This window comes from Lysinibacillus mangiferihumi, assembly GCF_003049665.1.
Classification (GTDB): Bacteria; Bacillota; Bacilli; order Bacillales_A; family Planococcaceae; genus Lysinibacillus; species Lysinibacillus mangiferihumi.
On record NZ_PYWM01000013.1, the window covers coordinates 1 to 57,671 of the forward strand.

Genomic DNA, 57,671 nt, shown 5'->3' on the forward strand with positions numbered 1-57,671 from the left:
ACTTGCATGTATTAGGCACGCCGCCAGCGTTCGTCCTGAGCCAGGATCAAACTCTCCATAAAAGAAATTTGATTAGCTCAAATTGTTTTGCTGGCATCAATTTTGATGTCCAAAATTTTGTTTCGTTAACTAACGTAGTTAGCTAGTAAAAACTATATTGATTACGTTTTGCTTGTTCAGTTTTCAAGGTTCATTTTGTTAGTTACTAGTAAGTAACTTTTTATAATTTAACATACATTCAATATGATGTCAACTATTATTTTCTTGCAGTGTGTTGTTCACATGTTTCGTAACAACGTGTTTAAATATAACATCTCGTAACATAGTTTGCAAGTGTTTAATTGAAATAAAACTATTCAGTCAATAATAACTAGTAGTTTCTTCTATAGTATATTAAGTGTCAGGCACTCAAACAATTTCGAATAAAAAGCTCCTCTTCGTTTTCACAAAGAGAAGCTTTTTCATTTTTACATTATCGAACCCAGATAAAGTATGCAAGGAAGACAAAGAACAATCCGTACATCATTGGGTGAATTTCTTTTTTACGACCTGCTAAAAGCATTGTTACAGGATAGAATACGAAACCAATTGCAATCCCTGTTGCAATTGAATAACCAAGCGGCATCATTAATACTGTGAAGAACGCTGGAACTGCAATTTCGAATTTATCCCATTCAATTAAACGTAATGATGAAACCATTAACACACCTACGATAACAAGTGCTGGTGCTGTTACCGCTGAAGTAACAACAGCAAGCAATGGGGAGAAGAATAGCGCGATTAAGAATAGCACTGCTGTAACAACTGCGGCAAAACCTGAACGAGCACCTGCTGCTACACCTGAAGTTGATTCTACATATGCAGTAGTTGTTGAAGTTCCGAATAACGAACCAATTGTTGTAGCTAATGCATCCGCCATAAGCGCACGGCTTGCGCGTGGTAATTTATCGTCTTTTACTAGGCCAGCTTGAGTAGCAACAGCCATTAATGTACCTGCTGTATCGAAAAAGTCAACGAATAAAAATGTTAGTACTACGACTAAAAATTTAACGTTTATTAAAGAATCAAAGTCATTAAAAATCGGTTTAAGTGCAACCATAAATGTTGAATCTACACTTGGAATTGCTGATACAACCGATACAGGTGGTGCAATGACACCTGTCATCATACCAACGACCGCTGTAATAACCATCCCTAAGAAAATACCGACGCTGCGGAATTTTAAGATAAGAATGACAGAAATAATAATACCGAACACTGCTAAAAGAGTGGAACCTGTAAATGCACCTAATGTTACTAAAGTTGCTGGACTATCTACAACGATACCCGCTCCTTGTAACCCTACGAATGTAATAAATAAACCAATACCAGCTGATACTGCATATTTAAGTTGTGCTGGAATTGCATTAATAACTGTTTCACGAATACCTGTAAGTGAAAGGATAATAAAAATAATCCCTGAGAAAAATACACCTGTTAACCCAGTTTGCCAAGGAATACCATATGCTCCTACTACAGTGAAAGCAAAGAATGCATTCAATCCCATACCTGGGGCTAATGAGATTGGGAATTTAGCGAAAATACCCATAATCAAAGAACCGACTGCTGCTGCTAATGCTGTTGCTACGAATACAGCACCTTTATCCATTCCTGCATTTTCCAGAATACCTGGGTTAACTGCTAAAATGTAAGCCATGGCAAGGAATGTTGTAATACCACCAATTATTTCGCGGCGATAATTAGTACCTAATTCATCGAACATGAAATATTTTTTCATTTTTGAAAGATCCTCCGTATTGTCGTCTTCAATACCGAAAACAAAAAAAGACACGCTGACTACTCTACTAGTCGCATGTCTACGATACATTTCAGCACTCATAATGTGTGAAATAAATTAGTTACTATACATTCGTATAAAACTAAAATCGTAGTCAAGTTATTTACGGTAACTTGGTAGAAACTCACGGGCCTTATCCCCGACATTATACGACGACTTATTTAATTTACAATCGTAATATATCATTTCGTTTTTTAGATTTCAACCCCATTTCCGAACATTTCTTATAAAAAAAATACGAAAGTTCGTATAAAATACGGAATTAATGTTCAGTTTTTGGAAAAAACATAGAAAAATAAAGAAAAAGAACTCTTTTTCTCGAGTTCTTTTTAGTGTTAGTCACTAAAGTGCAAAAAGCATCGCAATACCATTGTTAAAGATATGGAGGGTTATTGAATACACGATATTAAAATTTGATTTGTAATAAATGACGCCAAAGACGAGCCCAGAGTAAAAGTAAGGGATCACTTGAACAATTTCTGAAAAGCTATGTACATGTAAAAGGCCAAATAAGAAACTTGAAATTCCAATCGAGAAATATACCCCTATCTTTGTCTTTAACTTTTTCAGGATGATTTCCCTAAATATTATCTCCTCATTCACCGGCCCCAGCAAAACGACTGGAAACAAAAAGACAAATAGCATCATACCTTGCGCTATCTGCAAAACATGGTTGACGCTAGATTGATTTGACGAGTTAGCAAAGGAATCAACCAATGGATCTATAAAAATTACACCTAGACATAGTAGCAACAAGCCAACAATAAATAATTGAATGAATTTTAAAGGTTTGTTTCGAATATCTTTCAAACCAAGAATTATTTGGCTACGTAATGATATAAAGGCTATGATACAAACCATTCCATGCGCAAGACAAAATAGCAATAAGAAAGTATTTAGTTCAGTCTGATTAGCTGGCGAATTAAAAAGCTTTGGCAATACAAGCACCAGTGATATGTAACTAAATAAAATCACGCTATACTTATATTTTCGTAACATTATCTCCATTCCTTTCAATTTTTTCACTACTCATTACTACACAAACAATTATCGTTTTAGACGATTTTATTGTAATAACATGCTATTTAGGATGCAATTCATTTGATCGTAAGCTAATCCATTGAAATTCCTTACATAAATAAGAACCCCCTTTAACCTAAAAGCTAAAGGGGGTTCTGATACTTTTGTGCTTTACTTCCCTACTCGACTCTGCAACGACTGAATCTTTTTTTCTAACTTTTGTTGCCAATCTAACGCTAATGCATCCACCGCTTGAATTTTCTTCATCGCACCTACATCATTGTTTTTATAATAGACCTCGTTGCAATATAAAACAGATATACCTGCAGGATGTCTTTCAATCAATTCAATCGTTGAATTTGCACTGATTGTTCCCTCGATTAGCACACGTGCAAGATAGCCCGTATACCCCGTTTCAATTAAACGTTTGAGCAATATATCTGCCTTTGCATATCTATCAATCGTGCTACACGGAATACGCCCTTGCGTAATTTGAATAACAGCATTTCCAATTTTATAAGTATCTCCTATACAAACATCCGCTTCCAACATGTTCGTTACCGTTAAATTCTCACCGAATGTTGCAGTCGGCAATTTTTTACCTAGTTCTTGTTCCCATTGTATGTAATGCTCTGCTGGATATAAACAAACAGCACGATCAGGCCCACCATGATGTTTTTTATCTGCTACATCATCTCCCTCAAATCCACTCTTTCCTAAATAAACTTCTTGTACTTCTTGTTTGTCAATTCCTGTTATCATTGATCGCCCATTGTTATAGTTCAATTCTTTTGGCATACCGACAGCTAATGTGTGAATCGTCGCAATACTTTTCTCCATTTTCATCCCCCTCAATTAAAAGCCAACGTCATTTCATAAACTTAGTTTACTACATCCAACACTTTTCCAGCAATTGACGCTCCTTCTACAATGGTTTATGGTCTGTCTCCATGTTACACCCGTCATCACCACGCAACAAAAAAGCCCTAAACCCCTGTGTTATCAGGGCATTTAGGACTCTTGCTATTTGCGATTACTCCCACTCAATAGTTGCAGGTGGCTTAGATGTAATATCATACAGCACGCTCACCAACCATTAATATATAAGGGTTTATCATCCGTTCAAATATCAGTGTAACTCTTAAATCCACACTGATTCCTAAGGTCAATTGTAGCAGGTTAAGGGGGGAGTTACAACACTATTATTCACAATAATTTAGAAGTCCCTAAGCTTTTCCAAATAAAAAAGAGAGCTATTTTAGCTCCCTACTCAACTCCTAATCCCAACTTATTCGTTGGAGGTCTAAGAGTTCTAATTGTTTCTCAAATTCTGCAAACTTTTCATTCATACGCTCTACATCTTCCTGTGTGAAAGTGAACAGATTTGGAAGCTTAGCAATACGCTCTAAAGCAATTTCAAATACACCTAACTGACGCTCAATGCCCTCTTTATCCTCTCTGATTCTATCCTTGATAGGAATACCCTCGTAGACTCTTAGTGCATTGGAACAGCCGTTAATACACATTTGAACATCTTCGTCTGAATTGATATTGCGCCAAATTTTACTTTTCTCATGAAAATCATAGTATCGTACTTATAAGCCAATTAAGCTCCCCCTAGCATTATGTCCTCCTATCCATTAAGACCACATTATACCATTTTTATGTACGTGTAAAATGACATGGTACAATGGAAGAAACACACTTAGGGGTATCATCAATCATCTATTATATAGGAAGTAACACATCTTCAGATTGCACCTTAAGCTCAATCAGACCTGCTTTCACAATTTCAGCATTAATAACCTTGTATGACCTTCCATAGAGCGCTATAGCTTCATTCACTTGAAAGCTCTTTCGGTTCTTGATAGTGTCCTGTACATTGATAACAAGCGTCTTAGTAGCTGTTACAATGGCATCTTCATCAACTGTCATTTCCTTGTAGCTCACCACAGCAGGCTCTTGACGGTCTACAACTGTTTCTGTCTTGTAGATTGGTCTACCCATATTGTCAGTACCCACTTTGATTTTTACCGTCTTAGTCAGCTCTAGGATATAGTTGCAATACTGTACTAAAGCTTTGTATTTGAACCCTCTCTGAGCTACTACATCGGTCATTACAAGGTAGTAACTGCCATCAATACTGATATAGTCACCACGCTTAAACTCACTCAAGGAATGGAAATGAAAGGTGCTGTCAGGCGTTAGCATTGCATTGGTTACAAAGCCATTTACGGTGCTTGGTGTGTCTGTCAGTTCATTCATCACATATGGTTCAACAACGCCTGAGAAAGCTTCTGTAAGCGTCTGAGCATCAAATAAATTCATCTACTTCACTCCTAAATATACAAAATGAAAATCTCAGAATTGTTATTTTCAGTTTTCATTTTTCTTACTTTATTAGTTAATTGGTCAATACGCTTCATTAGGTTCTCATGGAACTCACTGACGGTCATATCATCAATCTTAATAGCTTTCATCGTTGTCGGATTGTTAGCTACTGATTCAAGCATACTAAGAGCTGTAGCATAGATTGCTTTCTTATCTGTCATAGACTGTGGATTATACTCAGCATGAGCATCAAGAGCGTTCTCAGCTAGATACACCATCAGCTCAGCTTCTTGGAACTCAATTCCCTTTGTTTCCATTTGTAATCTTTGTAAATTGTTCATTATACTATCACCTTTTTCTATTTAATTGCATATAAAAAAGCCCTAGTAATACAGGGCTTAGAAGAACGATATGCTCTTTATGCTATTCTCTATTGATTCCTCGGTTATCCCAATGTATCGTAACGTAGTCTTTTGACTCGAATGATTAAAGATTTCCATCAGTGTTGCAACATCTTTCGTAGCTTGGTAGTAGGTATAGCCAAACGTCTTGCGCATTGTGTGAGTACCAATGTCATTCCTATCAATCATGTCACCTGCACTTGTAATGATTCGGTAAGCTTGTGTAGTTGAAATATGACCTTCGCCTTTACGGCTTGGGAATAGGTACACTGTGCCTTGTGGTAGTGTGTCAATGTATTCGCTAATTTCAGCCATTACATTGTTTAGGTACACTGTACGCTCTTTCTTAGTTTTGCCTTCTCTAATTTTGAAATTGGTTTTATGTTTCACCTGTTCAACAGTTAGTGCTACTAAGTCACCACATCTAAGACCTGTTGAAATCCCTAGTTTGAATAGAAGCTGATTGCGTAAACCAAATTCTTTCGTCATGCCTAATGCTTCAATCAAGTTATTAATGTCTTTCTTATCTTTTAATGGTTGTACATCAATTAATGTACCTTCTTTTGGATTCTTATTTGCCATGTTTATGACCTCTTTTCTTATGTATGCTTTCGTTGTTATTTTCAAAATACCATACATTCACATAGGGGTCAATATAAGAATGGCTCTACATCAACATTCTTTATGTATGCTAATTCACAAAAGCATACATTCGAAACCGAGAAGCTTATTTATTATTATTTTCCTCATTCGCTAACTGTAATAGCCGTTCCTTCACACCTCTAGGCAATGGCACACCAATCCTAGCTAGGTTCTCAGTGATAGACAAACCTTCCATACCAATATAGAAGTAAATTGCCATTGTCCTAAAGACAGGAACACCTGACGCTGTGAGTACGTCTAATAGGTTCGCTAAGACTATTACAATCATGATAGTAGCTTTCTTCAAGAAGCCGACAAAAGCAATCTTTGAGGATAGACGCTTTTGCACAAGTGACATAATGACACCTGTAACAATATCAATAATCATAAACGCTACAAGAACAGTCAATGATACATGCCACCCTCCAATAAGGAAGGATAATGACGTTCCCGACAGCGCTAGGATAGTGAATAAGCTCATTTTCTCCATTTGCTCATCACCTCCAATACAACAGTTGTAACAAGCGTGAAAAATTGGATATATACACTCCAAGCTCCCACACCCTAAAAACCACTAATTTTCACCAAAAATAAAAAGCCTAAGCTTAACCAAAATCCCTAAGATTTCAGTAAACATTAGACTTATCTTTTATCCTTGTATTATCCACCTTTACGATACCTTTTCTGTATCATCACTATACCCAACATTATCGCCTTGATTCATATGCTCAAATGGCTTCACATCAAGTATGCGATTCATTTCAAGAGCAATATCATTTACATAAGGTGACTGCTCAAGGATAGTTTCAACACTTAAAGCTCCCATTGCATGTTGCTTTCTCATGTTGTCAATAATCTCAGCATGGTTAGATGGTGTATTGTATTGGAAGTTAAATTCAAGCGTCATAAAATCATCTTCTGTGATATGAACACCTTTGTATTTCAACAGCTCACAGACCTTCTCCCAACGTTCATAGAAGCCCTTCTTCAAGTATGTTTCATTCAGACCTGCTTTTGTGTCTGCTAATGAGAACAACAGCTTGATACTAACCTCTGATAGATTGCTCACATCAGTTTTGTTCATTGATACAGCAGGTGTCGAGCTTACATCTAATAGAGCTTGTTGAAGTGTCTTATAGACCAATTCAAATGACTTAGAATCCAATTGATTAGTTACCATCTTGAAGTCTGCTCCATCATCAAGATTTAAGCCACCCCCAACAATTTCACTAGGTAGAGAATCTTTAAGTTGCTGACCAACTGCAACAGGAATAGGATTCATAAACTTGTACATAGAATCAACATACTTAGAAAGCACATCTTCCATGTTGTCTAAGATTGTCATGTAATCATCTAGCTCTGAGCGACCTTCTGTGTTGCTAAATTCATTGTCAGATTTATAAAGGATAGGTAAACCACTTAAATTAACGTGTTGAGCAGCGAGCTTTAATTCGCCACCCTCATTTGACCATTCTTCAACCTTGCTATCTGTGTAGACTGTGTAATAAGTAATCCCATCAAAGACATAATGCTCAATAAAAGCAATCATTTCCCCATGATGGTTGAATACAGGTGTTCCATCGTCAGCGTCAATAATCTTTGAATCAATGCGCCCCTTAGCATTAATGAAAAGGTACTCAGCAACTTGACCAAACTTCATCAGCTTGCTAAGGATAATAACATTCTTGTCATCAAAGCGACCTAGCTTATTGACCTTCAAGAACTGCTCCACCATTTTCTCAGCACCAATGATATTGACACTATTCTTCAATAGGTACTGTGTTTGGAAGTTTAAAATAGTCTTTGCCAACTGAATGACAATCTTTCTTGGCTCAATGACCTGTCCATTATATTTGAATGAATCACGCTGTAAAATCTTGTGCTGACCATCTAAATACTTCTTCTTCTCAAGCACTCCCTGCAATCGCTCTTGGTTGTCATAAGAGTCAACTTCCCCTAAGAACCAATGAGAGCTACCTTTGTGCTTTACTTGTAAATATCTTTCTAGGTTCATTACTCAACCTCTCCTTTTCTGATTATTGCTATATTAATATCTTTTAACATTTCTTCTTTTGCTTTTAGCTCAGATTTAAGCAACTTAATATCAAGCTCAAGCGCTTCCTTCTTCTCTTTCAGCGATTGTTCTCTTATTGCTCGTTTATCAAGCTCCTGTTCCATTGTTAAAACTCTTTTTCTATATGCGTCCATAAATGCCATTTACTTAGCTCCATTCTCTTGTTATTCAGTGATAGCCCTTCCTTTAAGGAAGGACTATCTCTATACATACCATTTATTTGTTTTCATGCCTTGAATCGCTAGTGCTGTTGAAATAACACTATCATCATGATGCAAGTCACTATTCCCACGCTTGTTCCCTAAGCGCCCATTTGTTTCAATGAACATCTGCATCTGTTGCAAGGTGGTCTTACACTCAAGGTTAATAAGACCAAGCTCAAACTGTTCCTTCATATCTGAAATCATGATTGCCTTTGTTTTCTCAGAAGTCACGAAACCAATTTGAAGTTTCTTCTTTCCTCGTTCATCAAAGGTTTTCATCTTATACATATTGAGATAGCCACGTTCTTTGCGTAGGCGCTCAATGATGGGCAAGCCATAGCTGTTACGCTCCACCGTTAAAAATGCATAGTTATAAAAAATACCCAAGTCATAAATGACCTGAGCAAATTCATACACAGCTATTTTATTATGGTAGAAGCTCATTACCTGCTGACCTTCTGAATCAAACGCTGTGATTGTTGAATAGTCATTCCCTGAGCCACTCGCTGTATCAACACCAAAGTAATATTTCTTTGAGCGCTCAGGCAATTCGAAAATGTCTAAGCCCTTACCAATGTATTTTCGAACGCTCTCAGGCGCTTCTGACAGCACATCATTTTTAGGAAGTGGGTCAATAGCATAAGAAAGCCTAGTTAATACCTTACTTTGATCAAACACACTTTTCCCTGTACTAATAAAGGATTCTAATGGATTGGAAGGATACTCCTGCATAAACTGCTGTTCATTCTCCATATCTTGAATCTTCCACCTGCGCCACATAAGTTGCTTTAAAGTTGCGCCTGTATTATGTAGAGCTACTTCATCATCTTCTAAATCATCTGACGCAAGGCGCTTGCCACTATTGGTTGCTTTGTACCAACGCTCAGCTTCATCATAGTCATGAGCAAATTGTTTTTTGTATAGCTTGTGATAGAAAGGAATGAAATAAGGAATATACTTTGACTTACCTTTGAGGGCTTGCATGTAAAGGCGATAGAAGTGGTTACTTGTACCATTTGAGGTTGTTTCAATCGTCAGTTGGCTCTCAGCGCCTTTTGCAAGGGACTGTTCAACTGACAGCAATTGAGTTTCTTGTGAAGCGTAGAAAGCAAACTCAGATAGATGAACATAGGTATAAGTAGAACCTCGCCCAATATCTTTATTACCTGCTGTCACAGAACTGATTCTTGAGCCATTGGTAAACAACAGCTCGCTTCTGTTATCCCTGCGAACCTTTGGAAACACATTAGGGAATTTTTCTCTTGGCACAGCATCATTCATCTGTTTAAGCTTTTCAAATAACGCTTTAGCTGAATCACCTTTATAGGAAACAATCAAAATGTTTTCATTGGGCTTTGTCAATGCTCGCCACAATGCTCTAGCAAGCACAAAAGTTGAAATACCTGCTTGCCTTGCTTTACCAATCACCACAAAGCGATTGTCTAGCATCAAGCTTTCAATTTCCTGCTGAGCTTCATTAATTTCAAATTTGATAACCTCATTTTCGTTATCTGTAATAAAAATAAAGTTCTTAGCGAATAGTGGAAATTCACTCAGAACTTTGGTCAGTTTATTAACTTTAATTACCATTTTTAAGACAACTCCAATTCATCATAAGCACCATCGTTTTCAAATGGCTCATAGACTTTAGTTGACTTAGCTTCCTTGTTAAATGCTCTGACCTGCTTTTGAAGGTCTAATAAAAGCTTAATAGCCTTTTCATCGCCTGTGAGAGCTTTTTCTGCTGTGACTTGATAAATCTGCTCCATGTCATTTGCTATGCGTGATTCTAAGTATAGGTTAGTCAAAGTCAAATACTCGCTTGATTTTTCCCATTTCTTCATGTGGTTTAAAGTTTTAACATCTAGCTTTTGACATAGTTCTTCTTCTGTAAGCTCATCGGTGCGATTGACATATAAATCAAACTTCCATTTGAAGTATTCCCTTTTCTTGTAGGGAACTGCTTCAAGTGCCTTGTAAATATCCATTAATATCATTCCTTTCTTTGTAGGTGGTTAGCTGTTAAATTCATCTCTACACTCGATTGCAAGTTTTGCTTGCTCAAGGTATCTATCAACAATTTTAAATGCAACACCATCTTCATCTATTAAAGCTTTTTGTTTTTTCAATTTATTAATGCGCTTTTCCCCTGCTCTAAGAACTCTTTTCTCAAAGTCAGTTAAGCCTATTTCCCTCTTTTGTTTTTGCAAGTCTAAAAAAGCAATATAATCCTGTTCAATCGGGAAAACATCTTTGCCATCTTCATCTTTAAATGTATTAAATCGCTGTTCTGTTTCTTTGAGTGCTTCAACATTAAAATGCTCTAAGCTTGTTTCTTCCACAATTTCTTTTTCAACATATTTCTTGTTGAATGAATGATTTGTGATTTCATCATCTTCAAAAGGCGTTGTTCTATATCGGTTAGTGTTTTGCTTACCTGTGTCATTGTAGTCACCAATATTCTTGTGAATTAGACCTTCTTCAACAGCTTCGTTGACTGCTTTAAAAGCTGTTGATTCTGAGCATTTTAAAATGTTTGCCCAACGTGACTTAGAGCAACCAAATGTGCCATCACCACTGTTAGCCCACTTAAAAACAGCAAGATACACATGTAAATGGCGAATATCTTTGATTTCATCAAAAACCTCAAAATCAAGTTGAGTGAAATACTTAGTGTCAAATTCTGATAGCTCAACTATTAAAGTATCATTTGCTTTGAAAGCATTTGTAAGCTCACCATCTGCATTTGTAAATCTGATAACCTTTTTATCTCTTAATGAGATAAGCGTATTCTTAATATTTAAAACTGCTCGCTTTTGGCTACTTGCTAACTTGATATGTCCCATATCATGTATAGTCGATGGTGTTGTAAATATTTGACCTCTAAGGTTTCTGCTCGTTGAGAGTAGTGAGTAAACATATATTTCCTCTGACGTAAGATGAAACTCAGTTCTTTCATCTATTAGTAGATTGTTAATTTGAATATAAGTAAAATTTTCCATTCGTTAAAAACTCCTGTGTGATTGTATTTTTGTATAAAAAAAGAAGTCACCTACTTGGCAACTTCCTAGTTGATTTCCTTGTATTTGTCTAAAGCTCGCTGTAGTTCATCAGTTTTTTGATAGACTGTATAAATCGCATTGTCCTTAATGCTTTTAGCTTTAATAATGTATGGGATTCCTTCTGATTTCAAAAAGATCGAAAGTTTCTTTGTGAAACAAAAGAAGAAATCTTGTTCAGTTAACTGTTTCATATGTAAAGCTCCTTTTCTATTCTTTGCTGTTCTGCTCCATTGTGCGCTAGTTATTTAGGATATAGTCTTTGTATTGGTTCACTTTGCTTGCATCCATTGCTACCTTGTTATGCTCATATTTTGATAGTAGAGCGATTGAGCAACCAATGGACTTGGCAATTTGATTCAACTTAATGCCCTTTTGTCTACGCATTAAGAATAATTCTGTTTGTGTCATGGTCTTACTTCCTTTCCTCAGTTAAAAATTTTCATGAAATGAATTTAAAAAGGCACTCCCATAATTGAGAGTGCCATTGGATTAAATCTTTGTTAAAACTGCTACTGCTTTTTTAGAACCCACTTTTAAAGTAGCTTCTGCAACAATTTGACCTTTAACTGAATCACCTGTTTTTGCAAGTGGTTAAAAATGTGGTTCACGTAAATAAGCTAAATCAACATAAGCGTCATTGAAGAACACCACTTTGTCAGCAGGTACATGCTTAGATAAAACAAATTTAACTGAGCCATAGTTAGTATTGATTTCATCTACTAGTAGACCAAATGAAGTTGTCACATGGTTGTATGAGTAGTTGCCCTTGTAGATTGCATCAATTTCTTCTTTAATATCTGCGTTCACAAAAGCGTACACTTGACCTTCTGCTAGATTTTGACCCCAAAGATTACGCATAATTTGCTTAATCGCTGCTTCATCAATTGTAGCTGTTACAGCATTAGTAGCATCAGCCATTTCAACTAAACCTGATAGTTGGCGTTTGAAAGGTGTTTTTGAACCATCAGCTTTAAGACCATTGATAAATTTCTTCTCCATGTTCACTTTAAGCTCAAGCAAACGGTCAGCAACTTCCACTGAGAACTGAGTTGATTGCATTGCTTCTGCTGTGCCTGATACTTGTACACCTTTCTTGAAAATCTCAAGAATGTTGTTTAGCTCTGCTCTAGCTGATTCATAGAAAACTGTTGTTTCTGCTCCTTCAACTGCTGAAATATCATCATCGTTTGAAAGTGACTTTTCTCTCCATGTGTAGACTGTGCTAAGAGCTTTTTCAATATTTCCTTTAGCCATCAGTAAAGATGTAAAAGGTGTTGCTTGAACTCCAATAACTGCGATTTCGTTCGCTAATGAAATGCGTTCTGATTCTGTGAATGATTGTGATTTAAACATAAAAATATTCCTTCTTCCTGTTTGTTTTGTTTTACTTAAATAACTTTGAGAACTTGCTTGCAATCATGCCTTTGGCGTCACCATTTTGCTTGTGAGCTGTATAATCATCTTGCTTAGCAACTTCTTTTGGTTTGAAGCCAATATCAAGTTTTACCTCATTAATTAATTGTGCTAATGCATCAACTTTTTCTGCTGGTGTTTTAGCAAAGCCAAATTGCTCTACAAATTCCTTCGCATATCCAAACCCTCGTTCTTCAAGCTGTAACTGTAATCTTAGATTTTCATATTGAACTTTCTCTTGCTCTAAGCGTTCAATCTCTTCTAGTAGCTCCTGCCTTTCTTGCTCCAATGGATTACCCTGTTGCTCCTGCAGAGGTGCTTCGTTTGTGTCAGCAACCTCAATAGATTCCATTTCAGTTACTTCTGCTGTTTGTAAGTTTTCCATTAATAAATCTCCTTCTGATTAGATATTTTCCGTATTTCTACAGACCAAAAAAGCCTATAAGCAGATTGCTCATGGCTTAATATTTCACCATCCTGTACAAGCTCTCAGAACGTTCTGTGTCGTGTTTGGATTGCATCACTCATAAATCTTCAAGTGAATCATCAAAACAGCTCATAGGCGCTAATCGGGCTTTACAGGTGGTGTCCTGAGCGTTCATACATTTATACAGAAGAAATGACCACGCTCAGTTAAAAAGTTGAATAAAACTCAATAAAAAAAGGACTACAATTAAGTAGCCCCATCTTGTATCGCCTAATCAATAGCAAAACAATTACGCTCAAATAAAAGTAAGCTTAGACAATATCTAATGGAATTACGCTCAGGTACTAGTAAGACCTGAGCATAAAAATGATTTTAATTTTGGTGAGAGCAATATTTCGTACTGCCCTCACAACAACATTATATACACAAAAAGTGTTACTCATTTTTTTGAACAAAATATCAATTCTTGTAATCTTGATATTTTGCCTGTATTCTCGCTAATGTATTTTTGAAGTTGCTCTCTTTGAGTTCCATTCTTTCAGCAAAATGACGCTTATTGATACCACTAATATAACCATCTTCATCAAAGATAAAATTATCGGTCAATCCATTGTCAAACTCAGCTTGCACCTCTAGCAACAATCTTTCAGCAAATTCCTTTTGATGTTTATTCAAATTTAAGAAGTCGATTTCCAGCACCTTTTGAGCGATAAACTGATTACGTTTTAGCTTCATCTTGTCTTTGCTTACATAATAGCTTTTGCCCTTACGATTGATGAACCTTGTGCCATTTTCTTTATTTAGCTCTCTTGGTGTGCGATTTAATAAAGCTTTATTAATAAACGTAACAATCTCTTTGTCGCTCTTAGCTAAATCAACCAAAGGTAAAATATCATTTAGCACTCTTGTAATAGCATTATCTGCTTCTGCAAGTAGCCTTATTCGCTCGACTTTGATTTTTGGTAAAACTGATTTAATTTCACTTAAACAGTAGTCTAATTCCTCGTCATAGCGTGGGAACATGTCCATTTCAACCTTATCAAACTCATATACATCATATGCTTGACCAATTGCCATTAGGTTTGAATGGACAACCTCAGTCAACCTAGATTCCTCATATAATGATTTATATTCGTTTAGCTTGCTTAGATGCAAAGTATAGGCATACCTAGCGTTAACCTCTTTGATTGACCTAACCCTAACAGCAATATACTCTATCGAACTATTAACAATCGGCTCTCTTACTATCTTGTGGTATTTGTAAGCAACATGACCATCAATATAATCATCTACTTCAACAATCTCATATGATTTATTGTATTTGATGCCATTGCTCAACTTAATGATTGACTTGATAAATGCTTGCTTATCATTAATTTGTTGCCTTATGTTTGTTGTTTCTTCCATGCTAAATTTCCCTTCAATTTATATAGTGTAGCTGTCACCAACTTTCTTCTAGCTGATTTTTAGCCCTATATTATATGTCATTTTCCCATCTTTGCTAAGGTTTTCTAAAAAATTAATATCAAAATTTTATCATTTCTTGAATATATCCTTATTTATCACGCAAAAAATACCTTTTCAGCTCAACAGGTGCTTCAATCATCATTTCATTCTTCTATCACGACACTAACCACAAGCTTTCACAATCAACTCTAATCCACCTAGCAGGCTCACAGGGAGGTCTTAAACTCATTCACTAACATCGAATCATTTAATCTGCATATCTCGCTACAGCGCCCTTAGAAACGTTTTTAGAGCAGGTGTCGATTTCCCATTGTTGTTGAAGTGTGATTTTTTTCTCCTATCTGCTCAAAAAGGCAAACTTAATACAGCTTAAACATCAAATTCCATAGGTTACGTTTAGGTATGGCTATCTACTTAGTGTATTAATATTATATTTATTAGTATTTTAATATATATAAATATACTAAGTAGAGTGATGTACCTTAGCGTAACCTTTGGTAATAAAAGTAGGAAAGCATATTGGAACAGCTTCTATTATAAGTACACCAAATAACAGTGGGCTACCGCAATCTCAGTATACCTTGCTTTATAAGCTCACTTTTCCATACACCAATATTTGTAAATGTGTTAAACTATACCAAACGACTGATTATTCAGTTATTCAACTAACGGAGCAGTTTAGTTGAACAAGAGATGCTATACTATACACATTATTACCAGTAAAGATGGTGAACTAATGGAACAAGTGCTAAAAGAAATGTTGTCTCCGAGTAATCAATATAAAGTTCAAATTATTAAGCGTAAGGATGGTCTTTTTACCACAGAGGTATATATGTGGCAGGAAGACTGCGGATATGAGTATTGGAGTCCTATTAAAAAAGGATTGTCTTTGATTGAGACCGAGGAAGGTGCAGTGACGTTAGCCATTGACCATTTAAGAGAATATTCCGGTGAAATTATCACTCTTTAATTACTTCACTAAAGGGGCAGTTTAGTTAAATAAGAAGAGGGAAAATTTATTACATAAAGAATATTAATTACTAACAGATTTTTAGAAAATTGGAGGTAATTATGAGTGTTTTAAAGGATAGAAATAAAGTAGATGCAATAGTATTGGATTTAGATGGTACATTATTAAATTCCAATAAGATGATAAGTAAGAGAAATTTAGATTCAATATTAGAAATTCATAAACTTGGGATACCAATTATAATTGCAACAGCACGACCACCAAGAGCAATAAAAGAATTTCTCCCAAAGGAATTACAAGAAATCGCTGTTTTTGTTTATTATAATGGTGCATTGATTGTGAATCAGCAATTACAAATAGATGAACATTACTCAATCAAATCAACTATAAACGAACAAATTATTGAATACTTAATTTCAAATGAACCCGATCACTTATTTTCAATTGAAGTTAATGATACTTGGTACAGTTATAAAGAGATTGATTATCGCTCATTTATGAAGGTTTCTAAGAACCCTGAAATTATTGAGATTGTAGAAATAAAATTAAAAAGCCCAACAAAAATACTTGTTTCACACTTAAAGAATATAGAGGACTTTAATAAAAAGTTCGGGGATAAAGTAAATGTTATAAATACGGACTCAAACCAACTTACACAAATAATGAAATTAGGCATTTCGAAAGAGTCTGCAATAACAAACCTTGCAGAACGATTAGATATTTCATTAGAAAAAACAATGGTTTTCGGCGATGATTTTAACGACTTAGGCTTATTTAAAATATGTGGAATTCCAATAGCTATGGACAATTCAATAGACGAATTAAAAAGTATTGCTAAAAAAATTACAACTTCAAATGATGAAGATGGTGTAGCTAATATCCTGGAAACCTTATGTAACTAACGGGGTGCTTTACTTCAACAAGAAAAGGACTTGTGTATGATAAATTCTCATATATGCAAGTCCTTTTGTTATGCTCTCACAATCGCTCTGTGAGATGAATCCATATGACCAACTATCCACTTGAACGAATCTCGATTGCCTACAATGCTGTTCTGCGGAGCTTCAAAGTACCCACCTTAGAAACTAAATCTTTTAATACCTTTTAAAATACTTTAAAAAAACCCTTAAACTATTTTAAATTGTTTTGAATTGTTTAAAAAACCTTTGAACCATTTCAGATTGTTTTAAATACTTCAAAAAGCTTTAAAAGCATTTCAAACTGTTTTATATGCTATTAAAAACTTTTAAACCATTTTAAATACTTCAAAAAATCCTTTAAACCATTTTAAATTGTTTAATTTTTGCAAGCTCAATATTAGATTTAATCTTGAAAATAAACTAGGGCGCAAGCCCGTCCTTAGTTTCTTTCTTTAGCTTATTTATTTCTTTAATAGGTTTCTTTCTTTAAACTTGTCAGAATGTGTTCCACTTCAGCTCACATTTTAGACCCCCCTATATAAAATCTGTCCATTTTGGAACACTATTTACATAGGCATGGGTCTAAATAATGTTCCTTTTTGGTACAACATTTACATAGCTGCTTTTCATGCTTATATTAATATTATTTACGCTCCTAGAATACTTTAAGCTTGACAACTGTTTACGCCCTTCCCATCATGAAGCCAGAATTGAGGAAAACGGCTTGGCGCAAAAATGCCTTGCCTATGTCTGCGAAACTAAAAAAATAGAATCATAGACATAGACAAGACATTTCCAATCGTACATGAATCCGTCATTTGAGGTATCCGTATATGTATGCCCTTGTTAAATGCGTCCTCTCGAACAATACATCTACTTATCTACTTCTGCCCCCGATAGTTGTTGTAATCCTTATACGTGCCTTACACGTAGCGTAAATGCTTATTCTACTGTTATGAGAAGCTCAGCAACAATTACAATGTGATGTATCCTGTGTGACCGTAGCCACTCAGACCTTCCACTCCTGACCTTTAATGGTTGTCAGCACCATTCAGATACCCAAGCTAACAAGGAAGCTTGTAGTGGTATCCTAGACTTAATTTATGCGTTGGCTAAGTCATAACCTGTCAAGTTTAGATTCAATTGGTGTTACTAGGTTTCCACCAAAGACTACCTAAAAAAGACAATAGCAAACTAGACCTTAGCGATTGAAATTTTATCGCAAAGCCTGTACAATAGCTACATTGGTGATGTGTGCTATCATTTTTTCGGTAGTCATATTCAGTTAGAAGTCGTTGGTGTTACAGCACTGACGACTTTTTTCTATGCAATCAATTTGCTATTGCAACCTAGAAGCATCTGCAATAGATGCTTCTAACGCTCTAAGCTTAATGCCTGTTTATACTCGCTTAGTCGAGTTATCTAACGTAATAGGTAGACTCTTTAATTAATTCATCTAAATCAGCTTTCAACTTAACTAGCTCATTTTGGTAATGCTCCATTGCTTCTTGGTTATTATTGCTTGTCCAAAATTCCATTCTTTGTTGAAGATGTAGTTCAGCAAACATAAAAGCCTTTTGCACTCTCTTGTCCATTAAATAAGCTCCCTCTGATACTTCTGTTGATGTTTAAATTTTGATATTATTCAACGGGCTGTGTAAGCGACCAATATCAAGGATGGCATTTTGCTCTAAACCTCGTAAATATTTGGCGGTTTCCTGAGTGTCAAAATGACCAAGTAAACGACTTAGACTATACACGTCAATACCATTCCTAAGTTGCTTCTGTGCAAAGTAATGACGACAATCATGTGGAGAGCAACGAATACCATCTCTAATACCAACATTGTTGCAATGCTCTTTTAGAATTTTATTGATACGAGAACGGTGTAACTGTTGAGCGCTTTGGTCTAAAAAATAGTTGTCTTCCACTTCATCAGGATGCTTATGGCTGAATCGTTTCTTCTTAGCTTCCTCGAACCTACGCATATACTTCCTCATGGTCTTGCTAATGTAGACTAGGCGTTCTTTTGAACCCTTTCCATGAATCAAAATGTGACGTAATGAAACGTCTGATTCCTTGATATTGCAAAGCTCAGAAACCCTTATACCTGTATCAAATAGCATTATCAAAATAAGCTTATCTCGAATATTGGAATAGGTTTCCTCTCTTACATCATTGATAATTCGCTGTACTTCTTCATCACTGAAAGTCAGAATAATACGCTTTTCTTCTTTCAAGCTTTTGATTTTCCTAAGAGGATTGTTCTTTTCTTCCATATATTCTTCCTCGACCAAGTAGTTAAAAAACACTCTCAAAGTAGCAATATTGTTGTTCAGTGTAATTGGTTTCTCAGCTCCAAGCTGTTGACGATACTGAATGTATTTTTTGATATGGATTGATTCAACCCCTTCTACATCTTGAACCTCATACTCAGATTCCATGTACTCTTGCCAACGCTTCAACCGCCAAATGCACATCTCGATGTATTTTGGTTTTCTTCCAACAATCTCTTGATTTAACTTAAAATCATCTATAAGCTCCATAATTTTTGGCAACAAAAAAACTCCCTTCTACTCACAAGTAATGTGAATAAAAGAGAGTTGATATTTAAACGTCAATTGTTGCATGTGAACAAGTATTTGTTCTATACAACAAGCTTCAAACCCTTGATATGACTGAGTTTAGAGGTTGTTAGGCATTTAGTCCTATTCCCACTCAATCGTTGCTGGTGGCTTAGATGTAATATCATACAGCACGCGGTTTACGTGTTTTACTTCGTTTACTAAACGTACAGAGATTTTCTCTAGTACGTCCCAAGGGATACGTGCCCAGTCAGAAGTCATACCGTCGATAGACGTAACAGCACGGATACCGATTGCGTAGTCATACGTACGAGCATCGCCCATTACACCTACTGAACGAATATCAGGTAATACCGTGAAGTATTGCCAAATGTCACGATCAAGACCAGCTTTTGCGATTTCTTCGCGTAAGATGAAATCAGATTCACGAACAATTTCAAGTTTTTCTTCTGTTACTTCACCAAGTACACGAATACCTAAACCAGGACCTGGGAATGGTTGACGCCAAACAATTTTTTCATCTAGACCAAGTTCTAAGCCAAGTGCACGAACTTCGTCTTTGAATAATGTTTTTAATGGTTCAATTAATTTGAACTGCATGTCTTCTGGAAGACCGCCTACATTATGGTGAGATTTGATTGTTTGCGCAGTCGACGTACCAGATTCAATAATGTCTGTGTATAACGTTCCTTGTGCAAGGAAATCCATACCTTCTAATTTTGAAGCTTCTTCATCGAATACGTAAATAAATTCGTTACCGATAATTTTGCGTTTTTTCTCTGGATCAGATACACCCGCTAGTTTGTCCATGAAGCGTTGACGTGCATCGATTTTAATTAGGTTCATATCGAAATCTTCTGTGAAAGTTTTCATCACCTGTTCAACTTCACCTTTACGGTTTAGGTTGTGGTCTACGAACATACAAGTCAGTTGGTCACCGATTGCTTTATGAATAAGTACTGCAACAACAGAAGAGTCTACTCCGCCTGAAAGTGCACATAATACTTTTTTATCGCCAACGATTTCGCGAATTTTAGCAATTTCGATTTCGATAAAGTTTGCCATTGACCAATCGCCTTTAGCACCACAAATATCGAATACGAATTGACGTAGTAAATCATTACCATATACAGAGTGACGAACTTCTGGGTGGAATTGTACTGCATATAGTTTACGTTCTGCGTTTGCCATAGCAGCGATTGGACAAGATGCACTTGTTGCAATGATTTCAAAGCCAGCAGGTACTTCTGTTACGTGGTCGCCATGACTCATCCAGACGATTTGTTCTGTTGGTAAATCACCGAATAATTTATTAGCAGCCGTTACTTGAATTTCCGCTTTACCGTATTCACGTGTTGCAGCGCCTTCTACTTTACCGCCTTGCGTATGCGCCATTAACTGCATACCATAGCAAATACCTAGGATTGGTAAACCTAATTCGAAAATAGCTGGATCTACATGGAATGCATTGTCATCATAAACAGAGTTAGGACCACCTGAAAAGATAATACCGGCTGCATTCATGTCTTTAATTTCATCTGCTGTAATCGTATGTGGGTGTAATTCACTGAAAACACCAAATTCACGGATACGACGCGTAATTAATTGGTTAAATTGGCTACCGAAGTCTAGAACGACGATTTTTTCTTGCTCTTTTAATAAAGGGCTTGCTGACAATATTTCCACCTCTTCTTCTATTTTTAAAGGACGTTTTCATATGTTCAAAGAAAAACGCGTATGAAAGTAAAAAAAACTTCCTACGCGTCCATAAGCTCTTGATATATAAAGGGGAATGCGTAACAAAGAAAAGTGATGTATAAAACTTCTCACCTAGCCAAAACATTCACCTTCATAGAGAAATCATTTACGGTGATTTCGTAGAAACATCCGAACCCTATTTTCGAACTTATATGAAAGCCATCCTAATCATATATAATTTTTTTCATTTTACTCTTTGTACCCATTAAAATCAACCGATTGTGCGATTGATTAAATATTCCCAACTTTCCCGCAGTTTAACGAAGTCAACTTCTTGTGCATTCTTGCCATAAATCTTTTGCTCGTATACGGCCGTTAACTTTTGCATCTCTTCTGTCTCTAACGATGCATCTACCCGTTCAGCAAACGCTCGTAATGTTTCGTCATGTTTTCGTTTTAAACCAATGCGCCCTAACTGTTTCGTTAATGCTTGATAGGAAGCATCAAAACTTGACCAATCTGCTTCTTTTTTGCGATAGACACGCACCTGCATTTTAGGAATCCATGTTTTTCGTTGTACAAATAAAGCCACACCAATAATAATGAGTAAAGCCATTAGCGTGAACCAAACATATTTTAACGATTTCACCCAAGCCCATACACGGTCTAAGCTAAAAGCTGAATTGTTAGCTGTTTGCTCTGTTGGTTGCTCTTTCTTTTGCTGTTGCGCTGGTTTTTCTTCTGGTTGTAGTACTTCTTCTTGCTGAGGTTGATTTCGCTGTAAATCATAATCAATATTCACTGTACCAGAAAAGCCAATTGTCGGTTCAAACTCTATCCACCCTGTGCCTGGAACATATGCCTCTACCCAAGAGTGGGCATTGTCATTCGTCACTTTATATTCACGCAGACCATTTGATAACGCCCCTGCATTACCTGGTGCAAAGCCTTTCACCCAGCGAGCGGGAATGCCGATAGAACGGAGCATAACAACCATGGATGTAGAAAAGTTATCACAGTAGCCTACTTTTGTATCGAATAAAAATTGATCTACATAATCTTGTTTTTCAGCAGGAATAGCTGCTGCTTTTTTATCGTATCTATAGTTTCCTGTTGAAAAATAGCCTTCCACTGCCTTTATTTTTTCATATACAGAGGCTTTATCACGCGTTACATCAAGCGTTAAATCTTGTACACGCTGTGGAAGTGTGTCAGGTAATTGTAAAAAACGATTATAAGAAGGATCTAATGTTTCTAGCATAGCTGGTTCAGACATTTGAAGCTGTTGCAAACTATAGTTTGGCTCACTATAAGTTATCGTATAATTTGACAGTAATTTATTACTACCATTATCCGTCGTCACCAATTCGCCACTCGGTTGTTTTGTTACTATTTTTTCGGTTTGTCCATCTTGAATATACAAGGTAGGGTCCTCTGCCGAAACGGATAACATGCCATATGTTTGAATTAAAAATGGCATAGGGACAGCCATGTCCATTTGAATTTGCCGTTCATTTTCTCGTGGCCCGACCTGCAAGGATGTATAAATCGGGGTATCATTTTCAAAAACAGCTTCCCCCATATACTCACCTGATAACACCCAGCCTTTCGATGTATAGGTATCTTTAGTATCGATACGCCAATAATGGCGATCACGTGAGGTTGCCGTAAAAATTAATGTATTATCTCCTTTATACGGTCCACCTAACCTACTGTCATCATCACTATAGCCAACTGTTCTTTGCCCATCTCCTACACCATCTTGCCCTGTAACGCTTTTGATAAACGGTACTGGATCAGCCCATGTAGGTCCTGCTTTTGGTAAATAGAATGCCACCATACTGACAAGTGCCACCGAAATAAGCATTGGTAAAACAATTTTCCACTTTCTAAGCATATCACTCGGTGCATCGAGCTGAAGTCTTAAACGTTTAATAAAAAGTACACCCGTCATAATTAGACCAAGCACAATTACTTTAATAATAGCGAGCTTTCCATTATATTCGCTAAACGTATCAAGTGTCGCGATGAAAAATACGGTTAATACGAAGAAGTAGAAAATATTATGATGCACTGTAATCCAGTGGTGAATTAAATAGATTAACATCCAAATCAACGCTAAAAACAATACTGTTCTAAATGCATCTGATACTTGTCCAAAATTCCCTGAAAAAATGTTCACCATGTTCCACGTCACTTCATTCACTACAAACGGAATGGTATGTCCTGAAAAAAACGGATTCTCGCTATAAACAAATATAACAAACCATGTAATATAACCTAACTTTATAAGCCCGGACAATAACGGTCGAACTTTAAATAAAGAAAGCACTAGTGCTAAGCCAATAAAAACTAGAAACAACTGACTTAAACCTGTATTTGTTAATTGCATAACTGGTGTTAGCCACTCACGTAATATAAAGAAAATAATGACGTACGCGAAAGCTAGCTCAATAAAATTTTCTAGTGATTTTTTCACGGCTTCATCACCTCCGTGAACAAGTGGTAATAATCTGTTGGGTTTACATGTACGACTTGAATATGTTTATAACGCTTTGTTACATCAGAACGTGCCTGTGTCTCTTGAGATACTACAAAACAAATACAACTTTTCACCGTATTACCTAAAGTATGTAGTAATTCATCTGATATATCACTCGTAACATATAGAAGCGTTGCCACACGCTGAAGGACTTGGGTATCACGCAATTGATATTTTGCATTTTCAACAGGTTTGACACAAGCTAAATGATGCATCACTCGATCTAATTGCTTTTCACCTTGGATGGAAGAAAACACTTTTGTTTTTACGCCTGTTGAAACAAAGGAAATATCCCCACGCCCTCGTACAATGGCATTAAGCATTGAAGCGACTAACTCCACCTTCTCTTCAAATAACGGAGAAGAACCTACATCGAGCATTAACATCAATTCCTGTGATTGACGATCTTCAAATTCCTTTGACTGAAGTGTTTGTGTTTTTGCAAATGACTTCCAATGAATCCACGAAAAGCGGTCACCTGGTACATATTCGCGTAAACCTATAGCCATTGATGTGTCCTTCACAATGGAATAAGGGGTCATCATGGACCCAACATCTAATTTTGTTTGTAATGTAGCATATTTCATATCATGCACTCTCGGATAAACTAGAACTGTTTGTTCTTTTTCTACCAAAATGCGCTTCTTTGCCCATCCGAAAAAATCATGGAAGATGATATGCGCACCTAAATAACGATGCTCACCACGCGACAAGCTTTCAAGTGTGTAACGCCAAGTAAACGTTTTTTTAAAACCTACAAATTTTATGGCGTCTTTCTCTTGCACCTTTGACTGCACTAGCATCTCGCTACCAACAAGTTCTTCCATCAGCATATACGCAAATGGAAAACGCGTTTTTCTTTCTACACTTATTGTTACTTGAACTGATTGTCCGCTTTCTACATGAGAAGGTTCAATTTTACGCTCTACACTGTATATTTCCTCCCTCACAAGTTGGAATATAAAAGCGTACAACAAAAATGGACTTACCGTAAAAAAGACAAACCAGCTGACAAATCCACCTTGAAACATAGCGTAACAAAACGTAATAAGTATCAGAAAGCTCACTAATAGAAAATGTTTACTTTTTTCAAAAAGGGCTCGCCATTTCTTCATTGCTCTGCTAACCTCTTCGTCGGCACAGGCGTTTTTGCAATAATACGTTCAATAATTTCTTCTGCTGTTACATCATCATAACGCGCATCTGGCTTGAGCACTAATCGGTGGCTAAAGACATAGGGCGCTAAATATTGAACATCGTCTGGTATTACATAGCTTCGCCCTTTCATAAATGCATATGCCTGAGACGCCTTCATCAAAGCAATTGTCGCACGAGGACTAACCCCTAAATACACGTAGTTATTCTCTCTTGTTTGAGAAGCCAGTTCAACCATATAGTTTTTAACGGAGTCCTCCACATAAACGCCTTGCACAAGTTGCTGTAATTCAATTAATTGTGCCACCGACAGCACAGCATCAATTTTTTCAATAGACTTGCCATTTTCAGCACGACGCAGTATTTCTACTTCTTGCCCTCTCGTTGGATAGCCCATTTTTATTTTTAGTAAAAAGCGATCAAGCTGTGCCTCTGGTAATGGATAGGTACCCTCATGTTCGATAGGATTTTGCGTCGCCATAACAAAAAATGGCTGATTAATCATAAGTGTATTGCCATCAATTGTGACAGACGCCTCCTCCATCGCTTCAAGTAAGGCCGATTGTGTTTTCGGTGACGTTCTATTAATTTCATCAGCCAAAACTACATCGCCCATAATCGGCCCTGGACGAAATTCAAATTCCATTGTTTTTGGGTTATAAATAGAAACACCTACAACATCGGAGGGCAGTAAATCGGGAGTAAATTGAATACGTTTGAATTGGGCATCGAAAGATTTAGCAAGCGCACGTACCATCATAGTCTTACCAACTCCTGGCACATCCTCAAGTAATACGTGCCCCCTTGCAAGCAAGGCTACAATGCTAAGTTCCGCTACCTCTCTCTTTCCTATCATTACTTTCTCTATATTTTCTAATACCATTTGGATTTGTAAATTCATAAAACTAAAACCCTCCCATTTTCGCTAACCAATTATTTGAATTGCACGATAATTTAGTTCAAGCATATCGAAAACTGTTTCGTAACACAATTAATGTGCCATTATCCAGTTAAAATGATAAATTAACAAACATGTTATTGCCTCTATAAAAAGAGGTTTGTTTGATGTTTCTTATCAAACAAACCTACCTAATAGTATAACGTTTCATTTACATAAATGTTACAGATTTAATTTTTTTAACCATAAACTCTCTAATGTTGAAACATTTTCATTCCTCAATATTGCATTTAAGTCTCCTGAAAGTAATATATTTCCTTCATGTAACACTAACACATCGTCTGCTACTTCCTCTACAAATCCTAGTAAATGTGTAGAAAATATCACTGTATTGCCCATTTCCTTTTGTTCAAGCATCATTTTTTTCAACTCTGCAATCCAAAATGGGTCAAGTCCATTCGTTGGTTCATCTAAAATCAGGAGCGACCCCGCACCTAGTAAACTTTGGGCAAGATTTAACCGTTGCCGCATTCCCTTCGAAAACTGTTGAACCCTTTGCTTTCTAACGTCCCACAAGCCAACGCGTTTCAATACTTGCTCTTGCTCTTTTTTAGCTATTCTTTTCAAAGAGGACAGTAATTGCAATACTTCTGCTGCCGTTAACATTGAGGGAAAATCTACATCATCTGGCATATAACGAATCGCTTGACTGTCCTGCCATTTTAGCTCCCCTGACATCGGTTTCTCCTGTCCAGTTAACAGGCGAATAAGCGTACTTTTCCCTGCTCCATTGCCACCTGCTAACGCTAAAATACGCCCTTTCTGCACAGTAAAGGATACGTCTTTAAGTCCCCTATTATTTTTATAGACATTTGATAGATGATTCGCCTCTAGTAACACTACCGCTTCTCCCCCTTCTTTAGTCTCCTTGCAGTAAAGGCAAGCGGTAAAGCTACCCACAAACATGTTACCAATCCATATACCACATAGCCCAATGGTGATGCATAAAATGCTGTCACATTATAAAAAGATGGACCAAGTACGCTGGCCTGTTTTGTAAATATAAAGTAACCAAAGCGCAACCATTCTACAGGATTAATATGCATAACAATAATCGTTAGCTTTTGTAAAATATGCCCTGCAACTACTGTGCCAATTGCCATTAAGGCATACGACAGAAGCAATAAGAAAAATGACCATAAAACTAACGACAGCGATAGCGCAAATAATCTCGTTTTCGCTACCGCCCCAATAGCTAACGCTAAGGAAGTAAAAATAGCAATGCATAATAATGTCAGACTTATAAAAATAAACGGCAAACGTACGCCACCAAGTAATCCACCAAGTGCTAAAACAACACCAAACGCTACCATCACGATTAATAAAAAGGCAATAACAGTAGCTAAATACTTTCCAAAAATATATTGTTTACGCGTCATCGGATAGGTTTTTAATAAAGAAAACCACCCTGTTTCTATATCACCAGCAATGCTCATACTGCCAATTGTCAAAATAAATAGAGGCAATAAAAACAAAAGGACATTTAAAAACGAAGCTGTTTGACGAGTAAAACCTTCTACATCAGGCAGTGCCATTTGCTGGATAACAATAATCGATGTAAAAACAAAAGTGAAGAGTAAGCCAACTAATTGCATCCACCGACTGCGCAACATTTGTTTCAATTCAAGTTTGATGAGCATGCTGTACATCACTGATGAATCCCCCAATTAAAATCGCTTAAATCCTCATAAGTAAGCACTTGTCCCTTACCTTCAGTAGTCATCCAAGATTGCGCAGCTTCTTGCGTTTCGAAAGCAAGTACACCATAATTCATCGGCGTCCAATAATCTTTGTTGTAGACAAACGTCGCCTTCGAAACATCAATCCATTTATTCTCTTTTGCATCCTTAATGAAAGCAGCTCCAACCTCTTCGTCTCCATTTGCCGCAATGTACTCAATTAAACACCCAATATCATCAAACATTTCATAGTCACCATTTTTCAAGGCAATTTGTCCGGCATACTCGTTATGCACAATTGACATGTTACAAACTTTACAAACATCGGTTTCATTGACAATGTCACGTGGTTTAAACGTTTTTTCACTACACCCTACAGCCAGTAAACAACTAACGCAAATTATTAGTATCCACTTTTTCATTCCATCAAACCTCTTTTCCATAGCCATACGCTACTTAAAATAAAAAATAGACCTAGCAAAAACTGTGCTATATCCATATCTACTTTTTTTACACTTTGGTCTTTCATCAGTTTCGGCGTTTCATCAACAAGCACCGTCCTCGCGCTTTTATTGATTTGCTGATCGAGGGAAGTTAGTAAAACAACGCTTGGTGACGCTACAAAATATTGATACACTGGCTGTTGGACCATCCATTGTCCAAAGCTAGATACAGCGACATATGGAACATCGCCAGTACCGTTATTTTTTAAATCCGTTCCAACATAATCATCATAATAATTACTGGATAACCGATAGCCTTGTTGATCCGAACGAGCGGTTAATATATTGCCAGTAAACTGATTATTCTCTACAACTGTTTGGTCATCTACCTTTGTTCCTTCAATGGCCGTTTGATTCATTTGAAAATGATTATGCATAATTTGCACCTCTGCACTTTTCTGTAATGCAATGGCCGTTCGATTGTTCTTCATCGTATTAAAAGCAAGGTCTGCACGCTGCACATCATATAGCAATGCTCCGCTGCCATTCATATCGTTATGATGGATGACTACATTGTCCTTAATCGTAATACCGCTAGTCATCATCACCATCAATCCTGTTACATTGCTCGCATACGTATTGTTTAGAGCCTTGGCATTTTCAGTATACATAAAATGCGTACCATAACGGCTATTCTCTACCGTATTGCGTTGCACAACAATGCCGTCAACCTCTTCTACGTAAATACCATCTTGCACATGTTTAATATTACTATCTTCAACCACTATCTTCTCGCTTTGATAAATAGCAATACCATTACCTTTTTTTGAATAATGCGCCTGTGTGCCAACTATTTCAACATGTTGGATGTGTACATTTTCGCCGTGTTGAATATGCACAGCACTATGCACGTCGTTAATTTTCAATTGTCGTAGCGCAAGACCTTCCACCTCACTAGCAACAATTCCCTTTTTTCCCGATAGCGTCATATTGTCAATCATTACTGCGTCTGCACCTTCAATACGAATTGCTGGTTTTTCCCCAACGGCTGCAATCTCTGTGCCTTTTTCTCCACGCAATGTAATGTTTTTTGTCACGATCAAATTTCCTTTATAATAACCTGCTGGAATGTTGATGACGGCCCCAGGTTCCGCTCTGTCGATTGCCTCCTGTATATCAAATTTTGCATAGGCAGTCGAACTTATACATAGCAAAAACAATAAGACACATCCTATTTTTTTCACCTTTAGTACCTCCAAGTTCAGTAAGAAAAGACTAGAGGAAATTCCCCTAGCCCTTTGTGTATTAATGATTATGGTCATCACTTTCGTGATTCATCTCTTCCATATTCATTTTATCTGATTCTCCATTAGCTTCCTTTTCAGCGTTTTCTTGCATTTTCTTTTTACGGCGCTCTAATGCATCGTCTTTAATTTTTTGTAATTCTTCTACATGCGCTGTTGGATTTTCAGCTAAATACTTATCTGCATCAGCTTTGTTAATGAAATAGATATATCCCCAGTTCATTGGTGATTTTAAATCTGTTTTCACGATTGTGACATCTTCGACCTTCGCCCAATCTTTTGTATTATAATCACGTACAAACTTATCATTTTTCTCGTTATTCGCAACCTCTGCATTGACTAAACAGCCAATGTCATCATAAAACGCAATTGTACCATCTGCTTTAATCGCTTGAGCAGAAAATACACCCATTTCATGGTCTTTCATATAAACCTTCATATTACACATTTCGCAAACTGTATCTTCTTGTGGTTCTTGTAATCGTGAATCTACTAAAGAAGCAACTTGCACTGATTCATCTTTCACTTCAGACTCTTTCGATGCAACTTCTGAATTCGTTTTTTCTTCCTTCACTTCTGCCTTTTCAGTACCACACGCTGTCAATATTAGTAACGTAGCTAGTACTGGTAACCATAATTTTTTCACTATTGCTCCCCCAATTCTTTTCTGTTACTACCTAGTATTTTACAGATAAGTTGTGAAATAAGATGAAAATCTCTGTGAAGATTCGGAAAAATCTATTTGACTACTTTGCAAACGTCTTGAAGTCAAAGTATTCTCTTACAAACTAAAACGATTAAAAAAGCGAGGACAAAAGAGAAAAAGTGTTAGATTGACTGCCATCAATCTAACACTTTTTTGCTATTCCGTTGTTGTCCGCTACGGCGGTGCTTTCCGCTCAGCACAGTAAGGCCGCAACCCTCGCTAACGCGCGGTCTGTTGCGTCTTACATTATGTGCTGTTCCCGCTGGAGTCACCGCCTTCGCTACCAACAACTAGTGAACACTTCTAATTTTTTATTTTTGCAAAAGCAAGAGTGGCTAAGGTCTCCATATAGCAGAAAATTATGAACAGCTTTCGTCTGTTTCTTAAATTTTTTTAGTTATGTCCTAGCCTCTTGTCGTTGTTGTCCGCTACGGGCGGGTCTTTGATTCACTGACTTTTACTGGCGATTGGTTGTGCGTTCTTTAGTAGAGTCGCCACAATCAACAACCCATGTTCTCGAACTTGATTTTGCTATATAGAGGTACGGTAACTATTGTGGCGCTTCTTTAGCTTACTTAGACGGCTCAGTTTTCCAGCTGTTTCATTTAGTTCATTGTGAATTTGAACAGTGCCTCCGCTTTCCGCAAAAATAGGTTCTAGTTGATTATGACGTTGTTGCTGCATCGGCCTCTTATTACTTGATTGCTTTTTATCTTTATTTTTTTGCAAACTTTTTTTAAATTGTTGCTGTGTATGGTGGCTAAAGTTATGACTAATATCACCAGCATGTAAATACTGTTGTTCATTACGAAAAGTGCTACCTGTCGTCGCATTTACTCTAGAAGTCCTCATAATTAGTTACCCTCCTTTTCATTTTACTTACTTTATAGGTATTTATATCGACATTATATGCAAAAAATTAAGCAAACAGAACCAAATATATAAAAAAAGAATAGAATTATTCAAAAAGTATCTATCACTTTTGAACAACTCTATTCTCATAAGCATTACTTCCAAAAATCATCAAAAATTGTAATTGGCATATGGCGTTTATGTTGAGAGCGTAAATAATGTTGCTCTAATCGTTCACGAGCATCGTCAGGAATTTGCTTCCCTTCTAAATAATCATCAATTTGCTCATAAGTTACTCCAAGCGCCACTTCATCTGGCAAAGATGGACGATGTTCTTCCAAGTCAGCAGTCGGAACTTTTAAATACAGATGCGCTGGACAACCAAGTGCCGCTAATAATTGTTTCCCCTGACGCTTATTCAGACGAAAAATAGGCATTAAATCAGCTCCGCCGTCACCATATTTTGTAAAGAAACCTGTAATTGCCTCCGCAGCGTGGTCTGTTCCTAACACAACAGCACTATTCATAGCAGCGATAGAAAATTGTACTTTCATGCGCTCCCGTGCTTTTTCATTACCTTTTACAAAATCACTAAGCACAACTCCAGCATCGGCTAGAGCACGAACACTTGCATCAACCGCTTCCTTAATATTGACCGTGTAGGTAGTCGTAGGCTGAATAAAATCAATAGCGTCCTGACAGTCTTGTTCATCCTTTTGAATACCATATGGTAAACGCACTGCCCAAAATGAATACTTCTGCTCGCCTGCTTCCTCATTTAACTCATTCACTGCTAGTTGAGCTAATTTACCAGTTAAAGTAGAGTCTTGACCACCTGATATACCAAGTACAAACCCTTTTACAAAGCTATATTTTTGTGCATATGCCTTCAAAAAATCAATGGATTTACGAATTTCTTCCTGTGCATCAATTGTTGGCAAAACTTTTAATTCGGTAATAATTTGCTGTTGTAATGCCATAACATCTTCCACTCCTTAGTCTTTTACAATTCGATCGACCATTTCTCGTACTTCTTCAATATTTCGCATTTTATTATCCCAGCATTTTTGGCTTAAATCGACTGGATATTCCTCTGGATTCATGGCACGTTTATATTCATCCCACAGCAGTTCTAAATTGTCAGCTGCATAATTACGCATCTCTTCCAACGTTGGATTGTCATAAATTACGTCCCCTTTATTAATCACATGCTGATGCAAGTTTTTCGCCTCGAAATTCGTGACAAATTTTGATACGAATGTATGCACAGGGTGGAACATCTTTATTCGCTCTTCAGATTGGGGGTCTTCATCATGCATCGTAATGTAATCACCCTCTGCTTTACCGTTTTTACGGTCAATAATACGATAAACACTTTTCAAACCAGGAGTTGAAACTTTTTCAGCATTAGCAGAAATTTTAATCGTGTCCTCTAACTGACCTTCATCATTTTCAATAGCGACCATTTTATAAACAGCCCCTAATGCTGGCTGATCGTAAGCTGTAATTAATTTTGTACCAATTCCCCACATATCTACGCGGGCACCTTGAGCTTTCAAGTTTAAAATCGTATATTCATCTAAATCATTGGAGACAACAATTTTGGCATCATGGAAGCCTGCTTCATCTAACATACGACGTGCTTCTTTTGACAAGAAAGCAATATCCCCACTATCTAAACGAATACCAATGAAATTAATTTTATCACCAAGCTCTTTTGCCACTTTTATCGCATTCGGCACCCCAGATTTCAGCGTATTATAGGTGTCCACTAAAAATACGCAGTTGCGATGACGTTTCGCATAGGCGTGGAATGCATCATAATCATTTTTATAAGCCTGTACAAGTGCATGAGCATGAGTACCAGCTACCGGAATGTTAAATAGTTTTCCTGCACGCACATTACTAGTTGAAGCAAACCCTCCTATAAATGCTGCACGAGTTCCCCAAATAGCCGCATCCATTTCTTGCGCTCGACGTGTACCAAACTCCATTGCCATTTCATCTTTAACGATTTGCTTAATACGACTCGCTTTAGTGGCAATTAGTGTTTGGTAATTGACAATATTCAATAGAGCCGTCTCGATTAGTTGTGCTTCAACTAAAGGTGCCTCAATACGTACAATTGGCTCATTGGCAAAAACGAGCTCCCCTTCCACCATTGAATACATATCGCCTGTAAAGCGAATATTTTTTAAATAGTCAATGAAGTCTTCTTTATATCCAACCTCTTCACGTAAATACGCGATATCTGACTCACTAAAGCGAAAATCTCGCAAATACTCAAGCATGCGTTCCAGTCCAGCAAATACGGCAAAGCCATTTCCAAATGGTAATTTTCTAAAATATAATTCAAAAATCGCTTTTCTATTATGTATGCCATCAGCCCAATAAGACTCTGCCATATTAATTTGATACAGGTCCGTGTGTAGCGCTAAGCTATCGTCAGCATAGTTCGATCTCATAGGAATCCCTTCTTCCACTTTCATAATTAGTCCTAGTATACACTATATACCCAAAATCTTGCGTTATACACTTTTCTGTTCCCATGTTATGTTTCCTAACATATATAGTCAGAAAATTTTGAACTGTTCACATTTTAGACACAAATTTTAGCACCGCTTTCATTCCTTTTATAAATAGCTTTTTAGTAAACTACTACGAAAGACGAAATATATCATGTAATATAACCTACCATCGTAATAAAAAAAACAATTGCGCCATGTATCTACTCGCTATAATATGTAAATTAAATTTACGCAAGGAGCTGTTGTGAGTGAAAAAAATAGAGGCCATTATTCGTCCGGAAGTTTTTGGGGCTGTACGAGACGGACTTGCAAAAGTAGGCATTGCAGGTTTAAGTATTTCTGAAATCGCTGGCTGCGGTCGTCAATTAGGTCATACAGGTTTGTTTCGAGGCAATGCCTATGAAATTGAGTTTTTACCAAAATTGAAATTAGAAATGATCATCGATGATGAAAAAGTTGATGCTATTGTGGAAGTTTTATTACGCGATGCTGCAACTGGTAAAGTTGGAGACGGGAAAATTTTCATTTATCCAGTAGAACAGGCAATTCGTATCCGTACTAAAGAAGTCGGATCAATTGCTGTAGAATAAGGGGGAGATAGTTATGGATGACGTACTATTATCTGTAAATTTAGTTTGGATTATGCTTGGGACAATTTTAGTATTCTTTATGCACGCAGGTTTTGCAATGGTCGAGGCAGGTTTTACTCGTTCTAAAAATGCAGTTAACATTATTATGAAAAATTTCTTAACCATATCGCTTGGTGGGATTGTTTATTTCCTATGTGGATATGCCATTATGTTTGGCGACACAGCAGGAGGCTTCTTCGGAACAAGTGGTTTCGCTTTAAACGGTGTAGATGACCTCTCCTTCTTTATTTTCCAAACAATGTTTGCTGCCACAGGTGCGACTATCTTATCGGGTGCAGTAGCAGAACGTACAAATATTTTTGCTTATATCGGTGTCATCATACTAATGACAATACTTGTTTATCCCGTAGTAGGTCATTGGGTGTGGAGCGGTCAAGGTTGGTTAACTGACCTCGGCTTTATCGATTTTGCTGGTTCTACTGTTGTCCATTTAACTGGTGCAGTAGCTGCGTTTATAGCAGCCATAATGGTTGGACCACGTCTAGGTAAATACGAAAACGGACGTGTTAACGTTATTACTGGTCATAGTATTCCTATAGGCGCATTAGGTGTGTTCTTACTTTGGTTCGGTTGGTTCGGCTTTAATGGTGCCTCTACGTTAGCAGCAGACCCTGCACTTGTTCCAAAAGTAATTGCCAATACATTTTTCGCAGCAGCAGCTGGCGTTGTTGCCACTGCATTCTATACTAAATTCCGCTACGGTCATATTGATGGCTCACTAACTCTCAACGGTGCATTAGCAGGTCTAGTAGGCATTACAGCTGGTGCCGCAAACGTCAGCATTGTTGGTTCACTTATTATTGGTTTAATCGCAGCACCATTATTAGTAGAAGGTGTCCGTTTTATTGAATGGAAGTTAAAAGTAGATGATCCTGTAGGTGCAATTGCTGTCCACGGTATTTGTGGTATTTGGGGTACACTTGCAGTTGGGCTATTTGATGTTGGTGGTCAAGGTCTGTTCTACGGTGGTGGCATTAGCTTACTAGGTATTCAAGCTATAGGTGTGATTGCTACAATTGCTTGGGTTAGCGTTACTGTCACAGCTGGCTTATATATCATTAAAGCATTTGTCCCTTTACGTGTATCAGCAGAAGAAGAAATTACAGGTCTAGATGTGATCGAACATGGTACACCTGCTTATGAATACCAAGAGATTTTTAAAAGCTCCGCTATACAAGGTGAAACATTTGCACAACGTTTAACTCACATCGGCAAAACACAAACAAACGTGACCGAAAAACATGTCTAAAAAATAGATACGTTATCCATTAAAGGCACTAGAAACTGTTAGCTATCCGTATCAATTTGCGCGGATTTCTAGCAGTTTCTTTTTTGTTATATTTATTCTATCTCTAACTCAAGTAAGAACTGTTTCATCGTTAACCCACTGCGAAAGCCTGTTAGCTTACCGTTCTTCCCAATTACACGGTGGCACGGAATAATCGCTAATATCGGGTTTGCACCGATTGCACTTCCAACAGCCCTCACAGCCTTTGGATTGCCTATTCGCTCTGCAATAGCAGCATATGTTGTGGTTGTTCCATAAGGAAGTTCTTTGAGTGCATCCCAGACGGCTAGTTGAAATGCTGTTCCTTTCACATGAATCGGTAAATTAAATTCAGTCAGCTCTCGATTAAAATAGGCTGTGAATTGCTTAACATAAGGCTTAAGCTTTTCACTGTTTTCTTCAAAACTGTAGCCTTTAAAGTGCTTTTGAGCCCACGTTTCCACCTCATCAAATGCGGTATTGGGTGTGCCAAGATAGACAAGCCCTTCATTCGCCGCAATCATATACATCTCGCCTTGTGCGAATGTTAGTGTATCTACATATAAAATAGTCATTAAAATTCTCCTTACACATGATGATTAGAAGTATACTGCAAAAAGGTAAAATAACTGTAGTTAACAAATATTTCATGCTACAGTTATTTTACCTATAAGCATAAAGGAGTTTCAACTACATGACTACGATATACGAGCCCGCTATCCATCTTCAACAAGTGAGCTTTTTAGTAAAGGATAAGGCTATTTTAAAGTCCATTACCGGTTCATTTCCTAAAGGCAAAATTACAACGCTCGTTGGCCCATCTGGCGCTGGTAAAACGACCTTATTAAAAATGTGTAACGGACTATTATCACCAACTGACGGGCTTATATTCATTGACAATCAAACAATCACTACCTATGAGCCAACTACATTAAGAAAACATGTCGGAATTGCCCTTCAAGCAGCACCTATGATTGCTGGAACTGTATTTGATAATTTGGCTCTTCCACTCGCTTTACAAGGAAAAAAGCTCACACAACAAGATGCCATTCAATATTTACTAGATGTCGGGCTCGATGCCAGCTTTTTACACCGCGCTACAAATGAATTATCTGGTGGACAACGTCAAAAGGTATCCATTGCACGTACTCTTATTAATCAATCTTCTATATTATTGTTAGATGAGATAACTTCCGCATTGGACCGTCAATCTGTACAGGATATTGAAGCACTTATCGTATCATTAAATAAAAACTATAATGTTACGATTATCTGGATTACCCACAATTTACAGCAAGCGCTCACGATCGGCCATTACACATGGGTCATGATGGATGGAGAGCTTATTGAAACAGGTGAAAGCTCGTTATTGAAAGCCCCTACTCACCCAAGAGTCGCTGAATTTATACAGGGGGTAAACGCATGACTTATACTTCACTTTCGCTAACATTGATTTTTGTTTTAATCCCGCTAGTACTATCAAAGACATTTAAGCTAGGGCTTGAAAAAGACACAATTATTGCAACGATTCGCTCAATTATTCAATTGCTTGCAGTCGGCTATATTTTAAATTTTGTCTTTGGTGAAGGGAGTATTATATATATTTTTCTAATGGTGGCATTGATGATTGTGGCTGCCACTTTAAATGCCCGAAAAAAGGGAAAAGGTATTAAGGGTATTACGTGGAAAATAGTGTTTACGCTTGTAATGGTGGAAATTGTCACACAAGGCGTTTTACTCGGTTTCAACATTGTTCCTACAACTGCACAGTATATTATTCCTATTAGCGGAATGCTAATTGGCAACTCCATGGTACTATCTATTTTATTTTTAAATCGCTTTACTGCGGAAATTACAAGTCACGAAAATGAAATTGAACTCATTTTATCGCTAGGAGGTACACCAAAGCAAGCAATTCATCGCCAACTAATCAATGCGATTAAAGCGAGCATGATCCCTACCATCGAAAGTCAAAAAACGATTGGGCTTGTTCAATTACCAGGTATGATGAGTGGTCAAATTATTGGTGGTGCAGACCCTATACAAGCAGTACAATTTCAATTGTTAATTATTTTTGCCCTTTTAACAACCGCAACATTATCGAGCATAATGATAGGTTTTTTAAGCTATCCTGCGCTTTTTAACGCAAGGTTACAATTATTGGAAGTTGAATAATTGTTTTCGTGATATCATGACAATTACTATAAATATGTTATACTAGTAAGAAAAATGCAGTGAGGAGAATGACCCATGTTATTACGCGATTTTTTCATCCAATTATCTGAAAACCAACTATTAAATAGTGCTGCTAAAAAATACGGCTTAAAGTTAGGTGCCCAAAGTGTGGTAGCTGGTACTAATATAGAAGAAACAATTGCAAGCATCAAAGATTTAAACGCACATAATATCTCTTGCACGGTGGATAATCTAGGGGAATTTGTTGCCAATGAAGAAGAAGCGACAAAAGCTAAGGAACAAATCCTCGCTGTCATTGAAGCCATTCATGAAAATGGTGTGGATGCGCATATTTCGTTAAAGCCATCTCAATTAGGTTTAGACATTGATGTTGATTTTTGCTATGACAATCTATATGAGATCGTAGAAAAAGCAGCAGCTTATGATATTTTTGTTAACTTTGATATGGAAAATTACGGTCGTCTACAAACATCATTTGATATGGTGGAAGAGCTATCAAAAACATTCAACAATGTTGGAACGGTTATCCAATCATACTTTTATCGTGCAAAAGACGATATTGAAAAATTTAAAAACTACCGCTTACGTATTGTAAAGGGTGCATATAAAGAGCCTGCTGATGTAGCCTTCCAAGATAAGCTAGATATCGATTTAAACTTTATCGAATTGATTGAATATCATTTATTACATGGCAAATTTACATCGATTGCGACACATGACCATAACGTTATTGCACATGTTAAACGCTTTGTTGCAGACAATAATATTCCACTCGATAAATTTGAATTCCAAATGTTGTACGGCTTCCGCACAGATATGCAAAAAGAGCTTGCGAAAGAAGGCTATAACTTCTGTGTCTATGTACCATTTGGCGAAGATTGGTACGGTTACTTTATGCGTCGTTTAGCGGAGCGTCCGCAAAACCTTAACCTAGTTACGAAACAAGTATTTACGAAAAAAACGAATACCGTTCTTGCAGTAGCAGCTGGTGCATTCGTTCTTGGACGTTTAACAAAGCGTAAAAAGTAATAAAAAATCTTGTAGAAAAACTTATAGCGCTAACTATTGCCGTTGATTTCCGCTACGGGCGGACGCTTTCCGCGGGCACACCGTAAGCCGCAACCCTCGCTATCGCGCAGGTTGTTGCGGCTTACGTTTTGTGCTGTCCCGCAGGAGTCGCCCGCCCTCCGCTCCAATCAACTAATAAATGCATTTAACTTAGTATCAAATAACATTTCCTAACTATAAAAATAACAAGAGGCATCAAGAGTGAAATCTTGATGCCTTTAATCTTGTCACCATTTTTGGTAACTCTTTTTTTCATTTGATGGACAACTACTTTTTAAGGATTTGTTGACCAAAGGCCTGCATGTTTTAGCACAACACGTGGATGTAATTTTAATTGAGCGACCATTAAGTCTGCTAAATCTTCCGCTTGCATAACCTTTTCAGGGTTACCATCAGTTAATTGTAATTCCACTGCCATATCCGTTGCAACCGTACTTGGCGTTAATGTCACAACACGAATGTTATGTTTGCGAACTTCTAACATCAGCGATTCACTCATACCAATAACAGCCGCTTTCGAAGCACTATACGCACTCGTAATCGGAGCACCCTTTTGACCAGCGGTAGATGAAATGTTAATAATATCTCCGGAAGAACGCTCAATCATTTCAGGTAGGACGGCACGTGTTGTGTAATATACACCTTTGACATTTACATCTACAATATTCGTCCAATCTTCAGGTGAAAGCTCTAAAAACTTACCGAATTTTGAAATACCCGCATTATTTACTAAAATATCGATTGGCCCTAACTCAGCACGAATACTTTCTACTGCTGTTGTGATAGATTGCAAATTAGCTACATCCGCTGTAGCTAGTGCCACCTTGACTTCATACGCCTTTAATAAGTCAGCAACCTGTTGTAAATTTTCTAATGTGCGTCCTACAAGCCCAACATTAATGCCCTCTTTCGCAAAGGCGATGGCTGTTGCACGGCCAATACCACGACCTGCACCAGTTATTAAAGCTGTTTTACCAGTAATCGTTTGCATATATCTTGCTCCTTTATAAGTAGTGATAGAAAAATCTCTGTTGTTTAGCATACCTATTCATCCTTGAAAAGTACATCCAGAAGACTTATTTATTCCATCCTTTTTCCTTAAAGCGTGCAATCGCTTCAATCCGATTGCCCACATGAAGCTTCTCTAAAATGGTGGAAATATAGTTACGTACAGTTCCTGCCGATAAAAATAACTCAGCCGCAATTTCCTTCGTCGTTTTACCTTCTGCCACAAGTGTCAACACTTGACTTTCGCGCTCAGTTAACGGATTCTCACTATCATCCTCATAGACAAAGTCAACCAGCTCGGGTGCGTAAATGCGTTTGCCATCAACAATTGTTCGAATGGCACTAACCAATTCTTCGATAGGACTGTCCTTTAGTAAGTAACCTCGTACACCTGCTTTTCTTGCTCGTTCAAAGTAGCCAGGTCTTGCAAAAGTTGTTAATATAATAACTTTACAGTCAGAACCATGTAATTCTTCAGCCGCATCAAGCCCAGTTTTCACCGGCATTTCAATATCCATAATACAAATATCCGGCTGGTGCTCTGCTACAAGCGCCAATGCTTCCTCACCATTTTTGGCTAAACCGACAACTTCCATATCTTCCTCCATACTAAGTAAGGAACGAAGTGCGCCTAACAGCATCCCCTGGTCTTCAGCGATTACAATTCGTATCATGTCATAACCCTCTTTCCTATAGGTTCTTCAGATTTTCTGCAACCTTTTGATGTGTAATGGTCACTGGAATCGATACCGTTAAAGTAGTGCCATTTTCACTTTCTATTTTAAATGTGCCATTAATAAACTCTAATCGTTCGCGCATCCCTTTTAAGCCGTTACCTGTTTTCAATGCCTGTTTTTTCGTAATGCCTTGTCCATTATCGCGAACAATCAAATGTACTTCTTTAAAGTTTTGATGGAAGGCTATTTCACATTTGGTTGCGCCGCTATGTTTCACAATATTCGTTACGGCTTCCTTCAAACACATGGACAACACATTCTCTACAAGTGGTGGGACACGTAAGGAGTCCATATCCCCCTCAAAAACAAATTCCATTTCAGCCGCTTTTAAAATTTGAGATATACGCATAAGCTCATCTTCAAATTTATTTGTCCGCATATCCGATACTAATTCTCGAACCTCTTTTAAAGCAATACTAGCTGTTTGACGAATATCTTTTATCTCGATTAATGCTTGCTGAGGATCACGTGCAATAAGTCTAGATGCTAAATCGCTTTTTAAGCCAATCATGGATAATTTTTGACCGAGCGTATCATGTAAATCTCTTGCTATACGTTGCCGTTCCTCAAAAACAATTAATTCGGCAATACGTTCATTTGCAGTTTCTAATTGCCCTTCTAAATTTTCACGCTTATTTTTCGAATAAATTGTTAACGGTAGAAGCACCACTGCCAAAATCGTTAAAACAACAAATGGAAGCTGTGATAAAAATAAATGTAGCTCAACAAAGAAACCAAATCCTGTAGATATCACAGTAAAACCAATATGGAGGCCATACATTATGTAAAAGCCAACCGGTCTACGGATATTTCCAATGAAAAAGGCTGTAAAAATCGATAAATACACATAGCCGAACAAAATAGTCAACGTAATATTAATGACCATCTCAAAGCTAATCCACATATAAACAAGCCCGTTTTTAGCGTTCACAGAAAATCGGTAAAAAATAAAATAGAGCATTAAAAAAGTAATGCCTATTGATATTTCAATATACGATGATTTTCTAAATATAAAGAAAAACGGGAGAAAACAAAAAATAATCCATAAATAAACGCTGAGCATAGGACTATTCGGAATGATACTATGCCGTTTCCTCATCATAATCTCACGCTCTTTCCTACTTTTCCCTATATTATAACAAGAAAAGCATATTTGCGCCCGTCCATTGCCATACAGTGGCTTGCCTACGAGCCTATCCTTACTATGTAAAACAGCCACCTCCTAAGAAGAGATGGCTGTTTACGACTAAGCAGCAATACTGCCTTTCGTTTTTCGTTTTATGATTTCATTGACTTCTTTAAAAGAGACAAATTTGCCAAGTTCTTCATCGTATAATTTATAGCGTAACGATTCTAAGCTTGTACGTAACGTAATTGTAGTAGCCGTGTGTAATGGTGGCGTTTCTTTATGCGCTTTTTCAAGATTATAGTTCGGTACACGCGGAGCTAAATGGTGTACATGGTGGAAGCCGATATTACCTGTTATCCATTGTAATAATTTCGGTAATTTGTAGTATGAACTACCTTCTACCGCGGCTTTCACATAATCCCAATCAGTGTCATGCTCGAAATAAGAATCTTCGTACGTATGTTGGATATAGAATAACCAAATTCCTAATGCACCTGCGATAAATAAAGTAACACCCTGCACTAATAAAAATGCTTGCCAACCCATAGTGTAAATGAGCCCTGCACAAATGCCGGCAATAATAATATTTGTTAAATGCGTATTCATACGCTCTTTTTGCTTCGCATCTTTTCGGTTAAAACGATTTAAAACTAATACCATATATAAAGGACCTAAGCCGAACATTACAAGTGGATTACGATAAAAACGATACCATAATCGTTGACCTTTAGAAGATTGTAAATATTCTTCTACTGTCATCATATCAATATCACCAATACCACGCTTATCTAAGTTCGAGCTTGTTGCATGGTGAATTGTATGCTCACGTTTCCATTTTTCATAAGGGAACGATGTTAGTACCCCAGTTAATAAGCCAACCCAGTCGTTTGCCTTTTTGCTTTTGAAAAATGAACCGTGGGTACAATCATGGAAAATAATAAATGTTCTTACGACAAAACCAGCAGCAATAACACTTAAACCTGCAGTTAACCATGGCGAAATATCAACCAACATATAACCAGCAATCCATAGGACGATTAACGGCGCTATTGTGTTAACCATTTGAAAAACACTTTTACCTGTGTCTGATTTCGCAAATGGTGCTACATCTTGGCGCAACTTTTTCGTTTTTTCTTTATCTGTTGCCATTCCTTTTTTCCCTCGTTTCCTTTTGCTTATGATATCATCATAAAACAAGAGTATAGCGAGCAACAGACGCAAACATCATAAAAAGCATATGACATTTGTCATACTCAAAAGCCAGCGCTATAAAATTCCGCTCTCCGCTAAGGTTATTTCAACACGTTAGCGATGCTGTTGTTACTTTATTAGCGCTGCCTTTTTACTTTTCAGGTCCCGTTAAATGCAGTTGATAAAATACTAAATCCAACCATTCTCCAAATTTGTATCCCGCATTTTTAATTGTTCCTGCATATTCAAAGCCTAGCTTCTCGTGCGCCTTAATACTGCCAATATTTTCGCCATCGATACCGGCAACTAAAGTCTTCACACCCTGTTTCTCTGCGATATCAATCAATTGATGCATTAACTTACTGGCAATGCCTTTCTGATAATGCTCCTTGTGTACGTATACCGAATGCTCCATCGTATGCTTATAACCTGGATAAGGGCGGAACTGACTGTAATTTGCAAAACCCGCCACTACTCCATTTTCCTCAAAAACTAACAACGGGTTACCCGCTGCTTGGTGCTCATAAAACCATTGCTTTTTCTCATCTAATGATTGTATTTCATACCTATATACAGCTTTACTCGTTAAAATAACATCGTTATAAATAGCTAAAACCTCAGGTAAATCTTTTTCTTCCATAAATCGAATCATCCAGTTCACGTCCTCACCTAAAAAGAAATAGAACCCCACCGATAACAGCAGGGTATGCATTGCACAATAGTCCATTCGACAAGCATAAAGGAAACACGGATTTTGAGCAGGCTTGGATATTGCCCGTTCAAAATCCGTACTATCCGTTGCTCACATGTACTTTAATCGTTGACCGTTAAAGTGTTCTTCATAAAGATAAAGCATTTTTAGCAAAATTACACGTTAAAATATCTCGCATCTGGATGCGCGAAAACTATTGCAGATACGGAAGCTTCTGGCTCCATCATAAAGCCTTCTGTTAAATGAACCCCTATATCTTCTGGCTTGAGCAAACCAAATAATTTTTCTTGGTCCTCCAAGTTTGGGCATGCAGGATAGCCAAATGAGAAACGTTGCCCTTGATATTTCGCAGCAAAACGGTCTCGCATTGTGAAATCTGTGTTGTCTGGGAAGCCCCATTGATCACGAATTTCTTGGTGCATACGTTCCGCAAAGCCCTCAGCAAGCTCAAGAGCAGTTGATTGAAGGGCATGACTTTCAAGGAACTTCCCATCTTCTTTTAATTGACGAGCTGTCGCCATTACACCTTGACCAGCTGTGACAACCATCAATGCAATATAGTCCATTTCTCCACTTTCTACTGTTTTCAAGAAATCTGCTAAACACATAAATGGTTCCACCTGTTGGCGAGGGAATGTAAAGCGTTCAATTTCCGTTTTACTATCGGCAGGATCATAAACGATGACATCATCTCCATCAGCTTGTGCTGGGAAGAATTGATACAAGCCTGAAGGTTTCAATAGATCACTTTGTAAATAATCATCCACCAATGCTTTTAATTCTGTTGCTCGCGTATCCCCTGCATCTAGTAATTGTTGAACTTGTCCTTTTAGCCCTAAGTGATGCCCTAGTAATGTTCGCATATTGACATATGGATATAGATGCGACACCGAGTACTCCTTTTTCACATGACGGCGAACATCCGATGGCAGGAACACCGGTGCATCTTTCACAGTACGTACAGGCTTCACTGTAATTTCTTTAGCAGGTCGTGCTGCACGTTTTTCATCTGCTTCTAATCGTTTTTGGCGGGACTCTGCTATTTCAGCTAAAAAGTTTTCTCGCGTCTCACTACCCATTAACAGATTCACTTGCTCTAGCCCTTGCATCGCATCTTTTGAGTAAATGACAGGTCCTTCATATTCATTAGCAATTTTCGTTTCTGTAAAGCGTCGAGACAACGCCGCCCCTCCTACTAGTATCGGCACATCAATACCAGCAGCCTTAAAGTCTTGCGCAGTGATCACCATCTGCTGAGCAGATTTAACGAGTAAGCCAGATAGTCCGATGAAATCAGGTTTTTCTTTACGAATCGCTTCAATTAACTGAGCTGGCGTTACTTTAATACCTAAATCAACGACTTTGTAGCCATTATTACTTAAAATAATATCTACTAGGTTTTTACCGATATCATGCACATCACCTTTTACAGTAGCGAGCACCATTTTACCTTTGCCAGAACTGTCCTCATTTTTTTCCATAAATTGTTCAAGATGTGCTACAGCAGCCTTCATAACACCCGCTGATTGTAATACTTCTGCAACGATAAGCTGATTATCGTTGAATAAACGACCAACCTCAGCCATCCCTTCCATCAGCGGCCCATTAATAATATCAAGCGGCGCCTCAAAAATTTCACGAGCGGCATCTAAGTCTTCAATAAGCCCCTCTTTTGTTCCTTCTAAAATATAGTAAGCTAAGCGCCCTTCCACCGTTTTCGGAATATCCGCTTCTGTTTTCTCTTTCTTTTTATCACGATAAAAATCAGTGAAAACCGCTAATGTTTCATCATTTGTATTAAACAATAGATCATTTGCTAGCTTAATTTCCGCTTCAGGAATCGATGCATAACGCTCTAATTTCTCTGTATTTACAATCGCGTAATCCAAGCCCGCCTGTGTACAGTGATATAAATAAACAGCGTTCAGAACTTCACGACCCACTGGTGGTAAGCCGAAAGAAATATTACTGACACCGAGTACCGTTAACGTACGTGGCATTTTTTCTTTGATAAGACGAATGCCCTCAATTGTTTCAAGTGCTGATCCAATATATTGTTCATCTCCAGTACCTACCGGGAACATTAACGGGTCAAAAATAATATCTTCAGGAGCCAAGCCCCATTTCTCCGTTAATAATTGATAAGAACGCTCAGCAATTTCTAATTTACGATGACGATCTACTGCCATCCCCTGCTCATCAATCGTACCAACAACTAAAGAAGCACCATATTTTTTCACTAATGGCATTACGGCGTCAAAACGTTCTTCTCCATCCTCTAGGTTAATAGAGTTAATGATGGCTTTCCCTTGAGAAAATTTCAATGCTTCCTCAATTACTTTTTCATCTGTGGAGTCGATAACAAGTGGAACCTTAACTTTTTTCACAACTTCCTGCATAAATCCACGCATATCCGCCAATTCATCTCGGTCAGGGTTCGCTAAACAAATATCGATAACATGTGCACCATTTTTCACTTGCGCACGAGCAATTTCTGCCGCTTCCTCATATTTACCATCAATGATTAAATTTTTAAATTTTCGAGAGCCAATAACATTTGTTCGTTCCCCAATAAATAATGGGCGCATTGAATCATCGTACACTAAAGGTTCAATACCCGATACGACATGACCATGTGTAGCTTCAGGTAATGGACGTGGCTTTTCGTCCTTTAGTACTTCTCTAATTGCTGCAATATGGGCTGGTGTTGTCCCACAACAACCACCGACAATATTCAGCCAGCCTTTTTCAGCAAAACCTTTTAATTTTTGTGATAAGGATTCGGGTGATTCATGATAACAACCTTCCTCATCCGGTAAACCAGCATTCGGATAACAGCTAATATAACCAGTAGAAAGCTCCGCTAGTGAACGAATATGATCGGTCATAAATTCTGGACCAGTTGCACAGTTTAAACCGACTGAAAGCGGCTTAATATGTTCGATTGATATGTAAAAAGCATCAATTGTTTGCCCTGCTAATGTTGTACCCATCGGTTCAATCGTGCCGGAAATCATCACCGGTAATTCTTTGCCCGTCTCTTTAAACGCACGTGACACCCCTAGTGTCCCCGCTTTTACATTGAGCATATCCTGACTCGTTTCTAGTAGCAGTACATCTGAACCTGCTTCAATTAGAGCCTTTGCCTGTACATAAAAGTTTTCTTCTAGTTCATCAAAGGTAATACCGCCAGTGACTGATAATGTTTTCGTCGTTGGGCCCATCGCTCCGGCAACGAAACGTGGCCATTCTGGAGTAGAAAACTCATCCACTACTTTGCGTGCAATTTCCACCGCACGTTTATTAATCTCTTCCGCATTAGCCCCAAGATTATATTCATTTAATACGAGAGGTGTACCGCCAAACGTATTTGTACAAATGATATCCGCACCAGCTTCTAAATATTTTCGATGAACCTTTTCAAGCACATCGGGTCTAGTTAATACAAGATTCTCGTTACAACCATCAAGCTCCTCACCACCAAAATCTTCTGCTGATAAGTTTTCATTTTGAAGCATTGTACCCATTGCGCCATCCAGAATTAAAATTCGTTTCTCTAGTTGCTCTTCAATCAAGTGCTTAGCCATCTATACTTACTCCTTTTTTCTGTTCATCCAATTGTCCGATAAATTTCATTAATTCAAGCGTCATATCATAGCGTAAAAACGGTGTAATTAAATAAATACCATTAAAATATTCTGCCGCTACTTCTACTAACTCTTTGGCAATTGCAATCCCTTCTAATGTTGAACGTTCTTTATCTTCACCACACGCCTTCATACGTGCTAGTGCATCGTCTGATAATTTAATCCCTGGTACTTCATGATGTAAAAACTCGGCGCTCTTATAGCTCGTTACTGGCATAATACCAATATAAATTGGGGCGTCTAAATGCTTTGTTGCCTCATAAATTTCCACAATTTTTTCTTTTGTATAAACAGGTTGAGAAATAAAATAATCCGCACCATGTTCAATCTTTTTCTCTAAGCGTGCTACTGCACGATCTAATACACGAACATTCGGGTTAAATGCTGCCGCAACAGAAAAGTTTGCTTTCTTACGAAGTGGCTTACCGGAAAATGATATCCCCTCATTCAACTGTTTAATTAATTGAATAAGCTCCATGGATGAAACATCATAAACACTTGTGGCACCTGGGAAGTCTCCTACCTTTGTTGGATCTCCAGTAACCGCTAAAATATCATGAATGCCAAGTGCATTTAAGCCCATTAAATGGGATTGTAGACCAATTAAGTTACGGTCACGGCACGTAATATGCGTCAACGGTCGTACACCATGTGTCTCCTTTAATAACGCACCCATAGCGACATTACTAATGCGGGGAGATGCAAGCGAATTATCAGCCATCATCACGACATCTGCACCTGCTTCATATAATTTTTTTGCCCCTTGAATAAAACCGTCAATTTCTAGATGTCTCGGAGTGTCTAACTCTACGATAACCGAACGTTCGCGCTTCACCTTTTCATGTAGCGGTTCATATGTCGCAGGTTCCGCTTCCCGCACAATCTCTACTTTTTCAGGTTTCGTATACTTTGCTTCAACAGGCGTTAACTCTTCTAAATATTTCTTCGCAGCTGCTATATGTTTAGGTGTCGTACCACAACATCCACCGATTAAACGAACACCTTGGTCACGCAATGCAACTGCTGCTCGGCCAAAATAATCAGCTTCTGACTCATAAACGACACGCCCATCCTCTAAATCTAGTAGCGATGCATTTGGATATGCTGACATAAATGCTTTATCAGGAAGCTCCACACCTTCAAATGCTTGAATTGTATGATGGGGACCTAAACGACAATTGACGCCTACTACATCTGCACCAAGAGCTTGTAACTCATGTAATGCTTGATTTAACGTCATTCCATTTTGCAACACACCCGGCTCATGCATGGATACTTGTGCAATAATCGGTAACTCTGTTTTGCCACGTAACATTTTTAACGTTGCACTTAACTCTTCAAAATCATAATACGTTTCAAGTAAAAGACCATCAGGATTGCCAGCAAGTAACACATTTGCTTGTTCTTCAACAGTCAATAATATTTCCTCTAAAGTAGCATCACTTTTACGAATGCCACGGATGCCCCCAATTGTCCCTAAAACAAATTGCCCGCCATCAGCTGCCGCTCGTTTTGCAATCGTGATTGCCGCTTCATTATATTGTTGAACCCGTGATTCTAAGCCGTAACGCGCTAATTTAATCGCATTTGCACCGTAAGTATTGGTCTGAATGACATCTGCACCAGCAGCTATATATTCTCTATGAATTTTTTCAATTAACTCCGGTCTCTGTACATTCATTTCCTCATGACAGTACTCTAAGCCGTAGCCATATAATACAGTACCAATGGCTCCATCCGCGGTAAGCACATGTGTTTTTAACTTTTCTAGCAATCCCATAAATCGTAGCCCTCTCTTTCCTTGTATCCAAAATATAAAAAGCCTTCTTTTACAAAAAAGAAGGCTTTAACGAATCGCAATTGTTGTTCCTTCTCATCTTCGACCAAAAAGGTCTTCTGGATTTAGCACCTGACATAAGTTGGTTGCTGAAGCTTCATAGGGCCAGTCCCTCTGCTTCTCTTGATAAGAATGTAGTATGAATTTTTCAAATAATTAAAAGAATCATATCGTTTACAGACGATAGAGTCAAGACTATTTCACTTAACAAAGGAGATTTCTCCCGAAAAAAATATTATTTTAGTTTTAACTTCACTGTTATTCTAGTTTTTCCGCAAGCGATTCGCCTATTTTTTTACCATTTTGAATACAAGCACCAATACCTACGCCGAAGTATGAGCAACCCGCTATCGATAAATTGGGATACCGTTCTGCAAGCTCCGCTGTTAAGCCTTGCAACGCCTCATGATGTGCCAAATCGTATTTTGGCATTTGATCGATCCATTTGGCTACATTTACAACCATTGGTTTTTCATCAATGCCTAAACTTTTCTTTACATCTTCTAATGCTACAGCTGTCAATTCTTCATCTGTCATCATACGTAATGTTTCATACGCAGGGTTAATGCTCTTATAAAAGAGGCGCACAAGCAATTTACTATTAGCAGATGTATGTTTCCATTTTCGGCTTGTCCATGTTGCGGCATTGCATTGCACATTCGAGTTATGTGACACAATAAAGCCTGTCCCATCTGCTGGTAGCACTGCGTCCGGTACATCAAAGCCTAGGTAAATGGTGATGGCAGAGGCTGTAGTAAATTCTTTAAAATAGCGATCCAAAGATGGGTCCTGTAATAAGCTTTGCACGACTTCATTTGGCAGTGCTAATACTACGTGCTCAGCCTCAATCATGCTCCCATCTGCTAATGTGATTGTATAATGTTCTTCATGTTTTTTTACATTGGTTGTTGCTACGCCTTTAATAATTTCTACATTTGTTAACGTTTCTTCAAGACGATGGATAAGTGATGATAAGCCCTGTTTAAACGAAATAAACTTTTTGTTGGAAGCTTTCACAAATTGTTCGCGATTTGCCTCAAAACCTTTAATAATACTACCGTACTCATTTTTATAGTCGATTATGTACGGTAAGGTAGATGCTATCGACAGTTGATGGAGGTCACCCGAATATACCCCAGCTAATACTGGTGCAATTTGATTTTGTACAAGTTCTTCCCCTAAGTAATATGTTAAAAACTCACCGATTGAGCTGTCCTTAGTAAAGCCTTTATTCGGCATTGTTAAATCTTGTAATGCCTGTTGTTTACCCGCTTCTGATACTAGTGTACTCGCTTCAAGAGACGCTAAACTCATTGGAATACCGAATGTTGAATCAGCAGGGATCGCATGTAATTCGTCGTTTGTATAGATATAAGATACCCCTGTTTCGTTGTACACTAGCTCCTGTTCAAAATTAAGCTCCTGCACCAGCTCCATGACCCCTTTATGACGAGCCACAATCGAGTCAGCACCCGTTTCCATAATGAATCCTTGCTCATAAGCGGAATGTAACTTACCACCTAAGTATGGATTTTTCTCAACAAGCACTAGTTTGACATCTATGTTTTTTTGCAATACTTGGCGTTGTAAATAATGCATCGTACATAAACCAGTAATGCCGCCACCTAATACAACTATTGTTTTCATAAAGTATCGCCCCTAATTCGTTATTTCTCTCCTTATTAGTATAAACTTTTTTCACAAACAATAACGTTCAACCCATTACAAATTTAGCAACACTATATATAAAGTGTCAGGCACTCAAACAATTTCAAATTGTTTGAGTGCCTGACACCTAGTTTAAGTTTTGTGCGACATTTGCTAATTTGTCAGCTGAATTTGTTACTTCATTAAATGCTAGCCCAAGCTCATGAAGGACCTGAGCAACGGCCTGAACCTCTTTTTCCATAAGGTCATTTTGACACTTAGCTTGTGTCATCGCATCTAAAATTTTATTAAACTGTCCTTCAGTTTGAGCCATGTTCTCCTCACCTGAAGCAACCTCTGCCTGAATATTACTAAGCGAATATGCCAGTTTAGACGTTCGCTCTGTCGTTTTTTCTAATAATTTTGCAACGGATGTAACAGATTCTTTCGTTTGACTAGACAATTTACGTACTTCCTCTGCCACAACACTAAAGCCTTTCCCCGCCTCTCCAGCGCGGGCTGCTTCAATAGCTGCATTTAAAGCAAGCAGATTTGTTTGGTTGGCAATGTTCGTTACAACATTCATAATCGCTTCCATTTCTTTCGACATATCCGTTAATTGTTTAATATTATCCGTAATATCATCCACTGATTGAATAATATTACACATATTTTGAGATTGATGTTGTAAGCATTCGCGACCTTCTATTGCTTGACTTTCTGCTAACGTACTCACCTGAAGCGATTTTTTTGCCAATTGCTTAATTTCATGTGATTGATTATTTAATAGATGGAAGGAGGCATTTGTTTCTTGTGAAATGGTCGCTAATCCTTCTGACGATTCCACAATTTTTTTCTCAACTGCTTCTTTCTCACGTTCAACGTTTTCCTTCAGTTGCTCAATTGTACTTTCAAACGCTTCTAATACAAGTTGCTGCTCGAAATTAGAAATTTTAGAAATTGCTCGTATTGTATTCAATTGGTCTTTCGGATGCACTACATGTTCTTCAACTAAATCAATAAATGACATGGTTAAATCTTGGAAAGCACAAATATACCATTGTGTTCTCAGTCCGATATGTACATGCACTTTTGCGATACTTACTCGTCTTTTATAAAATTCCTCATCAATTGTACCGTTAAACATTTCTATAATATGACGACGCAATGTGACCTTCAATTTATCCACAGAACTATGTTTATTAATAATGTCTACTAAACTATGCTCAGTTCCAATCATTTCATAAAACCGGTCAACGATGTGATTTATGTTGTCCTCAACAAATGGTTTAAAAGCTTTTAAATATTGTAAATCTTCTTTTGTCAAATTTAGCATTTCAATTTGCTTAACCAGTGTTCGAGAGTTCGGAACATCCATTGTCACCGAGTATTGCTGTAAATCTAACGTCATTGCCTTTTTCTGTTTTTGAAAAATCACACTTTTCCCTCTTTCATTACGTGTTCTTTTGAAAAGCTGAGCAAAAATCCCATTTCCGTTTACCCAAATATATTGACAAATCTATGAAAAGATACCACAACCACTAATAAATTTACAAGAAAATAATATAACAAAATAACATCATAATAATCAGTAATTCATCATTTTTCATTATTAAAATCACTCATATACATTATACATTTTTAATATAATTGTCAATTTATTATATCCTATATTTTACCATTAGTTAGCATACAATTTAAAAGTAAACTAAATGGTTTTCAACTGTTAAATTGCAATAAAACGCTGTCACAATTTTTTTCAGTAGCTATTTCTACGGTATTTATTAGAATTTACGTATTCCGTCTGCAACACTACATGTAATATTAAGTATCTTTAATTTCAATATCTCCCCTCCGGCAATTTATTAAGAGTCCTTTATCCTGTTTTTTTATTTAAAAATGAATACAATTAACCATTGTAAATTTTGTTAATAAATAGAACAAAATAACCATTCCACTAATAGCCCCCTGTAAAAATGGACTCTCCCCAAATCATTTTTCTATGTATAGATGTATGATCACTATTTGCCCTTCCACCACAATAAAAAACCGCAACGCCTAGTTCATAGCTAACCGTTACGGGTAAATTTCAATATCATAAAATTTCAAATTTAAAGCTCTTCTAATTCTTCTAGTAAAACCGTTGCTTCTTCTATACCTGCTTCTGCCGCAAGTCCATACCATTTTTTCGCTTCTTTAATATTACGTGGTATTCCCTCACCTTTGTTATAAATATGACCAAGCTGCAATTTTGCTTCAGGGTCTCCTTGGAGTGAGGCTTGTTTGAACCAATGAATACCTTTTTCAATATTACGAATCCCCGTTAAACCCTTGCTCCAAATAAAGCCCAAATCATAAAATGCATCTACATGATATTGTTCAGCCGCTCTTTCAAACCAATATAAACCACGATTTATATCCCGCGCTTGCACTAAGTGGCCTTCTAAATAAATCCCACCTAGTCTGTATTGCGCTTCAACATACCCTGCCTCAGCCGAATTTTTATAAAAGGTAAATGCTTTCTCTTCATCTATTGCAACACCTAACCCTTGTTCATGCATAAGACCTAATGTAAACATTGCCTCTGCCACCCCTTGTGCGGCAGCAATCTCGAACCAATGTTTAGCAAGTGACATATTTTCTGGTACACTCTCACCATTCAAATACATATCCGCTAAATTATTGGCCGCATCTGCATGCCCTTGTTGCGCTGCAGCTTCGTATAACTTAAAAGCACGATCATAACTCTCTTCTACACCAATTCCCTCAAAATAATAGTTGCCAAGAGCATATTGGGCATTCGCATTATCTTGTTTTGCCGCTAATTCAAACCACTTAATCGACTTTTTCGGTTGGAAAAATGTATCCTCATTTGCACTATAATATTCTCCAAGTTCAAATTGGACATCTGCATCTTGTTCTTCAATCGCAGCTTTGTATAAATCGATGATTTCTTCATGGTCTAAATCTTCTTCTTCAAAAACAGCAACTGTTTCGTCCTGATGTGTAAAATACCATTCCAGGACATCCAGGACATCATCAACAACCTCCGTTGTATAAGCTAACTTCTCTAAGGAAGTAATTTGCCATATTAAAATATATATCGGGAGTGGGATTGCCTCACGCAATACATCATCATATTCTGCTAACAGCGTTAGTACATTGTCTTGCACTGTTTGTGTTTGCTCAGGATGTACTATTTGTAAGTGTCGCTGTTGTTTTTTTCTTAGCAATCCCTGAATAACTTGATAGAGCATTTTTTGCAAGGTTGTCAGTTGTACTTCATCCAATACGAGTAAAGTGAGGTTTTGTGCAAACCATGTATTCTGTATATTTGTTAATTGTTGTAAGGACTGCGTTCGCTCCTTATTTTGCTTTGCTAAAAATTGCCCGTACATTTCATTTCCCCCCTTGCACACTATGTAAAAAAACTGCCTTGCTATTATTATATGGAAGGCAGTTCAAGAATGGTTACACATATGCTCTTAACATTAGTCCTATAAATAACGTAATGACGAAAAAGAGCGTTATATGTCCCCATTTATACATTTCTAACAAACCGATAAATTCACGAGTAAAAGCGTTAGGTATATAATATAACGCCGTTTTAGAGCCTACACCTTGTGCATCAAGCTTTGCCCTTCTTGCATAAATACTCGCTCGAAATACATGAAAATTATTCGTAACAAAAAGTGAACGGTACTCTTTCCCTTGCGCATGCGCATCCATAATCGCTTTAGAGAACGCCATATTTTGCTCTGTATTTGTCGACCGATCTTCCATCAATATTTTCCGATTCGGTATTTGATGTTTATCTATCATATATGTTTCCATCGCAAACGCTTCTGAAACTTGTTCATCGCGCCCTTGCCCACCCGAGACGATAATAAAAGGTCGCTCTCCATATTTTTTATATTGCTTGACTGCCTCATCTAAACGGCTTGCTAATAGAGGAGGAACTTTATCACCAATAAGGCCAGATCCCAGCACAAGAATATAATCAGGTTCATATGTTATCGGTGCAAAATGATAAATGATAGCGTAGACCATCACACTTGTATATAAAAATACTGTATAAGCAAAAATCAAAAACGCATAAAAGAAAAGAATATGCCAAAGAGGATTTTCAATATTCGTAAAGAATACGAAAACATAGCCAATCATCATTGCAAAGAAAACCAAGCCAAACACAGCTAGTAATACATTTTGAAATCTTCGTCCTTCTTTTTCAAGCAGGATTTTACTATTGAAAAACATCGCAATGGATAGTATTAACATGATACCTGGTATAATACCGAACAACGTCATGATACCCATTTTGGACACAATACCTTGTTCGTTAATAAATAAATCATAACGTGTTGTCATACCTACAAATACATTCAACCCTATTAAGCCTAAAACGACAGCGTTAATAAAGCGTCTTTTTTCTGTAATATACAGCATTAAAAATATTGAAATTAATAATGTCATTGTTGGAAGCACTGCATTTACTCCTTTCCTTCCTTTCTATTCCCATTCAGCAGTATGCTGACACTACTTGTTCATATATTGCAAATTTCCTAAATTACAGGTAGTGAATATTTTATTTTTCACTATAGTTCATGTAAAATTACTATTAAGAACTATTTTATGATAAAACAAAAAAATATTTTGGAGGAATGTAAGTAATGAAAAAAATTCTTGCTGCTCTTTTTGCAGCGACACTAATGTTTGCATCAGTTGGCGCAACACTATTCATATCAGACACACCAACTGCAGAAGCGAAATCATATAAGTCAGGTAAAAAAGGCTTCTCAAACAACAACAATAGCTCAAATATCCAAAAATCTCAGGATAATTCTAAAGACCAAAATAATGCTACAACAAATAAAAATAATACTTCTACAAACAAAACAGATTCAACTACTGCAAAAAAAGGTGGCTTTTTCTCTGGTGGCCTTATGAAGGGCTTAATGCTAGGTGGTTTAGCAGGTTTACTATTCGGTAGTCTATTTAGTAGTTTAGGTATGCTTGGTAATATTTTAGGTTTATTAATTAATATCGCTGCTATTGCTGTAATTGTGATGCTTGTCGTGAAAATTATCAATATGTTTAAAGACAAAAAGCGTAAAGAACAGGAAGCTACACAATGGCACAAATAATTAACGAGCAAGATATTATCAATGCAATTTGTCTTTCACAGGCTTACCATCTAAATGTTCGCCCTGAAGACGTACTTGTTGAGCTAACGTACGAAGATGAGACAGGCTTCGGCGCGGAAGTCGAAACAAACGGTCAAATCGAAGTATTGAATACCGCTGCTATGATTGGCGCATTACGTGTATGGATTAAAGACGTCCTACACGGCGATCCTTTCTCAACTGGTATTGAGCTAATTTTAGATGATGAAGAAGGCATTATTGCCAAACTATCATAGTTTAAAATCCATTAGGTCTGTTGAGTTTGTCCAGATTATTCAAGCATTAGTCTGTGACATCTACTGAAAGACCACTCATAGTTCAGCGTTGATTTAACACTCATTCCTGACTTATTGAAGTAGAGTACCTCTACTCACTATGAAAACAAATAGCCGTTCAATAAATCTTCTTAATGGATTTATTGAACGGCTTTTTTTAAAAGTTAGCTTAACCGTAATGACCTCTGACAGATTCGCTTTCAAGAAGTTCCTGATAAGGTTTATTTCAAACGTTCACTAAAGTTCACTAATATTTTAGCAGCATGGCTTCTCTTTGTTGGGGCTTCAGGAGAAAATCTTCCTTCACTTCCTGCAACAATACCAAGCTCATACAGCATTGTGATGGCATTTTTCGTTTCATCATTGTAGCTAGTTATATCGGTAAACGGTGTTTGATTTTTCACAACATAAGTTTGGTTAAACTGTTTTTCATAAGCACGATTCATCATTAATGCTAATTGCGCGCGCGTAATAGGCTGGCTTGGATTAAACTTGCCATCCGCCCCCTTCACAAGACCATGTGCATAAGCAGCAGCAATTTCTGACTGCGTTTCGGCATCGTAGCTCGCTATATCTGTGAAAGGCGCTTTGCTAGTTGTTGTTAAACCTAAGCTTCTAACAAGCATCGCTGCTGCCTGTGCGCGTGTAATATTTTGTTCAGGTCTAAAAGTACCATCAGCATAGCCCTTCATCATGCCTCTTTCAGCCGCTTTTTGAATGAACTCCCTTGCCCAATGATTTTCTATATCTAAAAATTGGACTTTACTGCCTGTTGTAAAACTTGCAGTTGGACTTTGCACACTTTCATTGCCTGCTGCATCTATCGCTTTTATGGCTACAGTATAAGTAGTATTATCTACTAAACTATCGAGCGTTATAGCTGTTTGACTGGCATCGACTGTAGAGTAGAGTGTATTATTCAAATACACATGATAGTTCGTAACCCCTTCATTATCAGTTGCCGCTAGCCATTTTACAGTCGCCCCTGTACTACTATTAACATTGACTTGGATTGCTGAAGAAGTATCCCATAGTGAACTTGCTTTAATAGCTGGTAAAAATGCCTGCTTTGCTACTGCTAAATAACCTGCTTCACTTAAATGAATGTTTTCTGGATTTGGCAAAAAGTTAGTTACATCTTTCGCTACTACGTCATATGTTGGCACAAATATTGCACCTGCTTTTTCAGCAGTTGTTTTAATAGAAGCATTCATGATACCTAAAAGCATTTTAAACTGTGTTTGCAAGTCTTCGCTATAATAAGGGAAAGAATTATAATAGCCCATCACGTAAATTTGTACCTGTGGATTTAACTTCTTTATTTCCTTGAGTATTGCCGCTATATTATTTATAGCTTCTTGGGATGCCTTTATAATGGCGGCTGTATCAATACCAGTTGTTGACGATTGTTTTAGAATTGGCAATAAATCATTAGCACCAGCAGTTAACGTAATCAGCTCTGCTTCTTGAATTGAAGCTCTAAGCTTTGCACGGTCGTTTGTATAACCAAATCCCGTCACTGGTTTTTCTACATCATCTTGTAAGTCTGTTAACACATTTTTAGTTGTATACCCCGAATAGGCAAACCCTTTATTATATGAAGTAAGTAAACCTTCTTGTTGTAATGCCTGTGCTACAAAATCTGTATAGCCTAAGCCAATGACTCCAACTTCATTCATACCATGTGCTAATGAATCACCTAACGCTATGTAATCAGCCTGTACAACCCAGCTTGGCGCTATATGATCTTCTTTCTTTTCCGCATTCGCACCTACAGGTATTGTTAATTGTAAAGCTAGCATGCTAGCAGCTAAAAAACGAAATTTTTTTGAAAATTGCATATACCCACTCCTCCTGCTCATCTACTAATTACTAGTTTACTAGATTTAAGGATAAAAGTGGGTGCA

54 protein-coding genes, 1 rRNA gene, 1 pseudogene and 3 riboswitches are annotated in these 57,671 nt (G+C 37.4%); of the genes and pseudogenes, 9 read left to right on the plus strand and 47 right to left on the minus strand.

What is annotated here, in order from left to right; genetic code table 11:
• The 20 genes and pseudogenes from C9J37_RS13225 to C9J37_RS13320 form a co-directional block, all read right to left on the minus strand.
• Window positions 1-62 (minus strand): 16S ribosomal RNA (locus C9J37_RS13225); the annotation flags it as partial.
• 410 nt (window positions 63-472) lie between these two features.
• The gene (locus C9J37_RS13230; protein WP_024363995.1) at window positions 473-1,777 is read right to left on the minus strand and encodes an NCS2 family permease; all 1,305 of its coding nucleotides are present in this window, start codon (window positions 1,775-1,777) and stop codon (window positions 473-475) included.
• Between the two features lie 131 nt (window positions 1,778-1,908).
• A riboswitch (purine riboswitch) is annotated at window positions 1,909-2,010 on the minus strand.
• Window positions 2,011-2,179: 169 nt separating this feature from the next.
• Window positions 2,180-2,836: a CPBP family intramembrane glutamic endopeptidase gene (locus tag C9J37_RS13235; protein WP_167397311.1), complete on the minus strand. Its 657-nt coding sequence runs from the start codon at window positions 2,834-2,836 to the stop codon at window positions 2,180-2,182.
• 192 nt (window positions 2,837-3,028) lie between these two features.
• A complete protein-coding gene (locus tag C9J37_RS13240) occupies window positions 3,029-3,697 on the minus strand; it encodes an MOSC domain-containing protein (protein WP_107895706.1) in 669 nt (222 codons plus the stop codon).
• 193 nt (window positions 3,698-3,890) lie between these two features.
• Window positions 3,891-3,947 (minus strand): GMP synthase (glutamine-hydrolyzing), encoded by a 57-nt coding sequence (locus C9J37_RS29675; protein ID WP_083493760.1) that lies wholly within the window; start codon window positions 3,945-3,947, stop codon window positions 3,891-3,893.
• Window positions 3,948-4,134: 187 nt separating this feature from the next.
• Entirely contained in the window at window positions 4,135-4,383 is a 249-nt protein-coding gene (locus C9J37_RS13250) for a hypothetical protein (RefSeq protein WP_107895707.1), read from the minus strand.
• Window positions 4,384-4,585: 202 nt separating this feature from the next.
• On the minus strand, window positions 4,586-5,185 hold the full coding sequence (locus C9J37_RS13255) for a hypothetical protein (RefSeq protein ID WP_107895708.1): 600 nt from the start codon (window positions 5,183-5,185) through the stop codon (window positions 4,586-4,588).
• An 11-nt stretch (window positions 5,186-5,196) separates the two neighbouring features.
• Window positions 5,197-5,529, minus strand: a complete 333-nt coding sequence (locus tag C9J37_RS13260; protein WP_107895709.1) for a hypothetical protein — start codon at window positions 5,527-5,529, stop codon at window positions 5,197-5,199.
• A gap of 57 nt (window positions 5,530-5,586) precedes the next feature.
• Complete coding sequence (locus C9J37_RS13265; protein WP_107895710.1) at window positions 5,587-6,171, minus strand: tyrosine-type recombinase/integrase; 585 nt, start codon at window positions 6,169-6,171, stop codon at window positions 5,587-5,589.
• A 145-nt stretch (window positions 6,172-6,316) separates the two neighbouring features.
• Entirely contained in the window at window positions 6,317-6,721 is a 405-nt protein-coding gene (locus C9J37_RS13270) for a phage holin family protein (protein ID WP_107895711.1), read from the minus strand.
• A 180-nt stretch (window positions 6,722-6,901) separates the two neighbouring features.
• Window positions 6,902-8,245: a phage portal protein gene (locus C9J37_RS13275; RefSeq protein ID WP_107895712.1), complete on the minus strand. Its 1,344-nt coding sequence runs from the start codon at window positions 8,243-8,245 to the stop codon at window positions 6,902-6,904.
• Entirely contained in the window at window positions 8,245-8,448 is a 204-nt protein-coding gene (locus C9J37_RS13280; protein ID WP_107895713.1) for a hypothetical protein, read from the minus strand. The genes C9J37_RS13275 and C9J37_RS13280 overlap by 1 nt, the downstream gene beginning before the upstream one ends.
• Before the next feature lie 60 nt (window positions 8,449-8,508).
• Window positions 8,509-10,098, minus strand: coding sequence for a terminase large subunit domain-containing protein (locus C9J37_RS13285; protein WP_107895714.1), 1,590 nt, complete (start codon window positions 10,096-10,098; stop codon window positions 8,509-8,511).
• Window positions 10,099-10,100: 2 nt separating this feature from the next.
• On the minus strand, window positions 10,101-10,496 hold the full coding sequence (locus tag C9J37_RS13290; RefSeq protein ID WP_107895715.1) for a hypothetical protein: 396 nt from the start codon (window positions 10,494-10,496) through the stop codon (window positions 10,101-10,103).
• Between the two features lie 27 nt (window positions 10,497-10,523).
• Complete coding sequence (locus tag C9J37_RS13295) at window positions 10,524-11,510, minus strand: hypothetical protein (protein WP_107895716.1); 987 nt, start codon at window positions 11,508-11,510, stop codon at window positions 10,524-10,526.
• A gap of 65 nt (window positions 11,511-11,575) precedes the next feature.
• Window positions 11,576-11,761, minus strand: coding sequence for a DUF5659 domain-containing protein (locus C9J37_RS13300; protein ID WP_107895717.1), 186 nt, complete (start codon window positions 11,759-11,761; stop codon window positions 11,576-11,578).
• Window positions 11,762-11,807: 46 nt separating this feature from the next.
• Entirely contained in the window at window positions 11,808-11,978 is a 171-nt protein-coding gene (locus tag C9J37_RS13305; RefSeq protein ID WP_107895718.1) for a helix-turn-helix domain-containing protein, read from the minus strand.
• Between the two features lie 81 nt (window positions 11,979-12,059).
• Window positions 12,060-12,923 (minus strand): annotated as a pseudogene (locus C9J37_RS13310) (SU10 major capsid protein).
• Between the two features lie 31 nt (window positions 12,924-12,954).
• Window positions 12,955-13,368, minus strand: a complete 414-nt coding sequence (locus C9J37_RS13315; protein ID WP_107895719.1) for a hypothetical protein — start codon at window positions 13,366-13,368, stop codon at window positions 12,955-12,957.
• A gap of 501 nt (window positions 13,369-13,869) precedes the next feature.
• Window positions 13,870-14,817 carry a hypothetical protein gene (locus tag C9J37_RS13320; protein WP_107895720.1) on the minus strand — a complete coding sequence of 316 codons (948 nt, stop codon included), beginning with the start codon at window positions 14,815-14,817 and terminating at the stop codon, window positions 13,870-13,872.
• A 796-nt stretch (window positions 14,818-15,613) separates the two neighbouring features.
• Between C9J37_RS13320 and C9J37_RS13325 the strand changes: the two genes are divergently transcribed.
• Window positions 15,614-15,847, plus strand: coding sequence for a hypothetical protein (locus tag C9J37_RS13325; RefSeq protein WP_107895810.1), 234 nt, complete (start codon window positions 15,614-15,616; stop codon window positions 15,845-15,847).
• A 101-nt stretch (window positions 15,848-15,948) separates the two neighbouring features.
• Window positions 15,949-16,749, plus strand: a complete 801-nt coding sequence (locus C9J37_RS13330) for an HAD family hydrolase (protein WP_107895721.1) — start codon at window positions 15,949-15,951, stop codon at window positions 16,747-16,749.
• Between the two features lie 1,436 nt (window positions 16,750-18,185).
• Here C9J37_RS13330 and C9J37_RS28280 read toward each other — a convergent pair.
• The 14 genes from C9J37_RS28280 to C9J37_RS13395 form a co-directional block, all read right to left on the minus strand.
• Window positions 18,186-18,362 carry a hypothetical protein gene (locus tag C9J37_RS28280; RefSeq protein WP_167397312.1) on the minus strand — a complete coding sequence of 59 codons (177 nt, stop codon included), beginning with the start codon at window positions 18,360-18,362 and terminating at the stop codon, window positions 18,186-18,188.
• 33 nt (window positions 18,363-18,395) lie between these two features.
• Window positions 18,396-19,325, minus strand: coding sequence for a tyrosine-type recombinase/integrase (locus tag C9J37_RS13335; protein WP_107895722.1), 930 nt, complete (start codon window positions 19,323-19,325; stop codon window positions 18,396-18,398).
• A 150-nt stretch (window positions 19,326-19,475) separates the two neighbouring features.
• Window positions 19,476-21,029 carry a glutamine-hydrolyzing GMP synthase gene (guaA, locus tag C9J37_RS13340; RefSeq protein ID WP_107895723.1) on the minus strand — a complete coding sequence of 518 codons (1,554 nt, stop codon included), beginning with the start codon at window positions 21,027-21,029 and terminating at the stop codon, window positions 19,476-19,478.
• A gap of 155 nt (window positions 21,030-21,184) precedes the next feature.
• A riboswitch (purine riboswitch) is annotated at window positions 21,185-21,286 on the minus strand.
• Between the two features lie 35 nt (window positions 21,287-21,321).
• A complete protein-coding gene (locus tag C9J37_RS13345; protein ID WP_107895724.1) occupies window positions 21,322-23,529 on the minus strand; it encodes a transglutaminase TgpA family protein in 2,208 nt (735 codons plus the stop codon).
• Window positions 23,526-24,707 carry a DUF58 domain-containing protein gene (locus C9J37_RS13350; RefSeq protein WP_107895725.1) on the minus strand — a complete coding sequence of 394 codons (1,182 nt, stop codon included), beginning with the start codon at window positions 24,705-24,707 and terminating at the stop codon, window positions 23,526-23,528. The genes C9J37_RS13345 and C9J37_RS13350 overlap by 4 nt, the downstream gene beginning before the upstream one ends.
• Entirely contained in the window at window positions 24,704-25,648 is a 945-nt protein-coding gene (locus tag C9J37_RS13355) for an AAA family ATPase (RefSeq protein WP_107895726.1), read from the minus strand. Before C9J37_RS13355 ends, C9J37_RS13350 begins: the two co-directional genes overlap by 4 nt.
• A gap of 219 nt (window positions 25,649-25,867) precedes the next feature.
• Window positions 25,868-26,545, minus strand: coding sequence for an ABC transporter ATP-binding protein (locus tag C9J37_RS13360; RefSeq protein WP_235617106.1), 678 nt, complete (start codon window positions 26,543-26,545; stop codon window positions 25,868-25,870).
• Window positions 26,545-27,354 carry an ABC transporter permease gene (locus C9J37_RS13365; RefSeq protein WP_227665474.1) on the minus strand — a complete coding sequence of 270 codons (810 nt, stop codon included), beginning with the start codon at window positions 27,352-27,354 and terminating at the stop codon, window positions 26,545-26,547. The genes C9J37_RS13360 and C9J37_RS13365 overlap by 1 nt, the downstream gene beginning before the upstream one ends.
• Complete coding sequence (locus tag C9J37_RS13370) at window positions 27,354-27,806, minus strand: nitrous oxide reductase accessory protein NosL (RefSeq protein WP_107895728.1); 453 nt, start codon at window positions 27,804-27,806, stop codon at window positions 27,354-27,356. The genes C9J37_RS13365 and C9J37_RS13370 overlap by 1 nt, the downstream gene beginning before the upstream one ends.
• Complete coding sequence (locus C9J37_RS13375) at window positions 27,803-29,071, minus strand: right-handed parallel beta-helix repeat-containing protein (protein ID WP_235617107.1); 1,269 nt, start codon at window positions 29,069-29,071, stop codon at window positions 27,803-27,805. Before C9J37_RS13375 ends, C9J37_RS13370 begins: the two co-directional genes overlap by 4 nt.
• Window positions 29,072-29,132: 61 nt before the next feature.
• Entirely contained in the window at window positions 29,133-29,777 is a 645-nt protein-coding gene (locus tag C9J37_RS13380; RefSeq protein WP_107895730.1) for a nitrous oxide reductase accessory protein NosL, read from the minus strand.
• Window positions 29,778-30,368: 591 nt separating this feature from the next.
• Entirely contained in the window at window positions 30,369-30,689 is a 321-nt protein-coding gene (locus tag C9J37_RS13385; protein ID WP_107895731.1) for an NAD synthetase, read from the minus strand.
• Window positions 30,690-30,844: 155 nt separating this feature from the next.
• Window positions 30,845-31,669: an NAD(+) synthase gene (gene nadE, locus C9J37_RS13390; RefSeq protein ID WP_107895732.1), complete on the minus strand. Its 825-nt coding sequence runs from the start codon at window positions 31,667-31,669 to the stop codon at window positions 30,845-30,847.
• Window positions 31,670-31,684: 15 nt separating this feature from the next.
• Complete coding sequence (locus tag C9J37_RS13395) at window positions 31,685-33,154, minus strand: nicotinate phosphoribosyltransferase (protein ID WP_107895733.1); 1,470 nt, start codon at window positions 33,152-33,154, stop codon at window positions 31,685-31,687.
• A gap of 311 nt (window positions 33,155-33,465) precedes the next feature.
• Here C9J37_RS13395 and C9J37_RS13400 point away from each other — a divergent pair, with 311 nt between their 5' ends.
• Entirely contained in the window at window positions 33,466-33,807 is a 342-nt protein-coding gene (locus tag C9J37_RS13400; protein WP_024363978.1) for a P-II family nitrogen regulator, read from the plus strand.
• Between the two features lie 13 nt (window positions 33,808-33,820).
• Entirely contained in the window at window positions 33,821-35,116 is a 1,296-nt protein-coding gene (locus tag C9J37_RS13405) for an ammonium transporter (protein ID WP_024363977.1), read from the plus strand.
• Window positions 35,117-35,208: 92 nt separating this feature from the next.
• On the opposite strand, the gene C9J37_RS13410 is transcribed toward C9J37_RS13405, so the two are convergent.
• Window positions 35,209-35,709: a methylated-DNA--[protein]-cysteine S-methyltransferase gene (locus C9J37_RS13410; RefSeq protein WP_107895734.1), complete on the minus strand. Its 501-nt coding sequence runs from the start codon at window positions 35,707-35,709 to the stop codon at window positions 35,209-35,211.
• 119 nt (window positions 35,710-35,828) lie between these two features.
• On the opposite strand from C9J37_RS13410, the gene C9J37_RS13415 reads away from it, so the two are divergent.
• From C9J37_RS13415 to C9J37_RS13425, 3 genes are all read left to right on the plus strand, one after another.
• Complete coding sequence (locus C9J37_RS13415; RefSeq protein ID WP_107895735.1) at window positions 35,829-36,560, plus strand: ABC transporter ATP-binding protein; 732 nt, start codon at window positions 35,829-35,831, stop codon at window positions 36,558-36,560.
• On the plus strand, window positions 36,557-37,309 hold the full coding sequence (locus C9J37_RS13420; RefSeq protein WP_107895736.1) for an ABC transporter permease: 753 nt from the start codon (window positions 36,557-36,559) through the stop codon (window positions 37,307-37,309). Before C9J37_RS13415 ends, C9J37_RS13420 begins: the two co-directional genes overlap by 4 nt.
• Window positions 37,310-37,384: 75 nt before the next feature.
• Window positions 37,385-38,359, plus strand: coding sequence for a proline dehydrogenase family protein (locus C9J37_RS13425; RefSeq protein ID WP_107895737.1), 975 nt, complete (start codon window positions 37,385-37,387; stop codon window positions 38,357-38,359).
• A 313-nt stretch (window positions 38,360-38,672) separates the two neighbouring features.
• Here C9J37_RS13425 and C9J37_RS13430 read toward each other — a convergent pair whose 3' ends face one another.
• The 11 genes from C9J37_RS13430 to C9J37_RS13480 all read right to left on the minus strand — a co-directional run bounded on the left by C9J37_RS13430 (window position 38,673) and on the right by C9J37_RS13480 (window position 54,791).
• Window positions 38,673-39,389 (minus strand): 3-ketoacyl-ACP reductase, encoded by a 717-nt coding sequence (locus C9J37_RS13430; protein WP_107895738.1) that lies wholly within the window; start codon window positions 39,387-39,389, stop codon window positions 38,673-38,675.
• 85 nt (window positions 39,390-39,474) lie between these two features.
• Complete coding sequence (locus C9J37_RS13435) at window positions 39,475-40,080, minus strand: response regulator transcription factor (RefSeq protein ID WP_103978022.1); 606 nt, start codon at window positions 40,078-40,080, stop codon at window positions 39,475-39,477.
• 16 nt (window positions 40,081-40,096) lie between these two features.
• On the minus strand, window positions 40,097-41,242 hold the full coding sequence (locus tag C9J37_RS13440; protein WP_428842486.1) for a sensor histidine kinase: 1,146 nt from the start codon (window positions 41,240-41,242) through the stop codon (window positions 40,097-40,099).
• A 147-nt stretch (window positions 41,243-41,389) separates the two neighbouring features.
• Window positions 41,390-42,421, minus strand: coding sequence for a Delta(5) desaturase DesA (locus tag C9J37_RS13445; RefSeq protein ID WP_024363969.1), 1,032 nt, complete (start codon window positions 42,419-42,421; stop codon window positions 41,390-41,392).
• 193 nt (window positions 42,422-42,614) lie between these two features.
• On the minus strand, window positions 42,615-43,115 hold the full coding sequence (locus tag C9J37_RS13450) for a GNAT family N-acetyltransferase (protein WP_107895740.1): 501 nt from the start codon (window positions 43,113-43,115) through the stop codon (window positions 42,615-42,617).
• A 215-nt stretch (window positions 43,116-43,330) separates the two neighbouring features.
• Window positions 43,331-46,762: a methionine synthase gene (metH, locus tag C9J37_RS13455; protein ID WP_107895741.1), complete on the minus strand. Its 3,432-nt coding sequence runs from the start codon at window positions 46,760-46,762 to the stop codon at window positions 43,331-43,333.
• Complete coding sequence (locus C9J37_RS13460; RefSeq protein WP_107895742.1) at window positions 46,755-48,602, minus strand: bifunctional homocysteine S-methyltransferase/methylenetetrahydrofolate reductase; 1,848 nt, start codon at window positions 48,600-48,602, stop codon at window positions 46,755-46,757. The genes metH and C9J37_RS13460 overlap by 8 nt, the downstream gene beginning before the upstream one ends.
• A 90-nt stretch (window positions 48,603-48,692) precedes the next feature.
• A riboswitch (SAM riboswitch) is annotated at window positions 48,693-48,792 on the minus strand.
• Window positions 48,793-48,917: 125 nt separating this feature from the next.
• Entirely contained in the window at window positions 48,918-50,306 is a 1,389-nt protein-coding gene (locus C9J37_RS13465) for a protoporphyrinogen oxidase (RefSeq protein ID WP_107895743.1), read from the minus strand.
• A gap of 148 nt (window positions 50,307-50,454) precedes the next feature.
• Complete coding sequence (locus C9J37_RS13470; RefSeq protein WP_107895744.1) at window positions 50,455-51,744, minus strand: globin-coupled sensor protein; 1,290 nt, start codon at window positions 51,742-51,744, stop codon at window positions 50,455-50,457.
• 673 nt (window positions 51,745-52,417) lie between these two features.
• Window positions 52,418-53,704, minus strand: a complete 1,287-nt coding sequence (locus tag C9J37_RS13475) for an SEL1-like repeat protein (protein WP_107895745.1) — start codon at window positions 53,702-53,704, stop codon at window positions 52,418-52,420.
• A 73-nt stretch (window positions 53,705-53,777) separates the two neighbouring features.
• Window positions 53,778-54,791, minus strand: coding sequence for a YdcF family protein (locus tag C9J37_RS13480; protein WP_107895746.1), 1,014 nt, complete (start codon window positions 54,789-54,791; stop codon window positions 53,778-53,780).
• Between the two features lie 185 nt (window positions 54,792-54,976).
• Between C9J37_RS13480 and C9J37_RS13485 the strand changes: the two genes are divergently transcribed.
• Together C9J37_RS13485 and C9J37_RS13490 are read left to right on the plus strand one after the other, a co-directional pair.
• A complete protein-coding gene (locus C9J37_RS13485; RefSeq protein WP_107895747.1) occupies window positions 54,977-55,450 on the plus strand; it encodes a hypothetical protein in 474 nt (157 codons plus the stop codon).
• Window positions 55,438-55,725 carry a DUF2653 family protein gene (locus C9J37_RS13490; RefSeq protein ID WP_024363960.1) on the plus strand — a complete coding sequence of 96 codons (288 nt, stop codon included), beginning with the start codon at window positions 55,438-55,440 and terminating at the stop codon, window positions 55,723-55,725. The genes C9J37_RS13485 and C9J37_RS13490 overlap by 13 nt, the downstream gene beginning before the upstream one ends.
• A 260-nt stretch (window positions 55,726-55,985) precedes the next feature.
• Here the strand turns inward: C9J37_RS13490 and C9J37_RS13495 are convergent, their stop codons facing one another.
• Window positions 55,986-57,605, minus strand: a complete 1,620-nt coding sequence (locus C9J37_RS13495; protein WP_107895748.1) for an S-layer homology domain-containing protein — start codon at window positions 57,603-57,605, stop codon at window positions 55,986-55,988.
• Window positions 57,606-57,671 lie beyond the last annotated feature (66 nt).

What these genes read in the sequence shown, in the direction of transcription:
- C9J37_RS13280 (WP_107895713.1), bottom strand. Translation starts at nt 8,448, where the DNA reads ATGGCATTTATGGACGCATATAGAAAAAGAGTTTTAACAATGGAACAG.
- C9J37_RS13290 (WP_107895715.1), bottom strand. Translation starts at nt 10,496, where the DNA reads ATGGATATTTACAAGGCACTTGAAGCAGTTCCCTACAAGAAAAGGGAA.
- C9J37_RS13460 (WP_107895742.1), bottom strand. Translation starts at nt 48,602, where the DNA reads ATGGGATTGCTAGAAAAGTTAAAAACACATGTGCTTACCGCGGATGGA.
- C9J37_RS13300 (WP_107895717.1), bottom strand. Translation starts at nt 11,761, where the DNA reads ATGAAACAGTTAACTGAACAAGATTTCTTCTTTTGTTTCACAAAGAAA.
- C9J37_RS13320 (WP_107895720.1), bottom strand. Translation starts at nt 14,817, where the DNA reads ATGGAAGAAACAACAAACATAAGGCAACAAATTAATGATAAGCAAGCA.
- C9J37_RS13425 (WP_107895737.1), top strand. Translation starts at nt 37,385, where the DNA reads ATGTTATTACGCGATTTTTTCATCCAATTATCTGAAAACCAACTATTA.
- C9J37_RS13315 (WP_107895719.1), bottom strand. Translation starts at nt 13,368, where the DNA reads ATGGAAAACTTACAAACAGCAGAAGTAACTGAAATGGAATCTATTGAG.
- C9J37_RS13235 (WP_167397311.1), bottom strand. Translation starts at nt 2,836, where the DNA reads ATGTTACGAAAATATAAGTATAGCGTGATTTTATTTAGTTACATATCA.
- C9J37_RS13330 (WP_107895721.1), top strand. Translation starts at nt 15,949, where the DNA reads ATGAGTGTTTTAAAGGATAGAAATAAAGTAGATGCAATAGTATTGGAT.
- C9J37_RS13415 (WP_107895735.1), top strand. Translation starts at nt 35,829, where the DNA reads ATGACTACGATATACGAGCCCGCTATCCATCTTCAACAAGTGAGCTTT.
- C9J37_RS13350 (WP_107895725.1), bottom strand. Translation starts at nt 24,707, where the DNA reads ATGAAGAAATGGCGAGCCCTTTTTGAAAAAAGTAAACATTTTCTATTA.
- C9J37_RS13395 (WP_107895733.1), bottom strand. Translation starts at nt 33,154, where the DNA reads ATGAGATCGAACTATGCTGACGATAGCTTAGCGCTACACACGGACCTG.
- C9J37_RS13385 (WP_107895731.1), bottom strand. Translation starts at nt 30,689, where the DNA reads ATGAGGACTTCTAGAGTAAATGCGACGACAGGTAGCACTTTTCGTAAT.
- C9J37_RS13495 (WP_107895748.1), bottom strand. Translation starts at nt 57,605, where the DNA reads ATGCAATTTTCAAAAAAATTTCGTTTTTTAGCTGCTAGCATGCTAGCT.
- metH (WP_107895741.1), bottom strand. Translation starts at nt 46,762, where the DNA reads ATGGCTAAGCACTTGATTGAAGAGCAACTAGAGAAACGAATTTTAATT.
- C9J37_RS28280 (WP_167397312.1), bottom strand. Translation starts at nt 18,362, where the DNA reads ATGGACAAGAGAGTGCAAAAGGCTTTTATGTTTGCTGAACTACATCTT.
- C9J37_RS13465 (WP_107895743.1), bottom strand. Translation starts at nt 50,306, where the DNA reads ATGAAAACAATAGTTGTATTAGGTGGCGGCATTACTGGTTTATGTACG.
- C9J37_RS13275 (WP_107895712.1), bottom strand. Translation starts at nt 8,245, where the DNA reads ATGAACCTAGAAAGATATTTACAAGTAAAGCACAAAGGTAGCTCTCAT.
- C9J37_RS13485 (WP_107895747.1), top strand. Translation starts at nt 54,977, where the DNA reads ATGAAAAAAATTCTTGCTGCTCTTTTTGCAGCGACACTAATGTTTGCA.
- C9J37_RS13370 (WP_107895728.1), bottom strand. Translation starts at nt 27,806, where the DNA reads ATGAAAAAGTGGATACTAATAATTTGCGTTAGTTGTTTACTGGCTGTA.
- C9J37_RS13365 (WP_227665474.1), bottom strand. Translation starts at nt 27,354, where the DNA reads ATGTACAGCATGCTCATCAAACTTGAATTGAAACAAATGTTGCGCAGT.
- C9J37_RS13325 (WP_107895810.1), top strand. Translation starts at nt 15,614, where the DNA reads ATGGAACAAGTGCTAAAAGAAATGTTGTCTCCGAGTAATCAATATAAA.
- C9J37_RS13265 (WP_107895710.1), bottom strand. Translation starts at nt 6,171, where the DNA reads ATGGCAAATAAGAATCCAAAAGAAGGTACATTAATTGATGTACAACCA.
- C9J37_RS13285 (WP_107895714.1), bottom strand. Translation starts at nt 10,098, where the DNA reads ATGGTAATTAAAGTTAATAAACTGACCAAAGTTCTGAGTGAATTTCCA.
- C9J37_RS13260 (WP_107895709.1), bottom strand. Translation starts at nt 5,529, where the DNA reads ATGAACAATTTACAAAGATTACAAATGGAAACAAAGGGAATTGAGTTC.
- C9J37_RS13305 (WP_107895718.1), bottom strand. Translation starts at nt 11,978, where the DNA reads ATGACACAAACAGAATTATTCTTAATGCGTAGACAAAAGGGCATTAAG.
- C9J37_RS13445 (WP_024363969.1), bottom strand. Translation starts at nt 42,421, where the DNA reads ATGGCAACAGATAAAGAAAAAACGAAAAAGTTGCGCCAAGATGTAGCA.
- C9J37_RS13410 (WP_107895734.1), bottom strand. Translation starts at nt 35,709, where the DNA reads ATGACTATTTTATATGTAGATACACTAACATTCGCACAAGGCGAGATG.
- C9J37_RS13270 (WP_107895711.1), bottom strand. Translation starts at nt 6,721, where the DNA reads ATGGAGAAAATGAGCTTATTCACTATCCTAGCGCTGTCGGGAACGTCA.
- C9J37_RS13475 (WP_107895745.1), bottom strand. Translation starts at nt 53,704, where the DNA reads ATGTACGGGCAATTTTTAGCAAAGCAAAATAAGGAGCGAACGCAGTCC.
- C9J37_RS13250 (WP_107895707.1), bottom strand. Translation starts at nt 4,383, where the DNA reads ATGTGTATTAACGGCTGTTCCAATGCACTAAGAGTCTACGAGGGTATT.
- C9J37_RS13435 (WP_103978022.1), bottom strand. Translation starts at nt 40,080, where the DNA reads ATGATACGAATTGTAATCGCTGAAGACCAGGGGATGCTGTTAGGCGCA.
- C9J37_RS13420 (WP_107895736.1), top strand. Translation starts at nt 36,557, where the DNA reads ATGACTTATACTTCACTTTCGCTAACATTGATTTTTGTTTTAATCCCG.
- C9J37_RS13295 (WP_107895716.1), bottom strand. Translation starts at nt 11,510, where the DNA reads ATGGAAAATTTTACTTATATTCAAATTAACAATCTACTAATAGATGAA.
- nadE (WP_107895732.1), bottom strand. Translation starts at nt 31,669, where the DNA reads ATGGCATTACAACAGCAAATTATTACCGAATTAAAAGTTTTGCCAACA.
- C9J37_RS13230 (WP_024363995.1), bottom strand. Translation starts at nt 1,777, where the DNA reads ATGAAAAAATATTTCATGTTCGATGAATTAGGTACTAATTATCGCCGC.
- C9J37_RS13490 (WP_024363960.1), top strand. Translation starts at nt 55,438, where the DNA reads ATGGCACAAATAATTAACGAGCAAGATATTATCAATGCAATTTGTCTT.
- C9J37_RS13255 (WP_107895708.1), bottom strand. Translation starts at nt 5,185, where the DNA reads ATGAATTTATTTGATGCTCAGACGCTTACAGAAGCTTTCTCAGGCGTT.
- C9J37_RS13355 (WP_107895726.1), bottom strand. Translation starts at nt 25,648, where the DNA reads ATGAATTTACAAATCCAAATGGTATTAGAAAATATAGAGAAAGTAATG.
- C9J37_RS13430 (WP_107895738.1), bottom strand. Translation starts at nt 39,389, where the DNA reads ATGCAAACGATTACTGGTAAAACAGCTTTAATAACTGGTGCAGGTCGT.
- C9J37_RS13405 (WP_024363977.1), top strand. Translation starts at nt 33,821, where the DNA reads ATGGATGACGTACTATTATCTGTAAATTTAGTTTGGATTATGCTTGGG.
- C9J37_RS13440 (WP_428842486.1), bottom strand. Translation starts at nt 41,242, where the DNA reads ATGAGGAAACGGCATAGTATCATTCCGAATAGTCCTATGCTCAGCGTT.
- C9J37_RS13240 (WP_107895706.1), bottom strand. Translation starts at nt 3,697, where the DNA reads ATGGAGAAAAGTATTGCGACGATTCACACATTAGCTGTCGGTATGCCA.
- C9J37_RS13450 (WP_107895740.1), bottom strand. Translation starts at nt 43,115, where the DNA reads ATGATTCGATTTATGGAAGAAAAAGATTTACCTGAGGTTTTAGCTATT.